The organism is Nostoc sp. PCC 7524 (assembly GCF_000316645.1).
GTDB lineage: Bacteria > Cyanobacteriota > Cyanobacteriia > Cyanobacteriales > Nostocaceae > Trichormus.
Window position 1 is genome coordinate 4,500,001 of the sequence record NC_019684.1, and the last position, 57,671, is coordinate 4,557,671.

The 57,671-nt window shown below is 41.3% G+C and carries 51 protein-coding genes and 1 tRNA gene (1 of these 52 running past the window's edge); 23 read left to right on the plus strand and 29 right to left on the minus strand.

Features of this window, described 5'->3' with window-relative positions; all coding sequences use genetic code 11:
- Positions 1-8: 8 nt before the first annotated feature.
- From ldpA to lepB, 5 genes are all read right to left on the minus strand, one after another.
- Positions 9-1,136, minus strand: a complete 1,128-nt coding sequence (ldpA, locus tag NOS7524_RS17950) for a circadian clock protein LdpA (protein WP_015139905.1) — start codon at positions 1,134-1,136, stop codon at positions 9-11.
- A gap of 331 nt (positions 1,137-1,467) precedes the next feature.
- Complete coding sequence (locus tag NOS7524_RS17955) at positions 1,468-3,303, minus strand: GGDEF/EAL domain-containing response regulator (protein ID WP_015139906.1); 1,836 nt, start codon at positions 3,301-3,303, stop codon at positions 1,468-1,470.
- Positions 3,300-5,261, minus strand: a complete 1,962-nt coding sequence (locus NOS7524_RS17960; RefSeq protein ID WP_015139907.1) for an ATP-binding protein — start codon at positions 5,259-5,261, stop codon at positions 3,300-3,302. Before NOS7524_RS17960 ends, NOS7524_RS17955 begins: the two co-directional genes overlap by 4 nt.
- 38 nt (positions 5,262-5,299) lie before the next feature.
- Positions 5,300-5,605: a hypothetical protein gene (locus NOS7524_RS17965; protein WP_144050886.1), complete on the minus strand. Its 306-nt coding sequence runs from the start codon at positions 5,603-5,605 to the stop codon at positions 5,300-5,302.
- A gap of 812 nt (positions 5,606-6,417) precedes the next feature.
- Positions 6,418-7,062 carry a signal peptidase I gene (lepB, locus tag NOS7524_RS17970; RefSeq protein WP_015139909.1) on the minus strand — a complete coding sequence of 215 codons (645 nt, stop codon included), beginning with the start codon at positions 7,060-7,062 and terminating at the stop codon, positions 6,418-6,420.
- Positions 7,063-7,345: 283 nt separating this feature from the next.
- Between lepB and NOS7524_RS17975 the strand changes: the two genes are divergently transcribed.
- Both NOS7524_RS17975 and NOS7524_RS17980 read left to right on the plus strand, forming a co-directional pair.
- Positions 7,346-8,665: a dihydroorotase gene (locus NOS7524_RS17975; RefSeq protein WP_015139910.1), complete on the plus strand. Its 1,320-nt coding sequence runs from the start codon at positions 7,346-7,348 to the stop codon at positions 8,663-8,665.
- Between the two features lie 200 nt (positions 8,666-8,865).
- A complete protein-coding gene (locus tag NOS7524_RS17980; RefSeq protein WP_015139911.1) occupies positions 8,866-10,038 on the plus strand; it encodes a patatin-like phospholipase family protein in 1,173 nt (390 codons plus the stop codon).
- Between the two features lie 1,225 nt (positions 10,039-11,263).
- On the opposite strand, the gene NOS7524_RS17985 is transcribed toward NOS7524_RS17980, so the two are convergent.
- Both NOS7524_RS17985 and NOS7524_RS17990 read right to left on the minus strand, forming a co-directional pair.
- Positions 11,264-11,719 carry a bifunctional alanine racemase/tRNA (adenosine(37)-N6)-threonylcarbamoyltransferase complex ATPase subunit type 1 TsaE gene (locus NOS7524_RS17985; protein WP_015139912.1) on the minus strand — a complete coding sequence of 152 codons (456 nt, stop codon included), beginning with the start codon at positions 11,717-11,719 and terminating at the stop codon, positions 11,264-11,266.
- A gap of 105 nt (positions 11,720-11,824) precedes the next feature.
- Entirely contained in the window at positions 11,825-13,195 is a 1,371-nt protein-coding gene (locus NOS7524_RS17990) for a gluconeogenesis factor YvcK family protein (RefSeq protein WP_015139913.1), read from the minus strand.
- Between the two features lie 173 nt (positions 13,196-13,368).
- Between NOS7524_RS17990 and ruvC the strand changes: the two genes are divergently transcribed.
- Positions 13,369-13,860 carry a crossover junction endodeoxyribonuclease RuvC gene (gene ruvC / locus NOS7524_RS17995; RefSeq protein ID WP_041555833.1) on the plus strand — a complete coding sequence of 164 codons (492 nt, stop codon included), beginning with the start codon at positions 13,369-13,371 and terminating at the stop codon, positions 13,858-13,860.
- A gap of 138 nt (positions 13,861-13,998) precedes the next feature.
- Here ruvC and NOS7524_RS18000 read toward each other — a convergent pair whose 3' ends face one another.
- The gene (locus NOS7524_RS18000) at positions 13,999-15,024 is read right to left on the minus strand and encodes a 2-hydroxyacid dehydrogenase (protein ID WP_015139915.1); all 1,026 of its coding nucleotides are present in this window, start codon (positions 15,022-15,024) and stop codon (positions 13,999-14,001) included.
- Positions 15,025-15,141: 117 nt separating this feature from the next.
- Positions 15,142-15,498 (minus strand): DUF4278 domain-containing protein, encoded by a 357-nt coding sequence (locus NOS7524_RS31205; RefSeq protein ID WP_083882657.1) that lies wholly within the window; start codon positions 15,496-15,498, stop codon positions 15,142-15,144.
- A gap of 266 nt (positions 15,499-15,764) precedes the next feature.
- On the opposite strand from NOS7524_RS31205, the gene NOS7524_RS30180 reads away from it, so the two are divergent.
- From NOS7524_RS30180 to NOS7524_RS18015, 3 genes are all read left to right on the plus strand, one after another.
- On the plus strand, positions 15,765-15,923 hold the full coding sequence (locus tag NOS7524_RS30180) for a hypothetical protein (RefSeq protein ID WP_015139916.1): 159 nt from the start codon (positions 15,765-15,767) through the stop codon (positions 15,921-15,923).
- A 93-nt stretch (positions 15,924-16,016) separates the two neighbouring features.
- Complete coding sequence (locus NOS7524_RS18010; RefSeq protein WP_015139917.1) at positions 16,017-16,949, plus strand: GNAT family N-acetyltransferase; 933 nt, start codon at positions 16,017-16,019, stop codon at positions 16,947-16,949.
- Complete coding sequence (locus NOS7524_RS18015; RefSeq protein ID WP_015139918.1) at positions 16,946-19,108, plus strand: peptidase domain-containing ABC transporter; 2,163 nt, start codon at positions 16,946-16,948, stop codon at positions 19,106-19,108. Before NOS7524_RS18010 ends, NOS7524_RS18015 begins: the two co-directional genes overlap by 4 nt.
- Positions 19,109-19,410: 302 nt before the next feature.
- Here the strand turns inward: NOS7524_RS18015 and NOS7524_RS18020 are convergent, their stop codons facing one another.
- Entirely contained in the window at positions 19,411-20,565 is a 1,155-nt protein-coding gene (locus NOS7524_RS18020) for a glycosyltransferase family 39 protein (RefSeq protein WP_235622363.1), read from the minus strand.
- 472 nt (positions 20,566-21,037) lie between these two features.
- On the opposite strand from NOS7524_RS18020, the gene NOS7524_RS18025 reads away from it, so the two are divergent.
- Entirely contained in the window at positions 21,038-21,427 is a 390-nt protein-coding gene (locus tag NOS7524_RS18025) for a RidA family protein (RefSeq protein ID WP_015139920.1), read from the plus strand.
- Between the two features lie 30 nt (positions 21,428-21,457).
- Here the strand turns inward: NOS7524_RS18025 and NOS7524_RS18030 are convergent, their stop codons facing one another.
- The 11 genes from NOS7524_RS18030 to NOS7524_RS18080 form a co-directional block, all read right to left on the minus strand.
- Positions 21,458-22,252 carry a GNAT family N-acetyltransferase gene (locus NOS7524_RS18030; protein WP_015139921.1) on the minus strand — a complete coding sequence of 265 codons (795 nt, stop codon included), beginning with the start codon at positions 22,250-22,252 and terminating at the stop codon, positions 21,458-21,460.
- 360 nt (positions 22,253-22,612) lie between these two features.
- The gene (locus tag NOS7524_RS18035; RefSeq protein ID WP_015139922.1) at positions 22,613-23,533 is read right to left on the minus strand and encodes an NAD(+) kinase; all 921 of its coding nucleotides are present in this window, start codon (positions 23,531-23,533) and stop codon (positions 22,613-22,615) included.
- A gap of 6 nt (positions 23,534-23,539) precedes the next feature.
- Positions 23,540-23,845 carry an NADH-quinone oxidoreductase subunit NuoK gene (gene nuoK, locus NOS7524_RS18040; RefSeq protein WP_006199065.1) on the minus strand — a complete coding sequence of 102 codons (306 nt, stop codon included), beginning with the start codon at positions 23,843-23,845 and terminating at the stop codon, positions 23,540-23,542.
- 37 nt (positions 23,846-23,882) lie between these two features.
- Positions 23,883-24,491 (minus strand): NADH-quinone oxidoreductase subunit J, encoded by a 609-nt coding sequence (locus tag NOS7524_RS18045; RefSeq protein ID WP_015139923.1) that lies wholly within the window; start codon positions 24,489-24,491, stop codon positions 23,883-23,885.
- Positions 24,492-24,574: 83 nt separating this feature from the next.
- Positions 24,575-25,159 (minus strand): NAD(P)H-quinone oxidoreductase subunit I, encoded by a 585-nt coding sequence (ndhI, locus tag NOS7524_RS18050; protein WP_015139924.1) that lies wholly within the window; start codon positions 25,157-25,159, stop codon positions 24,575-24,577.
- Positions 25,160-25,263: 104 nt separating this feature from the next.
- A complete protein-coding gene (gene nuoH, locus NOS7524_RS18055) occupies positions 25,264-26,382 on the minus strand; it encodes an NADH-quinone oxidoreductase subunit NuoH (protein ID WP_015139925.1) in 1,119 nt (372 codons plus the stop codon).
- Positions 26,383-26,784: 402 nt separating this feature from the next.
- On the minus strand, positions 26,785-27,921 hold the full coding sequence (locus NOS7524_RS18060; protein WP_015139926.1) for a citrate synthase: 1,137 nt from the start codon (positions 27,919-27,921) through the stop codon (positions 26,785-26,787).
- A gap of 110 nt (positions 27,922-28,031) precedes the next feature.
- Entirely contained in the window at positions 28,032-28,526 is a 495-nt protein-coding gene (gene sixA / locus NOS7524_RS18065) for a phosphohistidine phosphatase SixA (protein WP_015139927.1), read from the minus strand.
- A 177-nt stretch (positions 28,527-28,703) separates the two neighbouring features.
- Positions 28,704-29,381, minus strand: a complete 678-nt coding sequence (locus NOS7524_RS18070; RefSeq protein ID WP_015139929.1) for a Holliday junction DNA helicase — start codon at positions 29,379-29,381, stop codon at positions 28,704-28,706.
- A complete protein-coding gene (locus NOS7524_RS18075) occupies positions 29,378-29,791 on the minus strand; it encodes a RusA family crossover junction endodeoxyribonuclease (RefSeq protein ID WP_015139930.1) in 414 nt (137 codons plus the stop codon). Before NOS7524_RS18075 ends, NOS7524_RS18070 begins: the two co-directional genes overlap by 4 nt.
- A gap of 231 nt (positions 29,792-30,022) precedes the next feature.
- Positions 30,023-31,309 carry a DHH family phosphoesterase gene (locus tag NOS7524_RS18080; RefSeq protein ID WP_015139931.1) on the minus strand — a complete coding sequence of 429 codons (1,287 nt, stop codon included), beginning with the start codon at positions 31,307-31,309 and terminating at the stop codon, positions 30,023-30,025.
- An 862-nt stretch (positions 31,310-32,171) separates the two neighbouring features.
- On the opposite strand from NOS7524_RS18080, the gene NOS7524_RS31020 reads away from it, so the two are divergent.
- Positions 32,172-32,300 carry a hypothetical protein gene (locus NOS7524_RS31020; RefSeq protein ID WP_268741967.1) on the plus strand — a complete coding sequence of 43 codons (129 nt, stop codon included), beginning with the start codon at positions 32,172-32,174 and terminating at the stop codon, positions 32,298-32,300.
- A gap of 2 nt (positions 32,301-32,302) precedes the next feature.
- On the opposite strand, the gene NOS7524_RS18090 is transcribed toward NOS7524_RS31020, so the two are convergent.
- Positions 32,303-32,800: an HNH endonuclease gene (locus NOS7524_RS18090; RefSeq protein ID WP_015139933.1), complete on the minus strand. Its 498-nt coding sequence runs from the start codon at positions 32,798-32,800 to the stop codon at positions 32,303-32,305.
- A 467-nt stretch (positions 32,801-33,267) separates the two neighbouring features.
- Between NOS7524_RS18090 and alr the strand changes: the two genes are divergently transcribed.
- Together alr and NOS7524_RS18100 are read left to right on the plus strand one after the other, a co-directional pair.
- A complete protein-coding gene (alr, locus tag NOS7524_RS18095; protein ID WP_015139934.1) occupies positions 33,268-34,455 on the plus strand; it encodes an alanine racemase in 1,188 nt (395 codons plus the stop codon).
- Positions 34,456-34,550: 95 nt separating this feature from the next.
- Positions 34,551-34,632 (plus strand) — tRNA-Leu (locus NOS7524_RS18100).
- A gap of 81 nt (positions 34,633-34,713) precedes the next feature.
- Here NOS7524_RS18100 and lnt read toward each other — a convergent pair.
- Complete coding sequence (gene lnt, locus NOS7524_RS18105) at positions 34,714-36,309, minus strand: apolipoprotein N-acyltransferase (protein WP_015139935.1); 1,596 nt, start codon at positions 36,307-36,309, stop codon at positions 34,714-34,716.
- The gene (gyrA, locus tag NOS7524_RS18110; protein ID WP_015139936.1) at positions 36,306-38,906 is read right to left on the minus strand and encodes a DNA gyrase subunit A; all 2,601 of its coding nucleotides are present in this window, start codon (positions 38,904-38,906) and stop codon (positions 36,306-36,308) included. The genes lnt and gyrA overlap by 4 nt, the downstream gene beginning before the upstream one ends.
- A 577-nt stretch (positions 38,907-39,483) precedes the next feature.
- Here gyrA and NOS7524_RS18115 point away from each other — a divergent pair.
- The 5 genes from NOS7524_RS18115 (at position 39,484) to NOS7524_RS18135 (ending at position 44,907) form a co-directional block, all read left to right on the plus strand.
- Positions 39,484-40,431 (plus strand): hypothetical protein, encoded by a 948-nt coding sequence (locus tag NOS7524_RS18115; RefSeq protein WP_144050887.1) that lies wholly within the window; start codon positions 39,484-39,486, stop codon positions 40,429-40,431.
- Positions 40,432-40,592: 161 nt separating this feature from the next.
- The gene (locus NOS7524_RS18120) at positions 40,593-41,513 is read left to right on the plus strand and encodes a histone deacetylase family protein (protein WP_015139938.1); all 921 of its coding nucleotides are present in this window, start codon (positions 40,593-40,595) and stop codon (positions 41,511-41,513) included.
- 1,029 nt (positions 41,514-42,542) lie between these two features.
- Positions 42,543-42,680 (plus strand): hypothetical protein, encoded by a 138-nt coding sequence (locus NOS7524_RS30185; RefSeq protein ID WP_015139940.1) that lies wholly within the window; start codon positions 42,543-42,545, stop codon positions 42,678-42,680.
- Positions 42,681-42,863: 183 nt separating this feature from the next.
- Positions 42,864-43,307 (plus strand): tellurite resistance TerB family protein, encoded by a 444-nt coding sequence (locus NOS7524_RS18130; protein WP_015139941.1) that lies wholly within the window; start codon positions 42,864-42,866, stop codon positions 43,305-43,307.
- 259 nt (positions 43,308-43,566) lie between these two features.
- Positions 43,567-44,907 carry a UDP-N-acetylmuramoyl-tripeptide--D-alanyl-D-alanine ligase gene (locus tag NOS7524_RS18135; RefSeq protein ID WP_041555835.1) on the plus strand — a complete coding sequence of 447 codons (1,341 nt, stop codon included), beginning with the start codon at positions 43,567-43,569 and terminating at the stop codon, positions 44,905-44,907.
- Between the two features lie 96 nt (positions 44,908-45,003).
- On the opposite strand, the gene NOS7524_RS18140 is transcribed toward NOS7524_RS18135, so the two are convergent.
- Positions 45,004-47,127: a hybrid sensor histidine kinase/response regulator gene (locus NOS7524_RS18140; protein WP_015139943.1), complete on the minus strand. Its 2,124-nt coding sequence runs from the start codon at positions 47,125-47,127 to the stop codon at positions 45,004-45,006.
- Between the two features lie 387 nt (positions 47,128-47,514).
- Here NOS7524_RS18140 and NOS7524_RS18145 point away from each other — a divergent pair, with 387 nt between their 5' ends.
- The 4 genes from NOS7524_RS18145 to NOS7524_RS18160 all read left to right on the plus strand — a co-directional run bounded on the left by NOS7524_RS18145 (position 47,515) and on the right by NOS7524_RS18160 (position 50,607).
- Positions 47,515-48,234, plus strand: coding sequence for a pyridoxine 5'-phosphate synthase (locus NOS7524_RS18145; protein WP_041555379.1), 720 nt, complete (start codon positions 47,515-47,517; stop codon positions 48,232-48,234).
- A gap of 427 nt (positions 48,235-48,661) precedes the next feature.
- Positions 48,662-49,390, plus strand: a complete 729-nt coding sequence (locus NOS7524_RS18150; protein WP_015139945.1) for a SnoaL-like polyketide cyclase — start codon at positions 48,662-48,664, stop codon at positions 49,388-49,390.
- A 141-nt stretch (positions 49,391-49,531) separates the two neighbouring features.
- Positions 49,532-49,861: an MgPME-cyclase complex family protein gene (locus NOS7524_RS18155; protein ID WP_015139946.1), complete on the plus strand. Its 330-nt coding sequence runs from the start codon at positions 49,532-49,534 to the stop codon at positions 49,859-49,861.
- A 98-nt stretch (positions 49,862-49,959) separates the two neighbouring features.
- Positions 49,960-50,607, plus strand: a complete 648-nt coding sequence (locus NOS7524_RS18160; protein WP_015139947.1) for a hypothetical protein — start codon at positions 49,960-49,962, stop codon at positions 50,605-50,607.
- Positions 50,608-50,670: 63 nt separating this feature from the next.
- Here the strand turns inward: NOS7524_RS18160 and NOS7524_RS18165 are convergent, their stop codons facing one another.
- The 3 genes from NOS7524_RS18165 to folD all read right to left on the minus strand — a co-directional run bounded on the left by NOS7524_RS18165 (position 50,671) and on the right by folD (position 53,214).
- Entirely contained in the window at positions 50,671-51,138 is a 468-nt protein-coding gene (locus NOS7524_RS18165; RefSeq protein ID WP_015139948.1) for a divergent PAP2 family protein, read from the minus strand.
- A 108-nt stretch (positions 51,139-51,246) separates the two neighbouring features.
- On the minus strand, positions 51,247-52,176 hold the full coding sequence (gene crtE / locus NOS7524_RS18170) for a geranylgeranyl diphosphate synthase CrtE (protein WP_015139949.1): 930 nt from the start codon (positions 52,174-52,176) through the stop codon (positions 51,247-51,249).
- Between the two features lie 138 nt (positions 52,177-52,314).
- The gene (folD, locus tag NOS7524_RS18175; protein ID WP_015139950.1) at positions 52,315-53,214 is read right to left on the minus strand and encodes a bifunctional methylenetetrahydrofolate dehydrogenase/methenyltetrahydrofolate cyclohydrolase FolD; all 900 of its coding nucleotides are present in this window, start codon (positions 53,212-53,214) and stop codon (positions 52,315-52,317) included.
- Positions 53,215-53,403: 189 nt separating this feature from the next.
- On the opposite strand from folD, the gene NOS7524_RS18180 reads away from it, so the two are divergent.
- The 3 genes from NOS7524_RS18180 to NOS7524_RS18190 all read left to right on the plus strand — a co-directional run bounded on the left by NOS7524_RS18180 (position 53,404) and on the right by NOS7524_RS18190 (position 55,433).
- Complete coding sequence (locus tag NOS7524_RS18180; RefSeq protein ID WP_015139951.1) at positions 53,404-53,781, plus strand: hypothetical protein; 378 nt, start codon at positions 53,404-53,406, stop codon at positions 53,779-53,781.
- 30 nt (positions 53,782-53,811) lie between these two features.
- Positions 53,812-54,237, plus strand: a complete 426-nt coding sequence (locus tag NOS7524_RS18185; protein ID WP_015139952.1) for an NUDIX hydrolase — start codon at positions 53,812-53,814, stop codon at positions 54,235-54,237.
- A 95-nt stretch (positions 54,238-54,332) separates the two neighbouring features.
- Positions 54,333-55,433, plus strand: coding sequence for an AI-2E family transporter (locus NOS7524_RS18190; RefSeq protein ID WP_015139953.1), 1,101 nt, complete (start codon positions 54,333-54,335; stop codon positions 55,431-55,433).
- Between the two features lie 433 nt (positions 55,434-55,866).
- Here NOS7524_RS18190 and NOS7524_RS18195 read toward each other — a convergent pair whose 3' ends face one another.
- Positions 55,867-56,415, minus strand: coding sequence for a PEP-CTERM sorting domain-containing protein (locus NOS7524_RS18195; RefSeq protein WP_015139954.1), 549 nt, complete (start codon positions 56,413-56,415; stop codon positions 55,867-55,869).
- Positions 56,416-56,693: 278 nt separating this feature from the next.
- Here NOS7524_RS18195 and NOS7524_RS18200 point away from each other — a divergent pair, with 278 nt between their 5' ends.
- On the plus strand, positions 56,694-57,671 hold the 5' portion of the coding sequence (locus tag NOS7524_RS18200; RefSeq protein ID WP_015139955.1) for an alkaline phosphatase D family protein. It continues 624 nt past the right edge of the window; only the first 978 of its 1,602 coding nucleotides appear in the window; it begins with the start codon at positions 56,694-56,696; its stop codon lies off the right edge, out of view.

A 57,671-nucleotide genomic window follows, 5' to 3' on the forward strand; every position in this document is an offset into this window, starting at 1 on the left:
ACGAGCGATTAGCGTTCCTGCTGTGACTTGATCTGGGAAACAAGGGAAGACGCAAGCTCTACTGCTTGCCAGAGTAAGTCTGGTTCTTCTTCCAGGCGAACAGTCACCTTGACATTATTTTTCACCTCCTTGTTTTCCAACTGTTCAATAATGGGTGCTAGCATTACACGGGCATAGCTACCATAGGCGACTCCAGCAATGGATGCTGAGGAGCTGAGTGTCTGAGGGTCGGAGTCTTCCCCTACTCTGTTCAGTAGTGCCATTGCTTTTAACTTAGCAACTGTGTAGCTGTTAGTGCCACCTGCTAATTGTACATATCCTGGTAATTTAGCTGTCAAAACTTTTTGTCCTAATTTGATAGTGGCTAATGTGGTGCCATCGCCAATATCCCCACTCATAGGACGGCCGTCTGTTTGCCAAATTAAAGTAGTACGAACCGGAGAAATTAAGTCAGAGATAGATTGAAGATATTTGACTATACCTTCTCCATCAGGGCAACTAATGGCTAGTACCTTTAATTGCTCTACCCATGGTGAAATTACTTGCCATAATCTTTGAAATTCTGCCAAACGACCTACTTTAGTGTGTATTTCTATGGCATCTATTCCCGTTGATATTACCAATGGCGCGATCGCTCCAGGCGTTGTCACATAGGACTTTGTATAAATTATATCATATGGACAAACTGGCAAGCAACGACCGCAGCCATAGCATTTTTCCGGCTCAACTCCTGAAAAATTCTCTTTTAGGGAGTTGAATACGATGGCTTGGGCTGGACAAATCTTTTCGCAGGGTCTGGAGCAGTCTGGTGGACAATCTTGAGGATTAAACTCTGCTTTACGAAAATGCGGGTCTTCTCCATCATTCAAGCTCACCATTAAAAGCGGTGAGCTACCTTTGTAATTAAAGCCTCGTGTTTGGGCATCTTTAACTAAGGTTTTGGCTACTTTTAAGGCTTCTTGGGCGGCGCTGATCACTGCTGGATCAGCTGCAACATCTATACAGTCAGCGCCCGCTAAGGTATAGGCTAATGTTAAACTTCTGACTGCGGGTAGATGTTGGAAACTGGCTCCGCAGATGAGCTTGAACCAGCGGCCTTGTTTTAGAGATTGTAAAGAGGTTAAAGGATCAGTCACATTTCTATTATGCTTTTATGTGACTGAAAATAGAAGTCTGGGATCAATAAAAATTCTAATTCTTTGATTCTGAGTTCTCAATTTATTGATTTACTTCATCTGTTAAATTGTCTGCATTTGGTTAGAATTTGGGCAAATAGACGTGATGGCAACGATTTGTCTATGCCAAAAATCTTGTTGGCGATCGCGTTTTGACAGGGTTTCAATTCAAAAACTTCTGTATGAAGGCTAATTCGTGTTTTTTTGAGAGAATTTCCTTCTCAGTTACTGAGGAGTTGCTATATCTGTAGAGAAACTTTGATGTGCAAACAAGCTGGTCAATAATTTCATTTTACCATTGAGGTGATGACTGCATCAATTCGAGAACCAGTTTCTGGGATATAGCTTGAGAAAATAAATATCCTTGAGCAAAATGACAGTTTAAATTTTTTAGTTGTGCTAATTGTTCTGGAGTTTCCACTCCTTCAGCGATTGCAGTCATACCCATCGAGGTGGCAATGCCAATCATCGCTGGCACTAATCCCATATTTTCTTTGTTTTCCTGCATGAGTTTGACAAATGATTGATCAATTTTTAAAGCGTCAAAAGGAAACATATGTAAATAACTTAACGAAGAATAACCTGTGCCAAAGTCATCCATAATTAGTTTAATTTTTCTATCTTTCAATTGTTGTAAAATAATTTTGATTTCATCAGTATTTTTCATAATAACACTTTCTGTAATTTCTATTTCTAGGCTCGCTGGATTTACTTGCGTATCACAAAGAATATTATCAATTTGGGCGATAAAGTTAGGTTGGTAAAACAAGCCAGCACTTAAATTCACGCTCATGGTCAGAGTTTGAGATGCCGTCGAGTGATTTTGCCAGATCTGCAATTGCTGACAGGCTGACTGTAATACCCACATATTAATCGGATTAATCAAACCAGTTTCTTCAGCTACAGGAATAAAATTTGTAGGATAAACTAAACCATGAGTTGGGTGTTGCCAGCGTAAAAGTGCTTCAAATCCAGATATTTTACCTGTATTTATCGAAATAATTGGCTGATAATAAATAATGAATTCTTCTCTTTCAATAGCTTTACGGAGGTCATTTTCCATCTCTAATAATTCGATGGCTTCTTGATACATTTTAGGAGCAAAAACATGATATCTACCTTTACCTAGAGCTTTTGCATGATACATCGCCGTGTCAGTATCCCGTAGCAAATGCTCTGGTTTATCGTAGTTTTGACCTCCCCAGTTAATGCCTATACTGACATTCATAAATACTTCATATCTTGATAATTTAAAAGGAAGCGATAATTTTTGTAAAATAGATTCTGCTACTTGAATTGCTTGGCAGACATCTGTTAGTTTATCTAAAATGATCCCAAATTCATCACCACCTAATCTTGCTATTGTATCAAAAGATGTTAAGCATGATTCTAGCCGACGAGCAATGACAATTAGCAATTCATCTCCCACTAAATGCCCTAAAGAATCATTGACTACCTTGAAGCGATCGCAGTCTAAACACAGGACTGCAAAATGATAATTAGCCTCTTGTTGAGTACGAATCAAAGCTTTTTCTAGTCGCTTGATAAATAAAACTCGGTTTGGTAAGCCAGTAAGTGAATCATGTAAAGCTAAGTCTAATAATTTACTTTGCAGTGATTGGCGAACAGAAATTTCTCTTTGTAGTTTTTGCAGAGTAGTTTCTAGCTCCCAGGTACGCTGTTTTACCCTTTGTTCTAGTTGAGAATTTAGTGTGATTATTTCTAACTGTGCTGTCCTCAATGTAATTTGATTTTGCACTCGTACCAAAACTTCTTCTAGTTCAAATGGTTTGCTAATATAGTCAACCGCACCGATTTTAAAAGCTTTAACTTTATCAAATACATCATCTAAAGCACTAATAAAAATTATGGGAATATTTGCAGTTAAATCCCAAGCTTTAAAACGCTGACAAACTTCATAACCATCTATTTCCGGCATCATAATATCAAGTAAGATTAAATCCGGTAATAATGTCTGACAAGCAGTCCAAGCCATCTGCCAGTCTAAAGCTTTGCGAACGTTATATCCTGCTCTGCTGAGAATTGAAGACAAAACTCGCAGATTATCTACCATATCGTCAATTATCAAAATATCTGTTTTATATTGCTCTAACTGCTGGTAATTCATTCTGCATTTATCTTAATCAGATTCATAATTTTTTCAAATTGATAGTTGTTCGCTAAATCCTTGATAAATTGGGCAATGAAATTATTGCTTGAAGGTATTTGCTGGATTAATTTAAAAATTAACTCATCACTACAACTAGCTGCGGCGTAATATAACTTTTTTCGCCAATCAGATGACATTTTTGACAAATTCAATACAATATCAGTTTCACTTGGTAGTATTGATCTGTCCGAATCTAAATCTGTGGCTTTAGGCATTTTGACTTCAGTAATATATTTTATCCCTAAATATTTTTTGAGTTTTTCCAGTAATACTCCCTGTACAAAAGGCTTACAAATACAATCATCACAACCACTAGATAGAATTTTTTGTCGTTCTTCCTCAAAAGCAATGGCAGTAAGAGCAATGATGATTGTGCGAGTGTTTGTTTTTGACTGTACGGCACTCATACATTCGGATAAATATCTCAAGTTAGGAAGACATTGAGTTGTAGAGTTGTTCCTAATTGACGTAAGTATGGGCTTTTCATGTTGCATTTCATGGTTACGAATCAAACGTGTCGCCTCATAACCATCCATCACAGGCATTCGCATATCCATCAAAATTAAGTGAGGTTGCCATGAATGCCATTGAGTAAGAGCTTCTTGACCGTTAGTCGCTTCTCGCACGGAGAAGCCAAGCGATGATAGAAGTTTTACAAGTAACAGACGGTTGTCAGTGACATCATCGACAACTAAGATGCGATATTGTTTTTGTTGTGGCAATAAGCCAATTACTGCATCTGGGGTGGGTGGGAGTTGAATCTCACTAGCAGAGATTAAATCAACCTGAATATTAAAAGTAAATTTACTCCCAATACCTACGGTGCTAAATACAGTAATATCTCCCCCCATCAGTTGCACATATTTACGACTAATTACTAGCCCTAATCCCGTTCCTTGTTGTGATTTTCTACCACTTTCAGTTTGTCTAAAAGCTTCAAACAATAGATCAAGTTCTTGTGGGGCAATTCCCATGCCAGTATCTTGAATTTCAAAGATGAGGGATGGGAGATGGGTAACAGACAAAGGAGAGGGGGGTGACAAGGTGGTGGCTTTACTTCTTTGTCCCCTGGTGTTGCAATGTTCAATGGGGAAGAAGCAACTGCTTGGATTTCTCTCTTTATCTCCAGTTCCCAGTTTTACTCTCAATGTCACACTACCAGATGCTGTATATTTGATGGCATTACTCAAGATGTTGAGTAGGATTTGACGTAGTTTACTTGCGTCTGTTTGTATGTATCGGGGTAAATTGGCTGCATATTCAAATTTCAACTGTAAACCTTTTGCGGCTGCACGAACTTGCAATATTTTCTGCACGTTATCCAAAAGGTGAAGTAAATCAAAGTTGCTGAGATTTAAAGTAGTTCTGCCTGCTTCAATTTTGGAAATGTCCAAAATGTCATTGATTAAGTTGAGTAGATGTTCGCCAGCACGGTTAATAATTTCCAAGTTCTGCTGATTTTCAGTAGAAAGTGTATGGTCATGGCTCATGATTTGCGTGAATCCCAATATGGCGTTGAGGGGTGTCCGCAATTCATGACTCATGTTTGCTAAAAATTCGCTTTTGGCGAAATTTGCTTGTTCAGCTGCTTGCTGACGTTTAATCAGTTCTTGTTGAGAGCTTTGCAGTTGCTCAATGACTACTAGGAGTTCTTGGGTACGTTTTTTGACTTCAGCTTCGACAACACGGTTGTACTCTGCTAGTAACTGCTCTGGTTGATTACACGGGGTAATGTCAGCAAAATTAGCGATCGCAAAGGCGATTTTACCAGATTCATCATAAATCGGCACTGTTACAGATGGGACTGGCGTGATCGCACTGTGGCCACACAATTTGATTTCTGATGAGTTGGTTAACTTCTGTCGTGCGTCAGAACATGGCTGGAGTCTCATCTGCTGGTATCCATCGGTAGTCATTTTCTTGGCTAAAGTGGGTAGTTAAACATATTGATATGTCAGGTATTGTTCCATGCCATGCCTGATGCTTGCTTCCCTAACTTGCGCTGCAAAAAACTACGCCAGAAAGAACAACTTGGCTGCAATAGAAGTTGAGCGAACAAAATTTCAGTTGTTAATTGAGTAGTTAGCTGTCTGCACAAGAGATCACCCATCAGTTTCACCACCCTGTCAATCTGCAACACTAAAAGACTAATCAGAGCTAACTTGAGAGACAACTGGGCAAAAACTTTGCTAATTGAGTGATGAGGGAATTTAACAGACTGAAGTTGGAACAACATGGATGTTGAAATTTTTCCTGACACTAATGATAGAGAATATAAGACATATCAGCTACCTTATCTTTAAGGGTTAATACTTAAAAAAATAGGGAAAAACATCAAGCAAGTAGCTGATATCAGTATATAAACTTACAGAATTTTATTAGTTCGTACTCATGCTGTAAACGCATATCTACTGAAATTGAAACCTCAAACTTTGTTATAACACCATAATGTGTTCCCTATCATCTGACAATACATAAATATGTATGACTGAGGGAAAAGATATATTTACATAGATTCCCAAAAGACTGGTTTTTAGCTTAGATGTCGCTATTAGCACCCTAATAGCAGTGATAAGATAATAAGTGCTATAAATTACTCATATGTACATTTTTCCTCAACCTAGAGGAAATTTCCCAAATATTGTCTAGATTCCCAGTGTGCAGATTTTGGTTCTGCTCCAACCTGTTGAAAATCTGTATCTTCAATAAAGTCAAAAAATTAGTATGTAGTTGGTACAGTTAATTAATAATAATTTTTATTTATTATTATGAATAATTGTAAATATATATAACGATTGGGTGCAGTGCAAATTTAGCGGAGAAAGAGGCTATAGAAATGTACCTCATATAGATGCAAAGTGGTGCATTTTGAATAGAAATCTTTGTTATAAAAATTATGAATTGAACAATAGTTCCTAAATGGTCAAGGCTGCCAAATTTATCTGTATAATCAAGCCCAAATCAAAAATCCCAAATGGTTTGACTGGGGTGAACAGTCATCATTTAGGCAATATACAAAGTAGTTATTTTGTTTTTTCACCCCAAAATTCTATTCGGTAGACAATTAATTATTCACTGTCCATAGAGTGGTGACTTATCAATTTCTCCAATATTATTGAGTGGCCAAAAGCGAATTATGGCACGACCGATAATATTCTGACGAGGAACAACACCCCAACAACGGCTATCGTAGCTGCTATTACGGTTGTCGCCTAGCACAAGATAAGAATTGGGTGGTATGGTTTGGGGTTTAGCTAAGAATGGCGGTTGTTGACCAGATGTACAAACATCAATAACCGTACTTCCCTGAATTTTGAGATATTTGTCTTCATCAAGAGGTTTTTTGTTGATGTAGACTTTGCCATTTTTAATTTCTACTGTTTCTCCGGGTAAGCCAATGATCCGTTTAATGAAAGCATCCTGATATTGTTCTTTTTGTAACTCTTCTGTAGGTGAAAAAACTACAATATCTCCCCGTTGTGGTGCAGAGAATCTATACTTCAATTTATCAACAATAATCTTGTCTGCCTCCCATTGGTTTGGAGTTCCGTGTAAAGTGGGTTCCATAGAGCCAGAAGGAATCCAGCGTGCTTCTGCTACGAAGGTACGAATGCCCAAGGCTAGGACGATACTTAATACAACTGTTCTACCTAGCTCTGCGATCCAGGAATTATCGGTTTGTTTACTAGAATTGTTGTCAGACACTTGATTTTGCATGAAATTACTGAAGTAAGGAAAAATGCAAGTTAATGGACTCGTTGAGGGAGACTATATTTGTTAATCTTAACGACAGAAAGTTGATTGAGTAATCATTGGACTATTGAATGAACCAAGTGGTTGCAGTTCGCGATGGATATGGCTCTAATAGCAAGTATATTCATAAATTTAAAATAAATTTTTTCAGGAACTGCAAAATTCTATAACAAAAATTTCTCGTCAACTTGACCGAAAAGTAGATTTTTCTCTATCTTGAGCTTCCTGTTAGAAAATTGTTAATCTCATGTCATCACCCCAAAGTTTACTAATTCGTCACGCTCGCATGATCTTACCTAATGGTGAATTCATGGTAGGAGATGTGCTGATACGCGATCGCCTGATTGTGGAAGTTGCACCAGAAATTGCCACAACAATCCCCGCCAGAGAAATTGACGCACAAGGGTTAACTTTGTTGCCGGGAGTCATAGACCCGCAGGTACATTTCCGCGAACCAGGGTTAGAACATAAGGAAGATTTATTCACCGCCAGTTGTGCCTGTGCCAAAGGTGGAGTGACATCTTTTTTAGAAATGCCCAACACTCGTCCTTTGACCATTAACCAGGAGGCTTTAGACGACAAGTTACAACGCGCCTCCCAAAAGTGCTTAGTTAATTATGGCTTTTTTATTGGGGCAACAGCAGATAACTTACCAGATTTGCTGGCTGCCTCACCCACACCAGGAATCAAGATTTTCATGGGGTCAATGCACGGTCAACTCTTGGTTGATCAAGAAGCGTTGCTAGAGTCCATATTTGCTCAAGGTCAGCGTCTGATAGCCGTTCACGCCGAAGACCAAACCAGAATCAATCAACGCCGCCAAGAATTTGCAGGTATTCATGATCCGGCAGTTCACTCCCAAATTCAAGATAATCAAGCCGCACTTTTAGCAACACAGTTAGCATTAAAACTTGCTAAAAAATATCAGCGTCGGTTACATATTCTGCATATGTCCACGGCTGAGGAAGCAGAACTGCTACGTCAAGATAAACCCAGTTGGGTGACAGCAGAGGTAACACCACAGCATTTGGTGTTAAATACCAGTGCCTATGAAAAGATTGGCACATTAGCACAGATGAATCCGCCCTTGCGATCGCCCCACGATAATGAAGTCCTCTGGCAAGCGTTGCGGGATGGTGTAATTGATTTCATTGCCACAGATCACGCACCCCATACCCTAGAAGAAAAAGCTCAAGAATATCCCAATACGCCCTCTGGGATGCCAGGGGTGGAAACTTCCCTAGCTGTGATGTTAACCTCGGCAATGGAGGGAAAATGTACCGTTCCCCAAGTCGTGAATTGGATGTCTAAGGCTGTAGCTGAGGCTTATGGTATTCCCAATAAAGGTGCGATCGCTCCCGGCTACGATGCTGATTTAGTTCTAGTAGATTTGAACACTTACCGTCCCGTCCGACGAGAGGAATTATTAACCAAGTGTCGCTGGAGTCCCTTTGAAGGCTGGAATCTCACAGGGTGGGCTGTCACAACTATTGTCGGGGGTCAAATTGTCTATGACAAAGGGCAATTAAATACAGAAGTGCGGGGTCAAGCTTTAAGTTTCTCATAGCAAAGAAGAGCTTGAATATCAAGCATAGTGTATGCAGTTAAGGAGGCAGGAGACAGAATTTGTCTTGAATTTTGTACTCCTGCCCTAGGGGACATTTTGTCAACTAAGAATCCATAGGGTATTTTGAATTGGTATAATTTCTGTCTAGGTCAGAAACTATACCTTAACTAAACAACAAAATACTATTAAGGAGAACGACAATGTCCTTCAAAATCTTGAGTTTGGATGGTGGCGGTATACGTGGAGTAGTTACAGCACGCATCCTTCAAGAAGTGGAGCGACAAATTCAAAAACATCAGGGTAAGTCTTTACACGAATATTTTGACCTAATTGCCGGCACTTCCACAGGGTCGATTTTGACAGCCGGTATTGCAGCGCAGAAACAAAGTGTCGAATTAATTCAACTGTATAGAGAACAGGGTAGGCAGATATTCCCCATTCATCGAAAAGAACGCTACAAAAAAATGCCTCGTTTTATCCAACCACTTTTAGAGGCATTTTCACCACCTAAGTATGCTCATCAAGGACTGATTGATGCCCTAACGGGTGTGTTGGGTTACAAACGTATCCAGGATATTGAAAAACCTATTATCTTAATTCTGGCTTACGATACTCTGTATCGGAACACGACATTTTTTACTAATTGTCATCCAGATTTGGGAGCGAGATGGTACGACGAGTGTTATTTGTGGCAGATATGTACTGCATCTGCGGCTGCGCCTACCTTCTTTCCACCTTATAAATTAGAGCCAGTTAACAAAGAAAAATTCGGCCATTGGGTTTTTCCTCATATTGATGGAGGGGTATGTGCTAATAACCCAGCACTAGCCGCACTCAGTTTAGTCATGAGGTTGAGTCAGTCTTCCATTTCATCGGCAATCAAGCAGCAATATAACTTGAATGGTGTGGGTTTAGAAGATATTGCGATTTTGTCGATTGGGACTGGGCAAACTGGCGAACCATATCTATATGAGCAAGTCAAAGATTGGCGAAGCATACACTGGGCGCAACACCTCATCGATATCTTTATGGAGCCGACATCTGAGATTAGCAGTACCATTTGTCGTCAAATCATGGGCGGATACAATTCTCAACGCTACTTGCGTCTTCAGTTTGATTTGAACGAGAAATTTCAAGCCAAACAAGAGGAAACTTATAAAGATACTCGTAACCTTTTGAAACGAAACGAACGAGTGAACAGGTTTACTCAAACCCTGATTAGTGAAGATATGGATGATGCTAGAGATCAGATGGTTGAACAGTTAATATATGCTGCATCTCAATTTATTGAAGAAGGGCGCACTTATTACACCAGAAATGGCCATGGCCCGAAAGTAAAGGATGCGATCGCTGATTTTATTCTGTCCAATTAGTATTTTTACGTAAAAAAATTTAGGGGAAATTTTTTAAATCATTTGGCTAGTGTTTATACTGAAGATTTTCGTATAAATACTAAACCATCTCGTTAGAATTGCTGCAATTTTCATAAACCTAGAGTTAATCATAAGAATTTCTTGTCAGAAGAATTAACCAAAATCAGTTTATCTCATAATTAACAATTAGTAACTTTATGAGTATAGATCCTGAGTTGAGTTTGGGAATACTTAAGTACCAGGACAGCTTAGACGGCTAGTACGGAAATTAGTCATGATTTAACTTGTCTCCGTTAGCTTTTTGGGATTAACTATCCGGATGTTTGAGCAAATAACTGTAGAGAACAATAGGTTTAAGTAAACGGGCAAATTTCTGAGACAACTATGTTTTATACATATAAAAATTTTAGATGCACTTAATTTGTACCCCCTTAAAACCTATTTCTGACATCTCTGATTGCCTACTGTTTCAGCAATATTATGGCTAAAAATCTTAGCCTTACTGAGCATAACACCGTCAGAAACCAAGAATAGGCAATTGTTCTAGCCAACTCCAGGACAAATATCTAGAGACGATTAAGGAATGGGTTAACAGTAACAACCGTAGTGCATAAAACACAAAATTTTTACCAGTATTGACTGGTTCACTGAGAACTGATAACAGCCAGAACAACAAAATTATTCACCAAAGGACAAGTTTATGTGAGTTTTTATATCAATCTAATTTATTGAAAAAGCAGGTATTAAAAAAATCTTGTTCATTACTAGATATCGCCTGCAAAACCATTTTTGAAGACAATTTGAGTTATTTTTTTACCCATCTACTACCATATTCACCGCGAGAATACGCAATTTAGCTAACCTCAGCCAGCAATTGAGTAGATGGTAAATATCACCACAAATGTGCTTGTGAATCATATTTCATTGATTTTGGGATTAAAGCAGATAACTATGTTAGTGAATTTTCTTGATGAGCGTGGTAGCGGTAGATAGAACGAGTGCGGAATTCTCCCTCGACTATCGTGGAATATTTTGGATTGTCGTCAGACTGTGAGGTTAAATTGGGAATGACGCTGTTTGTGCTGATACATTTAGGAGAATACGGGTGTACTTGGGGGTAAATTTGTTGATTTACCCTCCTCAATGTCAAAATGTACTGTATTCAACTAGCAAACTAATCTGTAGAAATGTTGACAGCGTTTTTACCCAAATTGAGCAAGACATTTCACATAACAGCAATAAATTCGTTGATGGTGCAGTTAAATGGTATGATTTCAGCTTGACGAATGCCCTCATCTCCATAAGTCAAATGCACTTGTAGAAAACTACTTGGCTTGTAAGGCATTCGTTCTGCCCACTCAATCGCTACAATACCTGGAGTCACCTCAACACCTTCCCAATAGATTTCTATATTTAAAGCTGAAACCTCTTGTGGTTCTAAGCGATACAAATCAAGATGGTAAAGGGGTAAACGTCCTTCTAAATACTCATTAATTAGTGTGAAAGTAGGACTAACAATTGGATCAGTGATACCTAAACCTTGTCCGATACCCTGCACCAACGTAGTCTTACCAGCACCTAAGTCACCTTCTAAAAGAATTACGCTACCAGCACTCAGAGTTTGCCCAAGACTGATACCCAAGTGTAGCGTTGCTTCTGTATCTGCTAGCAAAATTTTCATAATTTAGGCAATAGGCAAAGTCATTTCTTCGTTGAGTCAGCAATGAGATATTTTTATTTGGAAGTCTAACTGTGGACTATGGACTGTGGAATGTGGGCTGAATTCTCATTTTCCATGATGAGCGCCACTGTACCACTTTAATAGGACTTTTGCTAACTTCTGAGGATTGTGACGCACAAAACCGGTTTCATCTTCGTACATCACATTAGCTAAAACAATTCTTCTTCCTAGTTGGGATACAGCTTCTCTGTCTAAAAAAACGGGATGGGAATTTTGTTGTGCGTAGCGGATAAGTGATTGGGCTGAGGGTGATTTTTTGTGTACTAATACAGCATCAAATAGTTGTCTTTGCCCACAAGCAACATCAACAGCCCGAATGTGATCAGCAACACTATACCCTTGAGTTTCTCCTGGTTGGGTCATAATGTTGCAGACATAAATGCGGGGGGCTTCGGATGCTGCGATCGCATCCGCAATTTCTGTGACTAATAAGTTAGGAATTATGCTGGTATAAAGGCTACCTGGGCCAATAATAATATAGTCAGCTTCTTTAATAGCTTTAATCGCGGCTGGCAAAGCTGGTGGGTTAGCAGGAATGCAACCAATGTTAACAATTGTCCCTCCGGCTTTGGGGATATTCGACTCGCCCTCAATCCGACGGCCGTCAGCTAATTCTGCCCAGAGACGAACATCGCTTAAAGTGGCGGGTAAGACTTGTCCTCGCACTGCTAACACTTTGGAACTAGCAGCTACAGCCCGTTCTAAATCGCCAGTGATATCACTCATGGCTGTTAAAAACAAGTTACCAAAACTATGACCAGTTAACCCATCTCCAGCCCGAAAACGGTATTGAAATAATTCTGTTAATAATTTTTCTTCATCTGCTAAGGCTGCTAGACAGTTGCGAATATCCCCTGGCGGTAAAACTCCAAATTCCTGGCGCAATCGCCCAGAAGAACCTCCATCATCGGCAACAGTAACAATAGCAGTAATATTAGCACTGTAGGTTTTCAATCCCCGGAGCAAAGTAGATAGTCCTGTACCACCACCAATGACAACTATTTTTGGCCCTCGGTACAATCGGCGATGGGCTAAAAGTACATCAATGAGTTCCTCTTCTGCATCTGGTCGGAGTACCTGTGTAATTGAACCAACAGTGCGAGTTTGTCCCCACAGCAGTAGTAACAGACCAAAAAGTATAACTAAAGGGCCGCTGACATAGTTAGGTAAGATATAAGCGATCGCTCCCAAAAAACCCCTAACCAACTCCAACATCCAGAAAATAGGGGTCAGCTTCACCCAAATAGCTAACCCCAGAATTGCCAACAGTACACCACCCACACTGATTAACAACCAACGTTTGATTGACAGTCCAGGGGATAACCATTTGAACCACTGGTTCACACGATGGGAAGTGCGACTGCGCGACTGCTTTTGCAGCGCATTGAGGGCTTGTCTGAGAAAACCGATTGACATACCTGATTCGGAACAGTGGTACAAACAAAAATTAACAGAAAATGTACACTAACTGGTTTTAACACCAAGTATGAAATTATGGAACTTTTCAGATCCATAAGACTAGAGCCACATTGTTAAATTTGGCAATACTGGCTATTAAACAATAAATTGGCATGGTAGAAGATATTTTCATGGAAAAGCGAATTTTAGGCTTAGATCCAGGACTGGCAATTTTAGGATTTGGGGCAATCACCTGTACAACTAGCCCCACCCATGCCCAAGAGACAGTAATCAATATTTTAGATTTTGGGGTAATCAGAACTGCGGCAAATATAGATGTCGGGCAACGTTTATGTACTTTATTCGATGATCTGCACACTCTGATAGACCATGTGCAACCGGATTTAGTAGCAATTGAAAAACTATTTTTCTATCGTATGTCAAGCACTATCGTTGTGGCACAAGCTAGAGGTGTGGTCATGTTAGCCTTGGCGCAGCATCAACTGCCATATGTAGAATTTACTCCTGCTCAAATTAAACAAGCCTTAACAGGTTATGGCAATGCAGATAAATCAGAAGTACAAGAGGCGGTAGCACGGGAGTTAGATTTAGAAGATATTCCCCAGCCTGATGATGCAGCAGATGGTTTGGCTGTAGCTTTAACTGCGTGTTTTCAATTGTAATGATGTATGCCAACAATTAGGACTTACCCAGGAGTCATGAAATTGGGAATGGTGGAGGCAGTGCGTTGCTCTGGTTTCCAGAGTTGTAGCAACTGCTCTCATCATCACTAAATTATCCGGACTTAATACCAAATATATTTATGCTACCAAAACCTTGTCTCCAACTTCTGGTTGAGGACGCAGCTCATTTGGACAAGTACGACCTTGTTCCACATCGGTAATATTTGCCAAGGTCGTATCAGCAATATTACGCAGAGCCTCTTCTGTGAAAAATGCTTGGTGTCCGGTAATCAGGACATTAGGAAACGTTGTCAACCTTTGAAAGACATCATCCTGAATGATGTGTCCAGACCAATCCTCAAAAAATAGCTCTGATTCTTGTTCATAGACATCCACACCCAACGAGCCTAGCTGACGTGTCTTCAGCCCTTCGATGACGGCTTGGGTATCAATGAGTCCACCTCGGCTAGTATTAATTAACATTACACCAGGTTTCATTTGTGCGATCGCCTCGGTGTTGATGAAATGATGAGTTTCCGGTGTGAGGGGACAATGCAAAGAGATAATGTCAGACTTGGCAAATAGTTCCGGTAATTCTACATACTTTCCACCTAATGCTGCCATGTCAGGATTGTGATACACGTCATAGGCCAGTAGATGACAGCCAAACCCTTTCATAATCTGTCCTAAAATCAGACCGATTTTGCCAGTACCGATAATCCCTACTGTGCGTCCGTTTAAATTAAATCCCAACAGTCCATCTAGGGAAAAGTTACCTTCTCGGACACGGTTGTAAGCACGATGAATTTTCCGATTCAGACTCAAAATCAAGCCTACAGCGTGTTCTGCAACTCCATAAGGCGAGTAGGCGGGAACACGCACAACGGTAATACCCAAATTAGCTGCGGCTTTTAAGTCCACATTATTAAAGCCTGCACAACGGAGAACAACTAAGCGAGTTCCTCGTGCAGCCAGAAGTTCTAAAGTAGGTGCATCCATTTGATCGTGGACAAATACGCAAACCGCCGGAAATCCGGCGGCTAGGATAGCAGTATCTTGATTGAGACGGGGTTCAAAAAACACCAAATCGTGTTGCTTGGGAGAATTTGCAGCTTCTAAAAACTGCCGGTCATAGGCTTTTGTACCGAAGACTGCGACTTTCATGTACAACCTCAAATTGTATGGTGCAGGTTTTTCCAGTACATAATAGCTTGGTAATCAGAGAAGCAATGTCTATAAAAAGCTATATCTAAACCTCTATAATGATTGTCAGCTATAGGTTTAGTTATTTTTCTGGCTCATCTCACCACTAAAGCAAAAATTAATTGTTTTACTCCTAAGAGGGTGTTTGAAAAGTTTTGAGGGGTAAAATTTTATGCCAATCGCCTCACCATGATCCGGATCATGGCAAGGTAGGATGAAACACTTTAAACTTCTCCGTGATTGGGAAATTGTAGATATAACTTGGTTTTTAATATAAAGTGCGCCACGATAAATTAGAGTTTGATCTGTTTGGATATTTTGGTTAACAACTGAACAGTTAATATTGTAAGCAGCATCACGATACTTTAAAGATACTTTTGCTTCCGTCTCTTTAGATAAAGTATCATCGCATTTATAGGGTAATAATTGACTAATTTATTTATAGGATTTCTAGAAATTAATGTCCATGTATAAAAGTTAAGGATTTAGCACAGAGGGGATTGACTTAACTTTTCGCCCTTTTTCTCAGCCACAGGTGCAGTTTATTGCTGTTTTACCCAATTAAGTTAAGTCAGTTAAGCCAGATAAGTCCTTAGCTTTTCTGTATCGACAATTATTTGCTCTCATTTCATTATGGTAATTGTGAAGCAGAAAAAATCAAGCTTCAACAAGTCGAAATAACTCAAATTAGGATGTTAATCATGAATACTCAATCTGTAAATAATTCCAATAATGACACCAAAATCAATAGCCAAAATACTGTTAAGTACCCAGAACTTAACGACTCAGAATTAGAGGTTGTTTGCGGAGGTGGAAATTTGATTGGACGTAGAAGGGGTTTTTCAAGTCATGTCAAGTAACTCAGTCATTGCAGTAGAGACTGAAGCAGCTTGACTGTCAAAGTAGATGATGACGTGAACTCTGATAAGTCAATAGGAACGGGAGTAAAGAATATGGGTAAAATTCCATGCGTTGACACGGTGCAATCATGTCAATTGACTTTGATTGGTACAACCAATGCCTCTGTTTATGAGGAATTTACTTATCCGCACTTCCGTTTCCTGTTGCAGAACTTGACACCCGATGTCCCTGTTGTGGGCATTGGGGTTGAGTTAGCAGGAAATCCCATTGGGTTAGCTTTAGCTCGTTATAGTCCACAAGTTTATGGGCAAATACTTTCTTTATTTGTTGTCCCTAGCCATCGTAGCCAGGGTGTGGGTACAGCATTAATGGCGCGAATGGAAACAGAACTTCAGCACCGAGGTTGTACTGAAATCGAGATTAACTATCTCACAAGTTCTAATTCTCCGGCTTTGGAAGGTATTCTCAGCCATCAAAAATGGTCTACACCCAAAGCTACAGCCTTGATCTGCTACGCTTCCACAGATCGAGTTGAAAAAACTAAGCAACCGCACTTGACGCAATATTTAGATTGTTTACTTGCCAATCTCCCAGCAGATTACAGCCTTTTTCCTTGGAATACTTTGACAAATAAAGAACGAGAAGAAATTGCACAGCAAGTAGAAACTGATACTTTGGTGCGTCGATTTAATCCATTTTCAGAAGAGAAGAAGCTAGAACCTCTTAATAGTCTGGGCTTACGCTATCAAAATCAAGTAGTTGGCTGGATAATTACCCATCGCACTGCACCTGATACTATCCGCTATACCCAAATGTTTGTAAATCCCAAATCTCAGCCTTTGAGCCGCAGTACCTTATTATTAGCTAGAGCAATTCAACTACAAGTAGAGAATCTTCCCCATACCAAAGGCACTTTTCGGGTGGATATAGACAATACCCCAATGGTGAAGTTTGTTCATCGTCGCCTCAAACCATATTTGGACGAGATTCGTTATGCCTGGAGTGCAACTAAGGTTTTGTCATGAAGTACCATTGGGTAAGACAACATAGTGGGGAAGACTGTGCAGCCGCGAGTCTGGCTATTGTCGCCAAACATTATGGACGCTGTTTAAGAATTAACTATATTCGAGAATTGGTAGGCACTCGGCAAGGGGGAACTACCATGTTGGGGTTGAAATATGGCGCACAAGCTTTGGGATTTGAGACGAAAGCGATTAAGGCATCCCCCGACATTTTAGACGAACTGCACGAGCTAACTTTACCTGCCATTCTTTACTGGAAAGGTTATCACTTTGTGGTGTTCTACGGGCGAAAAGGTAGGAAGTTTGTAATTTCCGATCCCGCAATGGGTATTCGCTATCTCACCCGCCAAGAACTGCTTAAGGACTGGCAAGGCTATATGATGTTATTGCTAGAACCAGATCCACAGCGTTTTGCGGCTCAAGCTGAAGACCCAACTCCGATTAATCCATTTGCTAGTTTGCTGCATCGTCTCTGGCAACAACGGGGAATTTTGCAGATTTTGCTACCTTTAAATTTAGGGGTGGGATTGTTAGCTTTAGCTACTCCATTGTTGCTGCAATTCCTCACCGACCAAGTTTTGGTAGAAGATAATAGTCAACTGCTGACTCTGGTGGCTGTGGGAGTGATGGAGTTAACCCTAGTAAATAGTGGTTTGACTTGGACGCAATCGAATTTGGTGGCTGCATTTGCAGAAAAGTTGCAGAAAGAATTAAAACTGGATTTTGGTAAACAAGTGCTGCATTTGCCTTTGTCCTATCATGAAGCTCGTCGCAGTGGTACGGCAATTCGCCGTTTGGCTGATATTCAACAGATTAATTTGCTGATTTCTCAATTGGTGATTGAGTTACCAATTAAAACCTTTATTGGCTTGGTTGCTGTTAGTTTTATTTTTGTTTATAGCTGGCAGTTGGGATTAGTGACTGTAGGATTAGGCATTGCCATGATCTTCGCAGCTTTGGCTTTTCAACCGAAAATTAAACAAGTAACTAACCGTTCCTTTGCCGTTGCAGGTGAAAATGCTGGGGTATTATCTGAAGCATTTAATGGAGCATTAACCCTGAAAACAATGGCAGCTGCACCGCAACTATGGTCAGAAATTCAAGAGCGTTCAGAACGGGAATCAAAATACAACTTACGTGCAGCGAAAATCCATGTTAGCAATCAGACAGTTTCCGAAGCGATCGCAGGTGTCGGTACAGTTATCTTACTTTGGTTTGGTAGTTGGCTGGTTTTTCAGGATCACCTCACTATTGGCAGGTTAATTGCCATTTACGGCTTGAAAGAAGGCTTTTTGCAGTTTGCGATCGCATTTGTTAAATTCATCAGCGAGTGGACGGAGATTAAAGCCATCACCAACTTACTGGCTGAACTGTTTGAATATATCCCCGAACATCAAGGTGATGCGGCTAAACCCTGGGTTCACTTGTCAGATACAGCCGACATTCAACTCAAAAATCTGACTTTTTACTATCCTGGTCGGTTAAAACTGCTGGAAAATTTATCCGTGACTATTCCTGGTGGTCAGGTGATCGCTTTTATGGGGAAATCTGGTTGTGGTAAAAGTACCATTGCTAAGTTACTAACCCGACTCTATCCTCTACAATCTGGGGAAATTTTCATAGGCGATCGCGCTTTGTCTGATTTACCCCTCGATTGTTTACGTCAGCAAGTGGTTCTCGTCCCTCAAGATAGCTTCTTTTTACACCGTTCCATTATTGATAACTTCCGACTGAGTGTCCCCAATGCCACTATTGAAGAAATTATAGAAGCTTGCCGAGTTGCGGGAGCCGATGAATTTATTTGCCAGTTTCCCCAACAATATGAAACCATCTTGGGAGTCGTGGGTGCAAACATCTCTGGTGGGCAAAAACAGCGAATTGCGATCGCACGCGCTATTTTAAAGAATCCACCAATTCTGATTTTGGATGAATCTACGGCTAATCTCGATCCAGTTACTGAAGATGAAGTTCTGGCGCAAATTTTAAATCATCGTCGTGGTAAAACTACTATTCTCATTAGCCATCGTCCCCAAGTTATTCTGCGTGCAGATTGGTTGGTGATGCTCAATCAAGGGCAGTTGCAATTTAATGGTAAACCCGAATATTTCCAAGCTGCTAATAGTCACTTCAATAAAGTGATGCCGAATGCGTTGACGTTCTGAATAAGTAAATTAATGAAAGTATTTATTTCTTACGTGTAGCTGTGATTAATACTTCCGAGAGACTATGTACCAATCAGCTAATTGCTATTGTAAATAATAAAATCGTGCTGGATGAGTGTTATATCGCTGTGACTCATGATTGTGTATCGAAGGAGAGCGATGTCAGATACATAAACAGTACAAATAGTGTACTCAAGAAGGTGTGGAGTTTTTATCGCTTCCTCCACTTTGTTACTACCAAAGGAAGGTTAAACCCTTCATCAGAGCGGTCTAAGGTAGTAGACTTCTATTAAGTACCTACTTCATTTATGCCACCAAGTAGCCGTTTGGTAATAAACTCTAGAAGAAATCAAACCAAAAATAATCACTATTGCCATGATGATTTGCCAGTATCTTCTCCGTGATGTATTAGCACTATCTATTTGTATAGCTAGTAAATAAGTTACAGCTAATTGAATACCTAAATAAGCTGGGATGAAATAAGGTTCAGAATCGGCACGAATACCACCAGCAAATAAATGTGGCAGGATTAAAGGTAATGATGGTACAACTATCATTGTTACAATAAATAATCTAACTTTATCGTTAGTAGTTTTACATATAAAATAGATAGCGTATCCTACCAAAATTAAATAAAATAATGCAATTATAGTAATTACTGGATTATCTAAACCAAAATTTAAATCAAAGAATATCCGACTTACCTGCATCAGCAAAAATGAAATTAATGGTAGCAGAGTTACCTGTTCAATATTTTTACTATCTGCTGCTAAGATAAATTGGAAGATATGAGCCACTACAATAATAATCCAAGGAACGAAAGCTAAAAACCCTAAAACTATACCTAATAAATAACTTCTGACAGTTGGACTTAGCCGAAAATTAGAAAGTAAAATTACATAAATTCCATGAGCAACCACCACAAATACACTCCATAAACAAGTATATAAACTCAACGCTAAAGTTATGGTATACATCCCCCAGGTAGTGAAGGTATCTGGTGATTTTTGCCCTGTGCTTAACTCCGGCTTCGCTTCTAGCCGAATAGCTCTTAGCAGTGCCGCACTAGATACTAAAATAGTGTTTAACCAAAGAATATATTCTTGTGCTTCTTGGGCATATATTAGGTGAATAGGTGAGATTGCCATGAGTGCGATCGCTAAACTTGGTAGCGATAAAGGTAAAATGAATAATTCTCGGCATAACCAATAAACACACGGAAAAACTAATAAACTCATTAATGCCGATAAATATCTAATTGTTGTCACCGAATTACCAAAAATTTCTACCCAAAATCTAGCTATGATGTAATAAAGTGGTGTCTTAGGAGGTTCTTCTTTAGCTAAAGAGATAATTGTGTCGCCAAAGTCCCTTTCCAAATTCAGACTTTGAAACTTGAGTAAAATTTCCTGATCAATTACATCACCATTAAATATCTGCTGTTTTACTTCACTCACCCTATAACCAGCAACATTTAATGTAGTATAAACTTCATTGATTGAATATACTTTTCTATCAATCTTACAAAAACGAAATAGTATACCCAGTACCAATAGAAAAATCATTAAAAACCGTAACCAACTCTGAACGGGTGCAGAATGCCTCATAACCAGTTTTCTTAAGCAGTGCTTCAAAAGTACCCAGTTAACTGAAGCATCTGGATCAGGTGCTAAAGTATATAGATAACAGGTGTTTTTTTAGTATCACTAGGCAACCATAATAATTTTGTAGTTTATTATGCGATATTGCTTTATTATGAAGGCTGAAAATATTGGGAAACATTAGTTATAGATACTTCATTCAAGTTTTAAATTAACCAAGTTGCTCAATTATTATTTAAGTTATTTTAGAAATTTTCAAAAAACTTAGTAAAACAGGGAATATTTGACTGCTACAATTACTAGCATTAGCTGGTAATTTTATTTATCTATGTCAATTCAAAGAACTTTTTCGGGTGCGATTTGGGAATCTCAAGTTGGTTATTGCCGAGGGGTTAGAGTTGGCAATCATATTTATATTTCTGGAACAGCACCAGTAGATACAACAGGTGCCGTTTTTGCACCTGGTGATGCTTATGCTCAAGCTAAACGCTGTTTTGAAATCATCCAAACTGCTTTACAAGAATTAGGCGCTAACCTGAATAATGTAGTACGTACTCGGATGTTTGTGACTGAAATCAGCCTTTGGGAAGAATTTGGTAAAGCACATCAAGAATTTTTTGGAAATTTTCCACCAGCTACAACTATGGTAGAAGTAAAGTCTTTAATTGATCCAGCAATGTTGATTGAAGTTGAGGTGGATGCTATTGATCACAAGTGATATATTCCATACTTATAATCAAGTAACTTTTTAACGCATAAGATAATGGCATCTAGTAAATTCTTGAAGATTAGATATAGTTAAAAAATCTATGGTTTTAAATTGTTGATCAATTGCAGGCAAACTACATATCCTAGCACCAATACTTAAATATGCTTGCATAATATGGGGTATTTTAACATGGCATTTGTCATAACAATCTTGATGAATATCCAGATGATATTGTGAATTTGGGTAAACCAAAATACTCTTGTGCATTAAATCATTTTTTTGAAAATAATGATAAGTGCAAGCAGCTTCCCAATGGCATTGTGTGAGTAATGAAGCACAACCAAAAAAATATTTGCTGTCACTCCAAATTAAATAATTAGCTAGCCCTTCCCATAGCAATAATAAAGCTTGAATACTACGATATTCTTTAGCTATGCAGGCACGTCCAACTTCTACAGATACCTGTAATACAGAATCAGGAATTGTCTTGAGATTAAATATGTCAGCAGCATCAAAGCCTAGCCCTTGGGATGCCATTTTATAAGTTTGCATCCTATAGGTACCAATCGTTTTACCAGTGGTTCTACAAATTAGCATCAAATGATGGCAAACTGCATCAAACTGATCTTGATCCATTTGGGTAAGGCTAGAATTAGATAATCCCAAGCCTAGTTCCAGATTAAACACTTCAAACCGCAAGCCAAAAATAGATGCTAATTCTTCTTCATTTGCTGCAAGTTTGAGAATATACTTTCCGGTTTCAAGTATGGGAAAATCTTTGATGTCAGAAGGAAAACTAAGAGGGTGTTTGAGATTGCGGGATGTAATTTCCATCTGTCTTCCAACTTAGATGTGTGAAGATATTTTAACTTTCCAGATTTACTGACTATACAAATAGAGTATGTGATGTTTTAACGTGTCAAAGCGTGAAAAAAAAAGTTATAGAGAACAGATTGATCAACGAGTGTTAAAGATAGTAGTTGGCTTTTATTATGGGGTTAATTTTTCCAAAAATCTGGCAATAAGATACAGAATTTTCTTAATATCAAATTTGCATAACTATTACTGATTATTTTGCTATTCAATTTCACCACAATAGAGACGTTGCATAACAACGCCTCTATTCTAGAGATGGATGATGCGTTACCCGAAATTCTTGTAGAGACGTAGCATTGCTACATCTCTACATCACAATCAATTGCGATGATTATTAGTGTAGCGAACCCTAGTGCCTGCCCAGAGCAACTTTTCTCGCAACGTCTGATAATATGAATTGTTCTCTCGCAAAACAATAAACTTAGCCCGACAATCAGCCATCCGGATATCAACGCGATGTCCAGGCCAAATTGAAGTTGCCAATACCCCATCCATCCACAATTTCGTACTCAACTCATAGTCACCCAAAGGCCAGACACTCACAACAGAACCGGCGGGTAAAACTAGAGGACGACTAGAAAGACTCATCGGACAAATGGGCGTGATGGTAATCGCCTCCATACCATCGTGCATGATAGGGCCATTGGCAGAAACAGTGTAACCTGTGGAACCTGTAGGAGTAGAAATAATCAATCCGTCACCCACATATTGATCTACCACTTCTCCGTCGATTTCCATTTCTAGGATAGAGGTGATCATGCGGTCAGCAGAAGCGGGTTTAACGCAAAATTCATTTAACCCCAGAAAGCGTTCCGTTACTGGTTCCAGATTCGTGCGATGTCCTTCATAAACCGCCGCTTGCAACATCATCCGCCGTTGAATAGCATAGCGGTCTTCAAACAGCCGATCCCAAACTTTTTCTGTATCTTGAAATTCTTCTACTGACTCGGTTAAAAAACCTAGATGACCACCAACATTCACCCCTAGAATGGGGATACCAGCTGGTGCTAAATGTCTGGCACTGGTTAAGACAGTGCCATCACCACCTAGGACAATTGCCAGATCGATTGGTTGTCCTGCTGAAGCCAAAAACACCGGATAAGGATTATCCTTTGGCCCGCTAGGCCCCATTAAGACCTGACAATTGCGACTTTCTAGTTGTTTAGCGCAAATTTCTGCCCAGCGTTTGCTCTGGGAATCTCGCGCTTTATAAGCAATGATTACCTGCTTGAGTTGCACACGCAATTACCATTTCAGGAGATTAAACTGCTCCATATCGACGGTATCACGGTTGCGATAAATGGCAAGCACGATCGCTAAACCTACCGCCGCTTCAGCAGCTGCCACGGTAATCACAAACACGGTGAAAACCTGACCCTTAATTAATGTTGAGTCAAGAAAGTTGGAAAATGCCATTAAATTCAAATTAACAGCATTCAGCAGCAATTCAATGGACATCAACACTCTAACAGCGTTGCGGCTAGTAATTAAGCCATAAATACCGATGCAGAATAAAGCTGCTGCAAGTAATAAAAAATACTGGAGTTGCATGAGTTATCGTATTCCTTCTGACAAATCTGGCTGGGATTTACTCGTTGGTTTCGCTACCAGCACCTACCAGTTCTCTGGGGCGTTCTGGTAAGGTCAACACAGTTTGTGGCAAGTCTGAGGGGGTAACTTCTGGCAGATACTCACGACGTGCCAAAATAATTGCTCCTACCATCGCCATCAATAACAATACAGAAGCCAGTTCAAAAGGTAATAAAAAGTCAGTGAAGAAATGCTCACCGATTAATACGATAGAACTTTCTCCCGCCACAGGCGTAGTTGAGTAAGCCCAAGGAGTAGCCAACACCATCGTACTTAACAGCGCGAACAATCCTACAGCTACGATCGCTGTCAAAATTTTCCGCACTCCCGCACTGGGAAAGGGAGTAAAATCCTGCCGCTTGTTCACCAACATAATGGCGAACAAAATCAGGACGTTAACCGCCCCAACATAAATCAGCACTTGGGCAGCAGCAACAAAATCACCATTTAACAACAGGTACATTCCTGCCATGCTGATGAACACGCCCCCCAACAGAAAGGCAGAATAGACAATGCTGGATGATAACACCACACCAAGGGCGGCTCCAATCATCATTACTGCCAATATGCCAAAGGTAACAACCTGTACTCCTTCCGCTAGATTCACTGTTTTTTTGTCCTCAGTCAATGGTCATTAGTCATTAGTCATTAGTCATTAGTCATTAGCAAAGGACAAATGACTAATGACACTTACTTTTCTGCTTGTTCTACTAAGTCTTCTGGACGCGCCCCAGCACGAGGTGCATCGGCGGGTAGTCCGTGGGGTTCGAGAATGCCTTTCGGTAGGTAAACCAGTTCGCGTAGTGGAGTCACCATTGGGTCATTTGTGACTTTGTAAGGCATACGTCCTAGTGCCACACTATCATAGTTGAGTTCATGGCGATCGTAAGCGGCTAGCTCGTACTCTTCCGTCATGGATAGACAGTTAGTTGGGCAGTATTCCACACAGTTACCGCAGAAAATACAAACCCCGAAATCTATACTGTAGTGTTTGAGCTTTTTCTTTTTGGTGGCTTTGTCGAATTCCCAATCAACTACAGGTAAGTTAATCGGACAAACTCGGACACAAACTTCACAGGCGATACACTTATCAAATTCATAGTGAATCCGACCGCGAAACCGTTCACCAGGAATCAGTTTCTCGTATGGGTACTGCACGGTGACAGGACGGCGACGCATATGGTCGAAGGTGACAGATAGCCCCTGACCAATATAACGTCCTGCTTGTACTGCTTCTTTGGCGTAATCACCAACTTGTTTGAGGAACTTGAGCATTTTGTGAGTCTCTCTTGTGTTAATTGTTCAGTTGTCAGTTGTCTTGGTCAATGATCATTTTTCTGAAGACTAATGACCATTGATTAATGACAAATGACTAATAACTAACCACCAAAGGCGACGGGAAAGGCGAGTTTTAGGGCTGCGGTTAATAGAAGATTCACTAACCCAATGGGTAACAAAAACTTCCATCCTAAATCTAACAATTGGTCAATCCGTACCCGTGGTACTGTCCAGCGCAACAGGATAGCAATAAACACGAGAAAGTAAGCTTTGAGTAAGGTCATGGTGATACCCAAAGCGGCATTAACTACCTGGAGTACGGGATTTAGTTCACTCACTCCCAACCAACCAGCTATGATGTTGATGGGAATGGGGAAATCCCAACCGCCTAAGTACAAAACTGCTACCAACAGAGCAGAAAGCACTAAGTTCACGTAGGAACTGAGATAAAATAGGGCGAATTTCATCCCTGAGTATTCAGTTTGGTAGCCTGCAACCAATTCTTCTTCCGCTTCCGGTAAGTCAAAGGGCAAGCGTTCGCATTCAGCCAAAGCGGCAATCCAAAAGATCAGAAAACCAAGGGGTTGTCGCCAAATATTCCAGCCGAGGATACCGTAGCCGGATTGCTGATTGACAATATCCACGGTGCTGAGGCTGTTAGACATCATAGCGATCGCTAACACACTCAAAGCCAAGGGGATTTCATAACTAATTGATTGCGCTGCTGCCCGCAACCCCCCTAACAAAGAGTATTTGTTATTAGAGGAGTAGCCAGCCATCAATAAGCCAATAGGCTGAATGCTAGATAAAGCAATCCACAAGAATATCCCAGTTCCCACGTTGGTAATGAGGATATTCTGTCCAAAAGGCACAATTAAGTAAGACAGAAACACTGGCAGAACCACCAGGATAGGCCCTAGGGTAAATAACCAAGGGTCAGCTTGTGCCGGTACAATATCTTCTTTGAATACCAGCTTCAGACCATCTGCCACGGGAGCCAGTAACCCCAACGGCCCAATATATTCAGGGCCAATTCGCTGTTGTACGGCTGCCGAAATCTTCCGTTCTAGCCAAACACAAACAAGTACACCCACCGTTGCCCCAATCAGCATCAGGATCATCGGTAGAGGCATCCAAATTGCTTTAGCTGCCCCCTGTGGGAGTCCTAAATCCATCAAGGATTTAATAAAAGTTCCTTGGAGGTCAATTCCTGAATTCATGTTTCCGCTCTTTAAGTCATCAAGTCATGGTGGGTTACAATCATTAGCTAAACTAATACCTGCAACGACACCCATTTATATCTCTGTTGAGATCACACCTGATTGAATTTTTGTTGCCAATTCCCATGCCTAGTATATCGCCGGATGGTTGGCGGCTTCTGTAGCTACACGAGAACTTCTACTTATAGCTAAGATTGAGATTCACTATGGGCATGGAAGGGTGCAGGGGAGATGAGGGGGATGAGGGGATGAGGGAGGATTTTTTAACCAGTCCCCAATCCCCAGTCCCTCAAACAAACAACACAAAGCCGCCGCTTCCATTTTGGCAACGGTTCTCCACTGTCTATGAGGTTTTTATCTCCCCACACTGAGGGGTAATGTGACTGACAATGGAACTACTACTTAACGTTGGTCGAGGGGTGTGTAAGGCACTGCGTGATGACCGTTATAAACCTGGGTAGGACGGAAAATCCGGTTTTCTGCTAGCTGTTCTTTCCAGTGAGCTAGCCAACCGGCCACACGAGCGATCGCAAATATTGGTGTAAATAAGTCTGTGGGAATTCCCATTTTCCTATACACCAAACCAGAGTAAAAGTCAACATTAGGATAAATCCCTTTGTGGCCCAGTTTCTCTTCCACTACCCGTTCCATTTCTTGGGCAATGTCGTAATATTTGTCTGCGCCAAACTTAGCAAATAATTGTTCTGCTAAGTCTTGCAGAATTATCGCTCTTGGGTCTTTGACTTTGTAGACGCGATGACCAAAGCCCATCAGCTTTTCCTTACGTTGCAGCCTATCTTCAACATAAGGACGAACATTTTCCACCGAGCCGATTTCTTCCAACATCTGAATCACTTCTTCGTTGGCTCCACCGTGAAGCGGGCCGCCCAAGGTTCCCACAGCACTAGCCACCACGGCATAGGGGTCAGTTAAGGTAGAAGCTGTCACCCTGGCACTGAAGGTGGAAGCATTCATTGTATGTTCGACATGGAGAATCAAGCAGACATCAAAGATTTTAGCCGCCAACTCATCCGGTTCTTTCTCGTTGAGCATATAGAGGAAATTGGCGGAATAATCTAAGTCATCGCGGGGCTTTACGGGGTCGTTACCTTTCCGCATCAACTGGAATGCCGCTACCATAGTCGGAATCGTGGCTATCAAACGCACCACAGAGTCCCGAATATAAGCCGGATTATGTAAATCCCGTAGGGAGTAGAACAACCCTAAAGCAGCAGCAGAGGCTTGTAGCGCATCCATTGGATGACCGCTTTCCGGGAAACATTTCATCATGTCCCGAATCCGGTACTTAATCCGCCTATGGAGGCGAACTTCTTCCTCAAATGCTTGCAGTTCTTGTTTACTTGGCAATTCACCCCAGATGAGGAGATAAGCAGTTTCCAAAAACGTACTTTTTGCGGCTAATTCCTCAATCCGAATGCCACGATACTCTAGTATTCCCTTCTGCCCATCTACATAACTGATACTCGATTGGGCGGCGGGAATGCCTTCTAAACCAGGCTTGTATTCGCACACCATCATGGCAACACCATTTGCTTAGTGAAATATTCGACACGCTAACTTACCAGAAAATATTGTCGCCATAACAGTAGCCGAGCTTACAACAATTCTTTGAGAAAGGTTGCAAAAAGTTATAGCAGGTACCGGGGAGGTGTCAACCAAAACATCTGACTACGGCCCACAGGTGAATCTATTTCTGGCAGTTTTACTCCGATCATACCTGCTTTTTTGAGGACTAAACCGCCTCTGGCTTCTCCCCAGAGAAGAATTTCTGCCCAATTACTTAAACAAGGCTCATGTCCGACAAGGGCCAGTTGGTTGTTTTGCGGTAAGTTTTTGGGCTTTAACCAATAATCTAGCCAACTGGAAATATGACCATTGGGAGCTAAATGGTTAGATTCTTCTAAATGTGAACTGAGTTTAGCTGTCAGCAGAATTTCTGCTGTTTGGCGGGCGCGGATTAGGGGACTGGTGACAATCAAATCAAACTGCAAACCCAGTTTTTTTAAACGCTGGGCCACTTTCTCGGTTTTTTCTCTACCTTCTTTAGTTAGTTCCCGTTCCTCGTCTTTGATGCCGGCTTGTTGTTCTTGAGCTATGCCATGTCGAATTAAATATAGTTCCACAGTAGAGTCCTAGGTGACAATTGAGGAGTTACGCCCAATGTGAATTAACATATCTTATTCTCGAATACTACGTCCCCAAGCAGTGGTGTCGCGCCACATCCCAATAAAACCATCATTCGCTAAGTCAAAATCTTCTGGCGGATTGATTTGCATCTGTAATTACTGCATATCTTGGTTTTAGTTTTTCTCACTTTCAGTTTTCCACTCTGCCAATAATTCACGAACCAAGTTATCAAAATTATGCACGACTTGTAAATTTAATTTTTCCATATATCCGTGAACAAGACGATTCCGAACTTCAAAACAAGCCTGAACCATATCAAATTGAGAAATTGATAACTCTCCTAAAGAATACATTTGCTTCAGTAAACCTCTGACTGGAAAATGTTCAACAGGAATTGAGGCATCAACTGCTCGCCTTCTTAAAGCACCCTCAAAAATACTCCACAAAAAAAGAAATGCTGGCTCAATTTCATGATTTTCAATCAACCTATGAGCTTGGTCAAAGCGGTCAATCAGTTCTTGCCATGAAGGAAGTTGTTCCGATGCTCCAGGTAATGATTTGGTTTCTGTGTCTTCAAGAGTTACTAATAAAAACCGCCAGCCTGGATGTTTACTAACTTTCTCTGCTAAGGCTTTTAAACTTTCCACAGAAATTCGGCTGAGGTTGGTTTTGACCTCAATGACTAAACCTGCGTTATCTTTAGTAGCAATAATATCTGGTTGGTAATTACCCAAATCAAAGGGCAACTGATCCATTGTAGGTTCAATTAAAACCTGGAACCCTTCGCTAACATACTTATCTGCTAGAGATTTGACCTTTTCATCATATAAAGATTTAGTATTGTTAGTCATAAGTATTTTTCCAATGGTTGAGATTTACTCACTTTTACATATACACACTCTTGACCAATGAGGACACCGTACTGTAGTAAGTAAGGTAGATTGATAAAGTCAATGGGATCAGACAAAAACCGACGATGGCTATCGACATCTGACACTAAGTTATCATCTTCAAAAACTAAGCCTACAAGCGCATCCTGAATCGGCTTGATAATATTATCGATGTCAGGTGGATAATCATCACAAAGATAAACTAGAGTTAGCTGTAGATTAGCGTCTTGAATGGGACTGCCACCTGTCCAAATCTTTTGAGCTTCAGAACGCACGAAATTCTTCCATTGCTGAAGTTTTTTTGGCTTTGCTTGTAACGAAACAGGTCGTCTAGGAATGAGAAATTCAAAAGGTAAATGTATTATTGGCATTCCAAGTGTAACTTTTGAGCATTCATATGCAAACTTACAGCACTTTCCACAACTAACTTCTTTAGTCAATCAAATTTATACATAATTGCATCGATTTCCTCGATATATAGACAGCCAAGAAAGGAATTTCTTGGCTTTAATAGTCTATTAGTTAAAGTTGAATAACTACCGTTTTCTCATCAGTTTTGATAGAATTTGGCTATCGATTTTGAGTAATTTAGCCTAAGACCTCTACTCAGACTGAATTGGGTTATCTTTAGGATTCACTAATTTCAGTAACTTCTGCTTAATTTGCGCGTCAAATACTTCCCATTTCATTCTGGCATAGGCAGAATTTTCATTGCCTCCAGATAAGAATCCCATAGGAATTTCAAAGCCGCCAGCGCCTGTCCTACCACCGCCAAAAAACCGCCCGGTACTATCTTGTCCAAAGGCTTCTTTGATGAATTCATCAGGATCTAGGGTGAGTTTGGTAGTTCTCAGGGAACCAATGACTACTTCTAGTTCGTCATCTTCATCGTGAACAATCCCATAAACTACAGCAGTATGGACGTTTTCTTCAGTAACTAAAAAATCTGCTGCTTGGGGGATGGCATCGCGGTCGTCGTAACGTAAATATCCTACACCAGCAATGGAAAAGTTATTCTGTACAATCCGGTTTTTGAGCGATCGCTCGATGACATCCATCACCCGTTTAGAACGGTTGGCTTGCAGAATCGCATTTAGCAGTTGAGCATCATAAAACCGACTCAGATATGCTGCTGCCATAAAATCTTCTTCTTGGGCTTGCATTAAGCGATTGGTATCGGAACGCAAGCCGTGCATTAAGGCAGTGGCACATTTAACGTGCTGGCTAATGCTACTATCTAAGCCTAGTAAGCCACATTGAAGATATTGAGTAAAAATTGTGGCTGTAGCTCGCACATAAGGACGAACATCTACAAACTCTGATTTCAACTCAGCCTGTAGGCTGTGGTGATCAATTACTGCTACCAGTGGTATGCCTGCTTGTTGTAAAGATGTTAATAGCTGACTGGTTGTACCTTGGTTATCAATTAAAACCAAACCTTGGTAGCCTGATAAGTCTTTCCCTTTCAGCGTTTGCGGTGTCCAGCGTTGGGCAGGTAAGCCTGTTAGCTTCACTAGAGCAATATTTTCTTGATGACTTAACGTCCCAGCATAAATAATTTCACACTTGATATCGTATTGCTGGGCAATTAGTTGGTAAGTCCAAGCACAAGAAAGGGCATCAGGATCAGGAAAGTCTTGCAAAATGATCAACTGACGTTCATGACGGTGTGAGAGTAGTGTCTTTTGCAACTCTTCTGACTTTTGAAATGCTAGGGAATTGCTACGTTGCCCTACATAAATGCCTACACTTTCGCCTGTCGATGTTGGTAACGTGGATCTAGTCAGTGACACTTCTGTATCTTTGTCTATTTCTGGTTCCTCCGGACTTGGTTCCGTAGTTACTGAAAAATTATCAGAATGCTTAATAAAGGGAGAATTCAATTGCATAGTGAAACTTATTGTAAGTGTGAGGCGCTATAAATTTGTTCAGGGATACTACAACCAGCACTGGACTGATTTAGCCTCACATTCTGATCTTCGCAAAAATATGAGGAAATAGGGATATATATCTTGGTATATTCTTTGTCAAGAAGATAGGTCAGCAATCTGCCCAGTTCTACCAAAATGCACATCGAGGCTGAAAACACATCTCCAATGCTCGTTAATCTTGGTTATCTTTTGTAGATCAGTAAATAGCAAAGCTATTCCCAGCTATTGCCTCATTCCAAATGTCGGCAACATCACAGGCTAGAACTGTCTTGTTTGCCCATTACTTTCTAAAGGCACCTGTTCTGCACAATCCACAGGTTTTTTCAGGTCTGAGTTGATTTTTGTTTCCATTCCATGTTTCAGTCTATCCTTATAGTTTATCGCTTGGTTGACAGGTATTGGTGCTACAGTCTTTGAGGTATGCTGATGATTTTTAATTAATTTACAATTATTTATATTTTTAACAAAATAGGGTATCCGATCTAAACATTGACCGAAGAAAGGCATAAGGTAGTCCTAATGAAACAAGCTTCACCACTAACCAGGAAGTGGTAAATCTTAACAAGCAGAGGTGCAAAGGAGACTTTACCTCAATGCCCAACATTTTTTGGCACCCGAAAAACAGGATATTTTTGGTCTGCTAGTCAGAATTTGAGAATAAAGTGTGAATTAATGCAGGTCTTTTTAGGTTTTATGCGCTATAATGAGATGCTGTTGAAAATTCATCTATCAAGTTTGTAAACAGCAGCCAGAGGCAAGTTCAACACCAACCAACAGCCCAGGCAATCAACCCAGTTAATACCCAGTTTAGGGAATCACGATGCAACGTTTGTACCCAAAGCAAATTACATCCAAAATACTGACACTGCCCTACACGACAAGACGAACAGATGTAGCACCTGGATTAGGTGACAACCAAGCTTCTGGGTATTTGGGGTTAGCCTGTTAATGTCAAAGTCCTATTACATATTTTTGCCATTCTTGATGCAGTCCGCTTTTAAGATGCTTGCTGACCTCAAAATAGAGGCTGCTGTAGGGTTGTCTAGGAGGATGACGCAGCAACATATGCGCTTCGTGAGGAGTGCGACTACCTTTTTTGACATTGCAACGGACACAAGCCGTCACAATGTTTTCCCAGGTGTCCCCTCCGCCACGCGATCGCGGAATCACATGGTCTAGTGTCAACTCATCTCCTGTGTAGCCGCAGTATTGACAAGTATGCCCGTCGCGGTGCAAGATGTTGCGGCGAGTCAAAGGAATTTCTTTATAAGGAACGCGGACATAATGACGCAACCGAATTACGGTTGGTAACGGGAAATCCGCATAGAGAAATCTACCGTTATGTTCAACACGTTCTGCCTTGCCTTTAATTAACAGAACCGCAGCGCGACGCCAGCTCGTGATATTGAGCGGTTCGTAAGAGGCGTTTAGGACTAAAACCTTCCCCATTGATTAACGCTCAAGGTATTAGTTTTACATATATTAACACGAATCTCCCCTCATTGGGAGATGAGAATAAATTATACTTCTAAAATAATTTGAAAATTTATACCGATGAGGTATGAGAAGTGCTGAAATACTTAAGATTAGCCATTATCCAGCCTCTTGTTGCATGATCAGGAGCATCTTGACCAGGATTGGATCTGGGAGTTAGTAGTAAAAACAACTGATAAATTTTGATGAAGGCTTTGGTTCACCTACACCCCTTTCCTAATTGATTAATTTTTATTATCTATATATAAATCTTGCATACACCCAAAGATAGGGAATTTAGAATTATTTGCTTCGGTATATTGTATTTATTCCTGAATGAAGGTTAAACTTCCTGATTAACTCTGATATACCTAACAGAATTAGCAATCAAGATAAATATAAAAATTAACAATCGAACAGTGGTGTGATAGGAGGGACGAAAAATGTTAAGTCGCGAGCAAGCTTCAGGCATTGCTGCTAATCAACAGTGCGACACCTATGCTTGGTTTTCACAACGTGCTTGGGTAGAAATTGACCTAGAGGCATTGTCTTATAATATACAACAAATTAAGCAATTTTTATCCCCACACACCCAGTTAATGGCAGTGGTGAAGGCGGATGCTTATGGTCACGGTGCTGTCACCGTTGCCCAAATGGCATTGCAAGCTGGAGCGAGTTGGTTAGGAGTGGCCACCGTTCCAGAAGGAATTCAATTGCGGGAAGGGGGGATTAAAGCCCCAATTCTGATTTTAGGGGCAACCCATACGGCAGAACAAATTCACGCGATCGCTCACTGGCACCTCCAACCCACCATCGGCAGTCCCAAACAAGCTTTAATTTTTTCCAACACCCTAGAAACTATTCAGTATGGTTCACCCATACCTGTACACATCAAGCTAGATACAGGGATGTCACGGTTGGGGACAAATTGGCAACAAGCAGGGGAGTTTGTCCAGTTAGTAGAGCGTTTACCCCATCTTGATATTGCCAGTGTTTACTCCCACCTGGCCACTGCTGATAGTCCTGATCCAGCTATCATGGAAGAACAGCAAAGAAGATTTGAGGCAGCGATCGCGCAAATTAAAACCTTGGGTATCAAAATCCCCAGATTGCACCTAGCTAATTCCGCCGCCACCCTTGCCAACCCCGGATTACACTACGATATGGTGCGCGTTGGTTTAGCTGTGTATGGACTCTACCCAGCACCACATTTACAACCAACAATCAAACTTCAGCCTGTTCTCCAACTCAACGCACGAGTCACCCACGTCAAAACCATCGCTGCGGGTACAGGTGTTAGTTACGGACATCAATTTATTGCTCCCCGTGAAATGCGCCTTGCTGTTGTCGGGATTGGTTATGCTGACGGCGTACCCCGTAATCTATCTAACAAAATGCAGGTATTAATTCGGGGTCAGCGTATACCACAAATTGGTGCAATCACAATGGATCAGTTGATGGTAGATGTAAGTGCTGTACCTGATGTGCAGGAAGGAGAAATTGTCACTTTATTGGGACAACAAGGCAAAGAGCGCATCCTTGCCGATGATTGGGCAGCAGAATTAAACACGATTTCTTGGGAAATTCTGTGTGGCTTTAAGCATCGCCTGCCTCGTGTAGCAGTCATGTAGTGGCTTGAAAAATGGGGAATTTAGTCTTGTCCAAAAATTTGAGTTCCTTTTCCCCATTCTTAGCAAGAATATGTTATGCTAGTATAGTTGCCTAAGCGGATGTGGCGGAATTGGCAGACGCGCTAGATTTAGGTTCTAGTTCCGAAAGGAGTGAAGGTTCAAGTCCTTTCATCCGCATAAACTAAGAATAAATATATTTTAGTAGCTTCGGGATATTTATCTATCCAGACTAGCCACTACAGATCTATTGCGGTTTATTTAAATGGGTGTAGTCTTTCTGTAGGGTATGGCGAATTTTGCCACAACACCCAGAATTAATAATAAAGGTGTCAACCAATCACCCCAACGCACATATAAAGTTTTTGTCTGTCGTCGGTAAACGGTTTCTGCATGGGTTTCGTAGGTATTGTATCCAGACATCCACAGAGTTTTACCGTGGGGATTGACAAAGGCTGAATATCCGGTGTTAGTTGCCCGCACTGACCATCTATCCGTCTCAATAGCCCGCATGATATCCTGGGCGTGGTGCTGGAATGGCATGGCAGCACTATAGTGGGCATCGTTGGAAGAACTCAGGATAAATTCCCCGCCAGCAGCAGCTTGACGGCGAAATACTTCTGGAAAAGCAGATTCGTAACAAATCCCCACAATGGCTCGCCCCAAGGGAGTATCAAATATTTGATTGGGTGAACCATGAACTTGATGTTCATCCAGTGGTGATAAACGCTGAATCAGCTTGCCTAAAATTTCTTCAAAGGGGATATACTCACCCAGGGGTACTAGCTTGGATTTATCGTAGCGGCTGGTAATTTCACCTTGAGCGTTGACGGTAAATAAACTGTTAGTATAGCTGCGCCCCTTTCTGCCAAAAGCCCCAACCCAAGCAATTACACCTTTTGCCTCTATGGCTGAGACTAAGGGTGTAACGGCTAAATCGTTATCAAAAAAAGGCATCGCCCCTTCTGGAGTCAAGACAGCATGGACACCTTGATTCACTAAGGTTAAATATCCCTCTGTATAGCCTCTAACGGCACGTTGCACCCCTTCTGGAAGCAGTTTAATTTTGTTGGGAATGTTACCTTGAACAATACCTACTTTTAACGCTGTTGCTGGTGGTTCGACCAAGGGAATTGCGTATAATATAAAACCAATTATCTGTAAGGTAATGAGTAAACTTGTGGCAACTGCTAAATATTTGTTGATTAACCGTAAGGGTAAAGGCGAAGTTTGGTTTTGTTGGTAATTGATCCAACTTTCAGCCATTAAACCATTGACAGTGACAATGGCGGCTGTAACGGTATTCGGACCGGAGATTTGTCCGAGGTGGAGAATGGGGAGGTTATGGGGGCTTTGGGTGTAGGCTAAAGAACTCCACCACAAAGGGCCAGCACTCCACAAGCTTTCTAAAGCACACCAAATGGCTGTGCCAAATAAGATACGTAGTAACGATTTAGGCAGATTCAGGCGAGACATGACAAATGCCCAAATCGCTACAAATAAACCTCCCCAGAGGCTAATAAATGACCAACAAAACACGGTAATAGCTAAACTCGGCCACCAAGGCACACCCAACCAATCCATAGGATGGATACCAGTAATCCAAAAGAGGGCGACACCGTGATAGCCGATACCCCAGGCTAAACCGAGGAGGGGGATAGGGGGAGATGGATTTTTGTGGTGAGTCACACTAATAACTAGCACCCAAAGGGGGGCTAGGGCTACCCAAGCCAAGAACCATGCACCCACGGGGGCGACGGTTATCCCCATTACAATCCCACTGATGAGAGAAAGTAAAAGGTAAATAGCAAAAGGGACAATTTCTTTTACCTGTTTACTTTTTACTTTTGACTTCATTCTGCCTCTTCAACGTCAGATGTATCAGCAGTATCAGCAGTATCAGGAGGCACTATTGCTACTCCAGTAATTGCATCATCTTCATCAAGACGTTGCACTCTCACACCAGTTGCTGAACGGGATTGTACAGAAATCGCATTCACTGCTTGCCGGATAATAATACCGCGACTTGTGACCATCATAATTTCATTGTCATTGTTGACAATACCGAGGGTGGCTAACTGGTCCTTGGTTTTGCGGTTTTTGAATTTAGTCGCCATTAAACCTTGCCCAGCCCGATTTTGTAACCGGAATTGGGCGACGGGGACGCGTTTACCGTATCCTCCCATTGTGATGACTAATACCCAAGGGCCGACACTGCCGTTACCTGGAACTTCTGCGGTTTCTTCGATGGTTTCGAGTTCTTCAGTTTCAAGTTCTTCAGTTTCGACTTCTTCAGTATTTAAAGTATCTAGAATGGCGGCTGGCAGAATATCCATGCCGACGAGTTCATCACCTGGTTTGAGTTTCATTGATTTCACCCCACGAGTCGCCCTACCTAGTGGACGCAGTTGTTCGTGGTTACATCTAAAGTGAATTGCCATGCCTTGACGAGAACCGACGATGACACTATCTTCGACTTTGGCACGACGTACCCAGCGCAGTTGATCGCCTTCTTCTAAGGAAATCGCAATTAAGCCATTAGCCCTAATATTACTAAAGGCTGCCAATTCGGTTTTCTTGATGTTGCCACCTTTGGTGAGCATGACCAAATATTCTTCACTGCTAAACTCATCCACAGGGACAATTGAGGTAATTTTTTCTTCTCTGGGAATGGGCAGCAGCTGCACAATGGGTGTACCGCGACTGGTACGAGAACCCACGGGGATTTGATAGGCTTTGAGGCAATAAACGACACCGCGATCGCTAAAGAATAAAACACTATCGTGATCACAGCAAGTTAAGAAATGTTCAACGGTGTCATCATCTTTTACCTTGGCGGCGGCTTTACCTCTAGTAGCACGGCTTTGGGCTTCAAAGGTGTTGACTGGCATCCGTTTGATGTAGCCTTGTTGAGTGACTAAAATCAGGGCTTTTTCATTAGCGATTAAGTCACGTTCATCAATTTCCCCTTCGGCGTGGGTAATGACTGTGCGCCGGGGTGTGGCAAAGCTTGTTTTAATTTGGCTGACTTCGGTTTCAATGATTTCTAAAATCCGTTCCCGCCGTGCCAAAATATCTTGCAAATCCGCAATCTGTAATTGTAATTCCTCATGTTCTAAGCGGATTTTGTCAGCTTCTAGGGCAGTTAACCGCCGCAGTTGCATTTGTAAGATGGCATCGGCTTGCACTTCCGATAGTCCGTAAGTTGTGATTAATTCACCTTTGGCACTGGGGGCATCAGGGGCATTACGAATTAAGTTAATAATTGCATCTAAACGTGATAGGGCAATCAATAACCCTTGTAAAAGGTGATCACGTTCCTCTGCTTTGCGTAGTTCGTAGCGGGTGCGTCTGGTAATCGATTCGATGCGGAAATCGAGGAAGACATTTAAGAACTGCTTGAGGGTGAGAATTTGGGGTTCTCCATTCACCAAAGCCAACATATTCGCGCCGAAGTTGGCTTGTAGTGGTGTTTGCTTGTAGAGGTTATTCAGCACTACACGAGGATAGGCATCACGCTTGAGTTCAATGACAATTCGCATGCCATCGCGATCGCTTTCATCCCGAATATCTGCTATTCCCTCAATGCGCTTTTCGTTTACCAACTCGGCAATTTTTTCAATTAGTCCCGCTTTGTTGGTTTGATAGGGTAATTCGGTAATGATGATGGCTTCTCTATCGGGACGGCCTCGCTGTTCAATGGTTTCAATATTGGCGACACCGCGCATAGTGATCGAACCGCGCCCAGTGGTGTAGGCTTCTTTAATCGCAGCTGTCCCCAGAATTTGCCCCCCTGTCGGAAAGTCTGGTCCCTGGACGTATTGCATTAACTGCAAATCGGTGATTTCCGGGTTATGAATCACTGCCACCAACCCATCAATTAATTCGCCCAAGTTGTGAGGGGGAATATTGGTAGCCATACCCACGGCAATCCCCGAAGAACCATTGAGGAGTAATTGGGGGATACGGGAGGGTAAAACTGTGGGTTCTTGTTGGGAACCGTCGAAGTTATCGATAAAATCTACGGTTTCCGATTCAATATCTTGGAGGAGGGCAACACTGGTTAAAGCTTGTAGGCGACATTCTGTGTAACGCATTGCCGCCGGTGGGTCGTTGTCTACCGAACCAAAGTTACCATGACCGTTAATCAGAGGCGATCGCATGGAAAAATCCTGCGCCATCCGCACCAAAGCATCATATACTGCCGTATCGCCGTGGGGGTGATATTTACCCAACACTTCCCCGACGACACGGGCGCACTTCCGAAACGGGCGATCGTGGGTTAGCCCTAGTTCGTGCATAGCGTAGAGGATGCGACGATGCACAGGTTTTAGACCATCCCTGGCATCTGGTAGCGCCCTACCCACGATCACACTCATGGCGTATTCCAGATAAGACCGGGACATTTCATTCCGCAGATCCGTCGGGATAATCCTCTCCTGTGAGGTTGTCATAAACTAAAAAACTCCAAAAAACTTAGATTTTAGCCTTCGTACTTGACAAAGCGCAAAATAATGCCAAATTTCTTTTGAATAATTGCCATATTTTGATACAATTCTAACATAATCTTGCCTCTGTCTGCCGATGTAGCTCACCCATCTGTTTAGTCAAAATTATGATTGAGATTTAGTTAATTAGGCTCTATGAATTTCATTTAAAAATTGAAAGACTTTTTTAACTTAAAATCCTCGATGGGAAATTTGACCAAGAGTTGATTATGTCTTGTATTGAGAGCCTATTAGGAGAAATGTTGGCTCTGTAAAAAAACAATTAAACTAGCAATAAATGATTACTATAAACAGGCTAAAATGAGTCAATTCTATTCATAGAAAAGCTGGCTCTATTGGTGTCCGCCTCACTACTGCATTTATAGCTGTCATTGTAGATATATATCTGATGTGGAATTTATTCAGGAAATTGCATAAATTCATAGTCAACCTCTGATAAATCTACAAAACAATCTTATTTATCGATGCCTGACCATACACATTCAGGCATCTCATCATCAGTTATAAATTTTTTCCAGACACTATGAACTCTTTTGTGAAGCGATTCCAGATTTGCCTTTCACTTGCCATGACTATGGGGACAACCTTCACCTTGCATAGTCCGTCCCCAACACTAGCTGCTACTGCTCCCCCTAGCCTGTTACTAGCTCAATCAGCACCGCAAATCACCGAGCAGATGATTCAGAAATATATCGATTTCTTGAGCTACGCCACTGAAATCCAGTTTAGTCCAGCCCAACGCGCCCAAATTCGCACATTTGTTCAGGGCTATATGCGGGATGGGGATCAAAAATCAATCTCTGAGGTTAAGGGCAGCTTGACCACCTATGATAAATTGCTGGTTCAATCTGCCGAAGAACGTGAAGTCGTTCGTAAGCAAGCAAGACCCATAATTCTGACACAACTACAGCAAGAAGCGATCGCAGGTAAGGAAGATGCAAAGTGGCTGTTGAATGCCTACTACCAAGCCCATCCGCCCATTGCATCCGGTAATCCGCCACTCACGCGCGACATGGTTGATGCTCACATTGAGATGGAACACTTCTTACTCACCCAAGTATTAGGTCAGCAAGCACCACCAATTAATGCTCAAACTAGAGCTAAGGTTTATCAAACTGCTGCTGCCCAATATGCTCAACTATCACCACAAGAACAACGCAGTTTTGCCGAAAAGCCAGGACAATTAGCCTTAACCAAATACCAGTGGGCCAGGATGAGTGCTGAGGATCGTCTGATGATGCGGGCGCAAATAGGGGGAGTCAACAGTCTGTCGCCCCAAGAGCAGATGACGATATCCCAATTTCAGCAACAGGCCAACCAAATGCTGCGTTCCCACAACTGGAACATGATGCAAAGCACGCTCAATAATATGCGGCAAAATACAGACATCATTATGGGTACTCCTCCCATCTGGAACCCAAGTACCAACAGATACGAGCAGCGCGGCGGCATCATCACTGAATTTAAATAACCGGGAGATGAGAGAGTAGAGAAGAAGCAGGAGAGCAGGGAGAAATGGGGAAATTCCTCTCCCCCTTGCTCCTAACCAAATTCCTCTTCTTCCCCCAGTCTCCAATTCCCACCTGAGTATACAATGGCATTCAGTATCCTGCTGCCAATCTTTTCCGCCTTATGTTGCCAGTCATCTATTCCGATGAGTTTCTAGATCACAAAACAGGAAGATATCATCCAGAGAATCCAGAGCGTTTGACGGCGATTGTGAATGCTTTAAAGGCAGCTACGTTTGCAGAAAAAATTGCCTGGCGATCGCCTACCCCTACATCAGCAAATACATCGGTAATGCCGCTTTTACTCAAGGCTCATAGTCCAGCCTACATTGATAAAGTCAAGGAAATTGCGGCTACTGGTGGTGGTTATTTGGATGGTGATACTCCAGTTTCTCCTCGTAGTTATGATGTGGCTCTGCTAGCAGTGAGTGCTTGGCTGGATGGAATCGATGCAGTTTTAAGTACAGCTAATCCGGCTTTTGTGTTGTCACGTCCCCCAGGACATCATGCTGAAAGTGATGCGGGAATGGGCTTTTGTTTATTTTCTAATGCAGCGATCGCAGCTTTTCATGCTCTAGAACATCCAGAAGTTAACCGCGTCGCTATCCTCGATTGGGATGTACATCATGGTAACGGTACCCAGGCGATCGTGGAAATGTACCCCCAAATTGCCTACTGTTCCCTACACCAATATCCCTGTTATCCCGGTACTGGGAGAGCTACAGAACGCGGCTTGCATAGTAATGTGTTAAATTTGCCCTTACCTCCTGGTAGTGATATCGGAGTTTATCAGCCACTAATAGAAAAAAAAGTATTACCATTTTTAGCTGATTTTCAGCCAGATTTATTAATTGTTAGTGCTGGTTACGATGCCAATGCTGATGATCCTTTAGCAAGTATTAATTTGCAACCAAGAGATTATGCTATGTTTACTGATTCTTGTTTAGGAATCACACGTAAAATTCTCTTTGGCTTGGAAGGTGGCTATGATTTTGATACGCTGGCTCAATCGGTAATAGCAACCATTGAACGTTGTTTAATTTAACTAGGACTTACGCAATTGGCACATTCGTTTCCCTTCTGCCTTCTGCCTCCTGCCTTGCCATAGCGATAATTTTTAACACTGAGCTACTTATAGGACTCATATTTGATTTCTGAAAAACCAAATTGGCTAGAAGCTTGCCATACAAAGGTTTATTTCTCAGTATACTTAGCAAGATTCAAGTACGATTCCTATAGTTTGAAGGTAAGGAGTGATAAGCAAAACTTTCACTCTCAATAATTTTCTCGATAGGGAAAATATTAAGTAATGTTTCACCAAAAATCACAAAGGCTAGGACAAAAGACTCAAAGTTGATCATTCGCTTCTGTGATTTAGCAGCAATATTGATTGTTTTAGTTTCTATTAACTTTCATTACAGCGTTAGCCATGAATGTTCTGATTCTTGCTATTCACCTTACAGAATAGGCATTTGCAGAGAAATATTTGTGTCTTTTTGTAATTTAGTTGGAGATGGTTTCAGGGTATTTACTAAGTGCTAAGTATATAATAAGACTATACTAGATTAGTTAATAAACTTTCAGCAGAATCACAACTATCTAGCTAGTTTCATACTGTTTATTAAATAAATATAAACTAATTTATTAATTTACCTTTTATAAATAGTGAAGATAAAATTAAATATAAATAGTTAATATTGTTCAGTAAATTTGCTTAAAACAATATATTAATATTTTTAGCATATCGAATAAAAACAATCTTTATTGGGAGTTTTATCCTATTTAATAGTTGCTATTAAAATTAAATAATAATTGTGCTTTAATTTACAATCTATAACTGAGACTAATTGCAGATTAAACGCTGAAATTGTCTCCAGAAAAAATTTTCAGTATTGTCCGTAACCAAATACAGGCTAAATTCATCGAATCTTCAGAAAGAAAAAATCTTATTGATCTTATGTAGGAGCTAAAGTTTTGTTAAGATGCAAATGCTAGCAGTTTCTCAACGGAATTTCCTACTCAGAACGTGGAGAAATAAGCAATACTAGCAGCACAAAGTTCAACAGGTGAAGCTATGACCACCTATATTTTCTTCGATGATGCCCTGCGGATGTTAACCAACGCCTATTTGCTGTCAGCGATACTGTTAATTGCAGCTTCTGGTATAGGTTTGGCGGTTATAGAAACCATTGAAAAGACAGGACAACGCTAAGTTAACCCATAGTTGTGAAACTATAATATTTCATCAAAACCATATTTAGCGGGGGTGTTCACTGCCAAAAAATCCTGGGAACACTAAACCATGAAAGTCTCACAGCGTTGCAGGTTTACCCGAAGGTTAACAACTGTAAAGGTAACTGTACGCTATTGAGACCCCTATCCAGGAGTGACTATCATGAATCTACTAGATGCAGTTCTGGGCAAGGAAACCCAAGCCCTAGACATACTTAGCCCAGCAGAGGCTTTTGCCGCGATCGCCTTAATGTCTACAGTGTTCGATAGTTATATGACTGATGAGCAAGAGCGTCATGTTACCTCTGTACTATCACAGTCAAAGCCATTGAAACATTACACCCAGGAAGCGATCCATAAGCTATTACAGAGAATTTTGGATATTCTCTGGCGAGATGGTTTTAATGCCTTATTTAATTTAGCTAAAGAAGCTTTATCCCCTGAATTACGAGAAGCAGCTTTTGCTGTAGCGGCTGATTTGGTTTTGGGTGAAGGTTTAGTAACTGATGAAGAAAAAAACTTTTTAAATGATTTATATCAAGCTTTAGGTATTTCTCGCGATATAGCAACACAGATTTTGCAAGTAATGTCAATCAAAAATCTTTGATAGGCTGAGTGGAAAAATTGTTTTGACATAACCCCATCGTCAATACTAAATAGCTTATATACTGAGTGTGCCAAAGGAGTTAAGCTTCTTTGGCACTACTTTTTTTGTGAAGTAGGAGTGTCAGGGTGTAGGGGGAGATGAGAAGAAGCAGGGGAGCAGGGAGCAAGGAGAAATGGGGAAATTCCTCCCCCCAATCCCCAATCCCCAATCCCCAATCCCCAATCCCCAATCCCCAGTCCCCAGTCCCCAGTCCCTAATTATGTTTGCTACCTTAACCCAATTAACTGAAGCACTTCTAGCCCAACCTGTAAATTTAAGTGCAGCTGATTTAGCACAAGCTAGCACTGGTATACAAACAGATACTCGACTGATTAAACCCGGTGAAGTTTTTGTGGCTTTGCGAGGGGAAAAATTTGATGGACACGAGTTTGTAGCAACTGCGATCGCTCAGGGTGCAATAGCCGCTATTGTTGATTTTAACTATGAAAATTCGACACTGCCTGTATTAAAAGTCAACAATACCCTAGAGGCATATCAAAAAATTGGCAGATGGTGGCGCGATCGCTTCCACATCCCAGTCATTGGGGTGACGGGTTCTGTCGGTAAAACCACCACCAAGGAACTGATTGCCGCCGTTTTGGGTACACAGGGTAAAGTTCACAAAACCTTTGGCAATTTCAATAACGAAATTGGTGTACCGAAAACTCTCCTCCAACTAAATGCAGAACACGACTATGCCGTGATTGAAATGGCGATGCGGGGAAGGGGACAAATTGCCGAACTCACACAAATAGCACATCCGACAATTGGCGTGATTACCAATGTGGGGACAGCACATATTGAGTTACTGGGTTCAGAAGAGGCGATCGCTGAGGCAAAATGTGAGTTATTAGCCGAAATGCCTCAAAATAGCGTGGCTATTCTCAATCATGACAATCCCCTATTACTCACTACGGCGAAAAAATTTTGGCAGAGGGAAGTTTTGACTTATGGTTTTTCTGGCGGTGATATTCAAGGAATACTCATTGATAACGACACTATAGAAGTAGCAGGAATCCAGCTACCCTTACCCTTACCTGGCCGTCACAACGCTACCAACTTTTTAGCAGCTTTAGCAGTAGCGAAAGTTTTAGGAATTGATTGGACAAGCCTCAGAGATGGTGTAACAGTGAATATGCCTACAGGCAGATCCCAACGTTTTAATTTACCCAACGACGTTGTAATCTTAGATGAAACCTATAATGCCGCACCGGAAGCTATGCTAGCCGCCTTACAGTTACTAGCAGACACACCAGGAAAGCGAAAGATTGCCGTATTGGGAGCAATGAAAGAATTAGGAGAGCGATCGCCGCAACTACATCAGCGCGTCGGTGAAACAGTGCGAGATTTAAAATTAGACGGTTTACTTGTATTAGTGGACGGACAAGATGCCCAAGCGATTGTCAAAAGTGCCGAAGGTATCCCCTCAGAGTGCTTTAGCGCCCACGCCGATTTAATAGAAAGATTAAAGACATTTATGCAACCAGGCGATCGCTTATTATTCAAAGCTGCCCATTCTTTAGGGTTAGATAGGGTAGTGAATGAATTGCTAAGGGATTAGGGATTGGGGATTGGGGACTGGGGATTAGGTAATATTTATTCTCCTCTGCTCCTCTGCTCCTCTGTTCCTCTACTCCTCTGCTCCTTGCTTTCTGCCTCAATTCACGATCAACCTTGCCACGGCTGCAATTAATTCTTCAGCATTAACAGGCTTGGGTAAGTGGATTTGAAAACCAGCTCCGAGTGCTTGCTCTTGATCGTATTGTCTGGCAAAGGCGGTTAAGGCGATCGCAGAAATTTGGCCATTTTTTTCTACTGCCCAAGTTCTGAGTTCCCGAATCATCATATAGCCATCCATATCAGGCATACTGATATCACTAACCAACACATCTAATCGGGATTTAGCTAATATTTGTAAGCCTTCAACTGCTGAAGCCGCCATGCTTACCTCAGCACCTTCTTGCTGTAGGATGTAAGCTAGAAAATCTCGTGAATCCGTGTCATCGTCAACAACTAAAATCTTGATGCCGGCAAGTAACGAATATTTAGAGGTTGATAATGAAAAGTTACTTTTTTCACCTGTGACATTCAAACCATCCTCTTGGAGAAGCGGTAATCGGACTGTAAATTTTGCGCCCTGATTTTCACCCGGACTTTCTGCTGTGACAGTACCACCGTGAATCTCTACAATTTTGCGAACAATTGCCAATCCCAGTCCTAGTCCACCAAATTTTCTGGTAGAACTGCTATCTGCTTGCCGAAAGTAATCAAAGACATAGGGTAAAAAATCAGGACTAATTCCTTTACCTGTATCACTGACAACAAGCTGAACGTAGTCATCAATTTGTTCCAACCGCACCTCTACCTGTCCACCCTTGGGTGTAAATTTGACGGCATTAGAAAGCAGATTCCAGACTACTTGCTGCAAGCGAGCAGAATCACCCATAACTTTTCCGATACTCGATTGCAAGAACGTAATCATCTGAATTGATTTTGTTTCTGCTGCTAGCCGCATTGTCTCTAGTGCTGCGGAGATTACAGTCTCTAAGTGAATTTTTGTAGTATTGAGGACTAGCTTACCTTGTAAAATTCTGGATATATCTAGCAAATCTTCTATGAGTTGCACCTGTAATGTGGCATTACGTTCAATAGTGGCTAATGCTTGAGATGTTCTGGCTTGGTCGAGTTGGCGGCTTTGTAACAATTTAGACCACCCCAAGATTGAATTTAGAGGTGTGCGTAACTCGTGAGAGAGGACTGCTAAAAATTCATCTTTAATGCGGTTAGCTGTTTCTGCTTCGGCTCGTGCAGCTTGTTCTAATTCCAGTAAATGGACTCTTTGCTCTAGTATTTGTTTTTGTTCATGAATATCTGTACAAGTCCCGAACCATTGAACTACACAACCTTGTTTATCTTTGAGCGGTAAGCTTCGTGCTAAATGCCAACGATAGGAGCTATCAGCAGCTCGTTTAAAGCGATATTCATTCTCGTAGACATTGCCGCTCTTTAAAGCATTTAGCCATAACTCATAAGTTCTATTCACGTCATCTGGATGCAATGCTGCTACCCATCCAGAGCCTAATGACTGCTCTACAGTTAGCCCAGTATAATCACACCAATTTTGATTAAAATAATCACATTCACCATGAGCATCAGCAGTCCACACAAGTTGAGGGATAGCATCAGCCAAGTAACGATAGCGTTCTTCACTTTGTCTGACTACTTCTAGCAGACGCTGACGTTCGGCGATTTCTTGATGTAATTGTTCGTTAGTCTTAGTAATTTCATGAGTCCGCAGTGTAACCAAATCTTCTAGATGATTTTGATATCTCCTTAGCTCTTCCTCTACCTTTAGACGCTCTGCTATTTGTATTTGCAGTTGATGATTTGCTAGCTCTAGTTGAGCCGGACTAGGAAGTGCTAAAGCTTTGGGGACTAAAGGGATGAGTTCTACTGCTGTAATTAAAGATATTCCTGCGGTCAAAGCTTTGACAAATCCCGATATCCAATAGTTGGGATGCCAAAGTGTCCAAACCGCTAAAATGTGAGTTGTGCCGCAAGCGACAATAAACCCACTAAATAATAAGAATATCCAATGAAAGGGCAGATCCTGCCGTTTGCGGACAAAGTAGAAAAGCGTAGCAGGAATAGAATAATAAGCTATGGCAATGAGCGCATCAGATACTAAATGTAATAAAACTAAATCTGTTTTCCAGAGATAACAGTGTCCATGTGGGATGAATGGCCCTGAGTTAAACAAATAAGTCCACAATTCCGCCATAGTCTTTGAGAAGATTACTCTAATTTTTTTAAATTTGCAGAACTATCTAAGTCCCTCTTGGAAAAAATATATTGACCGCAAAAATTTTTAACTGCGCTATTAACCATGTCTGATGGTTAAAGCGTACATAAATTTATGGTTGTAGGAAATAAGGCAAAAGTTTGATTTTTAATAGCTAATTGCTAGCGATCGCTAAGTTGCTCTACCAAATTGATCTTAACGATAGCTTTCACATAAAATGATTAGTCTCAGAATTTTATCTTTCATTTATCTTTCCTGCTCAATTATTACTTATGAGTAGGAACTTGGACGTTATCCAACAATAATTTTGTTAACAATTTCAGGTAAGATAAATCTCTGTGGACTGTGGATAGGGAGATACAAGGGTTGCTGACACTTGGTGTAAACATAGACCATATAGCCACCATTCGCCAAGCACGGCGGACGGTAGAACCAGACCCGGTGGCGGCGGCGGTGCTGGCAGAATTGGCTGGTGCCGATGGCATTACAGTGCATCTGCGGGAAGACAGGCGGCATATTCAAGACCGGGATGTGCGTTTATTGCGACAAACAGTCAGGACGCACTTAAATTTAGAAATGGCTGCTACAGACGAAATGTTGGGAATTGCCCTTGACATTAAACCTGATTATGTGACTTTAGTCCCCGAAAAGCGGGAAGAAGTTACTACGGAAGGGGGTTTAGATATAGTCGGGCAAATTGCTAGAATAAGTGAGATAGTAGATAAATTGCAGGGTGCTGGCATTCCCGTGAGCTTGTTTATTGATGCCGAACCTGCACAAATCGAAGCTTCTGTCAAGGTGCAAGCAAAGTTTATTGAACTACACACTGGTAGATATGCAGAAGCTAGAGATGAAACCAGTCGTCATCAAGAATTAGCTGTGTTAGCTCAAGGTTGTGAACAAGCGATTAAAGCTGGATTGCGAGTTAACGCCGGTCATGGGCTGACTTACTGGAATGTATATCCGGTGGCTGCACTGCCAGGTATGGAAGAGTTAAACATTGGTCATACCATCATCAGCCGAGCAGCGTTAGTAGGCATGGAACGAGCTGTTCGGGAGATGAAACAAGCGATGCGGGGGGAATAGGGATAGGTGACAGGTGATAGGTGACAGGTGACAGGGGAGATGAGGAAGTGGGGGAAGTGGGGGAAGATGTAGCTTTATCTTACTAAAAGGCGGAAAACTCGCTCCCTTGTCTCCCCCTGCCCCCCTGCTTCCTGTTCTAGAGCAGGGTTGTCTCATTCTTGCCAGAGAAAATTCAAAGCCCTTATTTCTTCGTCTGTTCTCTATCAACATTTTGGGAAAGCATAACGAAATAAAGAAGCTTCTAGATTATTCTCTCGTTGTATGAAACCACCCTGCCCTGCTTCCTATTCTAGAGGGGTTGTGACTGCGTAATCTCGAAAATCGTTGGTATGGTAGAGGACTTCGTGACAAGTGATTAGAAGTCAGGATGCTTTGCCATGAGCGATTTTCTCAATTTTGAATTTAGAGTTTGGAATTTGGAATTGTTATGAGCGCAACACAATCTAACGGGCTTCCGCTTTGGGTACAAGACAGGGATACAGTTATTGCTGAAAGCACTGATGTCGAATGGCGCTATGGTACTGCTCCAGATTATGCTCGCTCTAATGAGAATCTGGCTAAAGAGAGTACACGTAATCATCTTGAGGGTACACTGGAAGCGATCGTTCAAAATTTAGTGAGAACCTTCGAGATGGAGGTATCTTTCAAATCCAACCCAGAACAGTGGTTGTCAGTTGTGAACGAGCAGTTTCGCATCAGTACCAATGGGGGAGAGGAGTTTACTGCCGCAGATGTCTCAGCCCAAGGTACTTATAATTTATTCATGGCGGATTCTGAGCATTACAAAGCCTCCGAAGAAAGCTTTGAATCTTCTGCCAAACTCTTTCATTCAACATTTCCTCAAGGTTTCCCTTGGGAAGTTTTGGAAGTGTACTCAGTCCCACCAACTGTCACCTTCAAGTGGCGGCACTGGGGACATTTTCAAGGTTCCTATAAAGACTATGCTCCTACAGGCGAGACAGTAGAAGTTATTGGCTTGAGCGTTGCCCATGTCACCGATGACTTGAAGATTATTTCCTTGGAACACTACTTTGACAACACGCTGTTTTTAGAAAAGTTAACAGCCGGTGGTAAAGTAGCAAGTGAAGTAGCGAGTGAAAGTAAAGGAAAGGGTTGCCCTTTCAGTTTTTTGTTCAAAAAATCCAGCAAGAAGTAAAGGAGTGTTGAGTGCTGTTAGCGGTAGCGAGGCGTTTAGCCGGTGCTGAGTTAGGAGGGTGCGTCAGTACACAGAACTCATGACTCAGCACTCAGCACTCAGTAAGCCTTAAAATTATTAGTTAGTAATCACAGAATGACAATGCAAACATACTATTACGTTTTGGCGAGCCGTCGCTTTTTACTCCAAGAAGAACCTATGGAGGAAGTGCTGAAAGAACGCACTCGTCACTACCACGAACAAGAAAAAGAGATTGATTTTTGGTTAGTACCACAACCAGCTTTTTTAGAAGCTCCTGAAATGGCGGAAATCAAAGCTAAGTGTCCTCAACCCGCAGCTGCGATTATTTCCACCAATTCCCAATTTATTACTTGGCTCAAACTGCGATTAGAATATGTCATTACCGGAGAATTTCAGGCTCCTTCTGGAACAATCCCTAATCCTTTGGCATCTCTTGCCCCAGTGTCTTGAGTAATTAGTCAATAGTCAATAGTCAATAGTCAATAGCTCGTTTACTATTGACTATGAACTAATGACTCTTAACTAAAAAAATTTAATAAAATTTACCTATGCGTCCCAATTTTGTGCAGAAAGTTGCCACTATATCCAGTGTAGTCGGACTCGCGATCGCCTGGCTCATGGGTAGCACAAATTCTGTGAAAGCCCAAACCACTTTTCCTGTTTGCCAACCTCCCAATGCTGGAGAGTACCTGTTATTGGTAGTTAGCCCAACAGCCGAGAATCGGCAGCAGTTACGTAGTGCTTTACCAAATGAAATTAAAACTACTACCTGTCAATATCTTTCTGATACCGTTACGCGGATAGGGGGATTTAGCAAAATTGATGATGCTAACCGTTGGGCTAGGTATATAAATACTATTGTTGGGTTATCTGCCATTATCACTACAAGACCTGGGGAAGTAGCACAACAGCCGACTTCCACAGTCCCTTTTAATCCCCAACGTTTAGGAGAGGGTTTTGCCGTCTTAGTGGATTATTTTAACCGTCCAGAACTAGCAACTAGCCTCCAACAAGCGGTAGGCGGTAATGTTGGTTTGGCTTCCTATGGACAGAAACCCTACTTGCTGGCAGTTTATACCACTAACCAACAAGAAGCTTACAATACATTGCAGAAACTGAATGATCGTGGTTTTTTTGCTGTCCTAGTAGATAGCCGTAAAGTTATGTTACTGCGATCGGTTGTGCGGGTACAGTAAATTAGGCAATAGGCAATAGTGATGAGCTTATCCACTAGCTTTTTATCGACTTTTAACTGTTGACTATGGGCTATGGGCTAATAAAGACCTAGCTAACAAAGAAATTGTGATCCCTAAAGCTGAACCTGCTATTACCTGTACAGGTGTATGCCCTAGTAATTCTTTGAGGCGGTCTTGATTAAAGTCTGGTTTTTCATGGAATAATTCATCAATCATTTGATTGAGGATGCGGGCTTGCTTACCAGCTGCTTGGCGAACACCGGCTGCATCGTACATGACAATAATGGCAAAAACAGTAGCCAAAGCAAAGTCAGGCGATGACCAACCAATAGTTTCTCCAATACCAGCTGCAAGAGCTGTCACCAAAGCTGAATGGGCGCTGGGCATACCTCCAGTTGTGACTAGAACACGCACATTCAGTTTACGGTGTTGAACTAGCTCAATCACTAGCTTTAATGCTTGAGCTACAAAACAAGCTACCAGAGCAACCAGCAGCACCCGGTTGTCTAAAATCTCGCCTATGTCCTGCATGGTATTTTGGTTCTGTTAGTCGATATTAGCAGTAGTTATTTATCTGAGATAAGGTTGAGATACTACCCAAAATCTACTGTTGCTACACTCCAATTTTCAGATGCTAATTCAATGATTGCGGCTGGTGATGAAATGAGCGAGTGCTTGTAGAGGCTGTGCTGATTGCCCAAAAGGTTCTAGTTCTGCACAAGCTGCTTCAATTAGTTCTTGGGCTTTAGCACGGGATTTTTCCAGGCCCCAGAGACTAGGGTAGGTGACTTTCTGGGCTACAAGGTCTTTCCCTGCGGTTTTGCCCAATTGCTCTTGGGTAGCAGTGACATCGAGAATATCATCAATGATTTGAAATGCTAGTCCAATGTTTTGGGCGTAGCGGGAGAGTCTTTGTACATCTTCCGATGATGCACCAGCTAAAATTCCCCCACAAACAACACAAGCTTCTAACAGGGCGGCTGTCTTATGGTTATGGATGAAGTTGAGAGTTTCTAGAGAAATATCTGACTTACCCTCTGAATCTAAGTCAACTACTTGACCACCTACTAAGCCAGCAGCGCCTAATGCACGTCCTAAACGAGCAATTACCTGTAAAACACGTTCTCTAGTGACGCTTTCTGGGGTTTGGGTGGCAACCAACTCAAAAGCATAAGCTAATAAGCCATCACCGGCTAAAATTGCAATGTCTTCACCATAAACTTTGTGATTTGTCAACATACCACGCCGATAATCATCATTATCCATTGCGGGTAGGTCGTCGTGAATCAATGACATGGTGTGGATCATTTCCACAGCACAAGCTGTGGGCATAGCCATTTCAATTGTACCGCCCATCATTTCACAGGTAGCTAGGCAGAGAATGGGGCGCAGACGCTTACCTCCAGCTAAGAGCGAGTAGCGCATTGACTCATAAATCTTTTCTGGATAAACGACAGGCATAGACTTATCTAAAGCCGCTTCACAAATTTTTTTGCGCTCTTTCAGATAAGCTCCTAGGTCAAATGTGGCTTTTTCTGGCATCTTCTGAAGGTTATCAGCTGCTACCATTCTTAGAATTCCTTAAATTTTTGGCTTTTGGCTATTTTTCATATACGTCACAATTTTAAGATGCTCTGGCGCTGAAAGTTTAACTAATACTTCATTCATCAAGAAACGTAAATGATAAATGATGAGCTATGTTAAATTTCATTTACCATTTAAAATACCTTTATCCTTTGCTGCTTTTAAATAGCTGGTGAAGGTATTTTCTAACAACAAAGCCACAGTCATGGGACCAACACCGCCAGGAACTGGGGTAATGTAGTCCGCGACGTTAGCAGTTGCGCCAAATTCGACATCGCCAACTAAGCGACTCTTGCCATTGGCATCGGTGACGCGATTTATCCCCACATCTACCACAACAGCGCCTGGTTTCACCATGTCAGCAGTAATTAATCCGGGAATACCTGCGGCGGCAATGAGAACATCCGCATTTTTGGTAATATTTTGGATGTCTTGCGATCGCGAGTGGGCAATGGTAACAGTAGCATCAGCTTCCAATAGCATCAAGGCCATAGGTTTACCAACTAAAATACTACGCCCTACTACTACCGCCTGTTTTCCCGCCAAAGGAATTGCATATTCCGCCAATAGCCGCATGACTCCGGCTGGTGTACAACTGCGTAAACCAGCTTCACCACGTACCAAACGCCCTAAATTCACTGGATGCAGTCCGTCAGCATCTTTATCAGGTGCGATTTGATGCAGCAGTTTTACAGCATCCAGATGTTCTGGTAGGGGTAGCTGTACGAGAATACCATCTACCTGTTCATCTTCATTAAGTGCAGCGATAACATCCTCTAATTCCTGTTGAGTAGTTTCTTTGGGGAAGTGTTTACCAAAAGAAGTCATACCCACCCTAGCGCAAGCTTTTTCTTTGTTGCGAACATAAGCAGCAGAGGCGGGATTATCCCCCACCATCAACACTGCTAATCCAGGAGGACGGCCGATTTTGGCTTGTAATGATTGAATTTGCGAAGTCAGTTCTTGGTGAATTTTTTCAGCTAAAGCTTTACCATCTAAGATTTTAGTAGTTTTGGTTTCCATGAGCATCCCCAGATTTAAGTTACAAATAATTCTTGCTTGTAGATTATTATGGCGTTGCCGTCTGATACTGTAGCGTCTTTCTATCGTCTCGTATAGGGGACTGGGGACTGGGGAGTGAGGAGCAGGGGAGCAGGGGAGCGGAAGGTAAAAACTAATGACTAATAACTATTGACTAATTTGGTGTTTGTTATGCAAAAAGTGAAAAAATTTTACCTAGGATGTACCTTACTGGTTGTGGTAGGGCTTTGGGGCTGTGCGCCTTTGAATATGTCAGGCTGGCAAGATAATACAATCAGTTTTGGTAGTAATGTCACTCCGATTCGGGAAATTAAACCTACACCAGACAAACAGCAGACAGTGCGTATCCAAGGAAAGGTGGAAAAGCAAGTACCTCTAGTACAGCGATGGGCATATCAAATTAATGATTCTACTGGTACAGTTTGGGTTGTCACTAATCACCGTAATTTTCAAGTGGGAGAGTCCGTAGTGATTAAGGGTAAGGTGCAATACAAAAACATTGCCATAGCTGACAAAGATTTTGGGGAAGTTTATTTAGAAGAGAAGTAATAATATTTACAACAACTCCGACAACATGGTATGACTAACCAACAAGTTCATGTAGCGATCGCTATTCTTTACCAAGATAATAAATTTTTAATGCAGCTGCGGGACAATATCCCTAATATTCCCTACCCTGGACACTGGGCGCTGTTTGGTGGTCATATCGAACCCGGTGAAACTCCAGATGTGGCAGTGCAGCGAGAAATTTTAGAAGAAATTGGCTATACTCTGCCTTCATTTTTTGCATTTGACTGTTATCCCGATGAGACGGTTGTGCGTCATGTGTTTCATGCACCCTTGTTAGTCGAGTTCCATGAACTAGAGTTAAATGAAGGCTGCGATATGGGGTTATTGACACCAGAGGATATTCGTCAGGGTAAATTTTATTCCAAAAACGTAGGAGAAGTAAGACCTCTAGGCTCTGCGGCACAGCAAATTTTACTAGACTTTATGAGTCAATAGTCCTTAATCATTAGTCTTTCTGCCTTATCTCCCCCTGTCCCCAATTCCTACCTAGCAGGCACAATAAAGTTATGGCGCGTGTGGAGTCACCACCAATGCAATCAATAAACAAATGGCCACGATGGTTAACTGTGGGATTGGCCTTTCCTATTGCTATTCTCAATGGTTGGCTATTAATTCAGGTTGTACAGTATCTCCAACCTTTGGTGAGTGTTTTTGTATCGGCTGTTCTGCTAGCTTTTGTTTTAGATTATCCCATCCAATTTTTTCAAAGACGTGGGGTGCAACGTAACTTGGCAATTGGTGGGGTGTTATTGTTAGCTGTGGTGATTCTAGTTGCTTTAGGTCTGACCTTAGTACCACTGATCATAGGTCAGCTGAATGAGCTAGTGAATATTTTGCCTAATTGGATTGATTCTGGTGTTCAGCAATTAGATGTTTTCCAAAATTGGATAGCAACACAAACCTTACCTGTGAATTTAAGCGGTTTAGTGACGCAAGTCTTGGAAAGACTGTCTAATCAATTGCAGTCTGTCACTGGGAAAATTCTGGGTTTGGCTTTCGATACTATTGGTGTTGTGGTGAATGTGGTGCTGGCGATAGTGCTGACTATTTATATGGTATTAAATGGCGATCGCTTATGGGATGGAATTTATCAATGGTTTCCCCCTCACATCAGCTCGAAAATCCGGCCAATACTACGGGAAGATTTTCATAATTACTTTATCGGTCAGGCTACATTGGGGGCTGTACTAGCTATAACAGTGACTTTGGCATTTGTAGCCTTACGAGTTCCCCTAGCACTACTTTTTGGCATTGGTATTGGCTTTTTCTCACTGTTTCCTTTTGGTACAGGTATCGGTATTACTATTGTTAGTTTATTAGTTGCTTTAGAAAACTTTTGGCAGGGTGTGGAAGTTTTAGGGGTAGCCGTAGCCATAGACCAAGTTAACTCTAATTTTGTTGCACCTCGAATTCTGGGTAATTTAACTGGTTTAAATCCTGTGTGGGTTGTAGTTTCTTTATTATTGGGAGCTAAATTAGGCGGTGTTTTGGGTTTATTAGTTGCTATCCCTACAGCCAGTTTTATTAAAGATATAACAGATACGTGGCGGGCTGGAGAATTTCACAAAATAGATAATCTGGAATCAGATGCAGCAAATGTTGAAACTGATGTAGTAGTGACTCACGGCTAAAATATTTTATAGTCTCTCTCATTTGAGTGAAATATTATCTGGCTAAAAATTAGAAAAGATAAATAACGAAGTATGTATGATTCATACTTCGTTTTCATAGCAAATATTACTTGGTTTCCAGAAGACACCAAAAATTATCAGGACTTATACCAATTCGCAATTCACAATTCGCAACGATGCTCCCGCCCCGCTCCGCTCTAAGCGCAGCTATGCGGTAGGCTTTACGCAATTGAGAAATCCTGACTTGACAAGGGTTTTTGGATTTGGATCTGTTTCAAAATTTTCGTGAATTGGTGTCACACTCCACCTATCTTGTAGGGTGCGTCAGATGCCAAACATCTGTTGATAATCACGAAAAACTCAAATCTGACGCACCCTAAGAATGTGCCAATTGCGTAAGTCCTAATTATATTAACTGCTGGCAAAACCTCAATTAAGCTGCCACTTTTTTCACTGATTTTGCTTTTTTCCCGACGATTAAGCTAAGACCAGAAACAAGCATAACACCAAGCATAGTAGCAGGTTCAGGTACTTTTGTATAAGATACTTTACCAAAGCCTATTTCAGTATTTTGAAATTCGCCGTCAAGAATTGTTAAATCTTCCCCAACTATTTCATAGAAGAATTTATCAGGACTCGTTTTATCGAAGAAGAAATAACTTAATTGTGGAATTGGCTTACCTGTAGAAGATGAAGACAAAAAGACAACAGGAAAGTCAGGATAAGCAGTATCATCTTTTTCTGTATAAATATTTGAGTCTCCATCAAATTGAAAAGTCAATGACTTAACTATTGCTTCTGGAAAGCTGCCACTACTAAAAGTAGAATCATCAAAGCTAAAAAAGCCTTTCCCTGTTTTGGTAGGACTATCAACAGAGAAAGCGTAATTAACGATAACAGCAGATGCAGATTTTACATCTACAGCAGAAAAACACAGAGCAAGACTAGCAGCAGTAAAAACTAATTGTTTAACGAATTTCATCTTGGTTTCCTTCACGATAAATTTTTGCAAACAATGCAAACTGTATAAAGAAAATAAGTCGCTGATTACTTAGATTTAACTAATTTTTGGGTGATTAGTTTAAGCAGAATTTAATCGGAGGTAAAATGATATTCGATGATTGAATTTTAATTTTTATGACATATTTTTAAGGAATTTTTATTAACCCTTGGATAACTCTATCTTTACTTATTGCCATAACCAGATATGGTAAACACTTATCCTGTAAGAATTTTTCTTGATTTTTCTATTAATTTGGTATGGAATCGAATCATCCCCTAAAACTAAACCGTCGTCGGTTTTTGTTGAATTCAGCTATTACAGCAGGTGGCATTATTACTACAAATATTGTCTCCAAATCACGAGTTTTTGCCCAAGCACCAGCAATTATTACCTCTGATAGAATGCGTCCTGGTGTACCCTATGGCATAGCTACCGGAGACATCACCAATAATAATGTTGTGATTTGGAGTAAAAGCGATCGCCCAGCCAGAATGATCGTAGAATATTCCACTAGCCCATCTTTTAGTAGTGTGCAGCGCGTTTTGGGGCCACAGGCTTTAGAAGCTAGCGACTTTACAGCCAGATTGAATCTCAGAAATCTGCCACCCAATCAACAAATCTTTTATCGGGTGCTATTCCAAGATTTAGATTATCAAGACACCTACAGTGAACCTGTAAATGGTAGTTTCCGCACTCCAGCTATCACTGGGCGAGATATCTGCTTCGTTTGGGGTGGAGATACCGCCGGTCAAGGATGGGGTATTAATCCTGACTTTGGTGGTATGAGAATTTACGAAACCATGCGCCAAATGAATCCCGACTTTTTCGTTCACTGTGGCGACACTATCTATGCTGATAACCCCATTGTTGCCGAAAGAACACTTGATGATCTCACAATTTGGCGCAATATCACCACAGAAGAAAAATCTAAAGTTGCTGAAACACTCAAAGAATTTCGTGGTAACTATCAATACAACTTGTTAGATGAAAATGTGAAGCGTTTTAATGCTGAAGTTCCCATGTTGGCACAATGGGACGACCACGAAGTTACCAATAACTGGTATCCTGGGGAAATCCTTAATGATGACCGCTATACAGTTAAGGATGTGAACTTGTTAACACAACGGGCAAGACAAGCATTTTTAGAGTATATGCCCATTGGTTTTACAAGTGATAATACAGACCAAGCTAGAATTTATCGCTCTTTCAACTATGGCCCCTTGTTAGATATTTTC

Bases quoted from the DNA above. Each gene is read 5' to 3' on its own strand.
- NOS7524_RS17955 (WP_015139906.1), bottom strand. From the start codon at position 3,303: ATGAATTACCAGCAGTTAGAGCAATATAAAACAGATATTTTGATAATT.
- NOS7524_RS17960 (WP_015139907.1), bottom strand. From the start codon at position 5,261: ATGACTACCGATGGATACCAGCAGATGAGACTCCAGCCATGTTCTGAC.
- lepB (WP_015139909.1), bottom strand. From the start codon at position 7,062: ATGCAAAATCAAGTGTCTGACAACAATTCTAGTAAACAAACCGATAAT.
- NOS7524_RS17975 (WP_015139910.1), top strand. From the start codon at position 7,346: ATGTCATCACCCCAAAGTTTACTAATTCGTCACGCTCGCATGATCTTA.
- NOS7524_RS17980 (WP_015139911.1), top strand. From the start codon at position 8,866: ATGTCCTTCAAAATCTTGAGTTTGGATGGTGGCGGTATACGTGGAGTA.
- NOS7524_RS17985 (WP_015139912.1), bottom strand. From the start codon at position 11,719: ATGAAAATTTTGCTAGCAGATACAGAAGCAACGCTACACTTGGGTATC.
- NOS7524_RS17990 (WP_015139913.1), bottom strand. From the start codon at position 13,195: ATGTCAATCGGTTTTCTCAGACAAGCCCTCAATGCGCTGCAAAAGCAG.
- ruvC (WP_041555833.1), top strand. From the start codon at position 13,369: ATGGAAAAGCGAATTTTAGGCTTAGATCCAGGACTGGCAATTTTAGGA.
- NOS7524_RS18000 (WP_015139915.1), bottom strand. From the start codon at position 15,024: ATGAAAGTCGCAGTCTTCGGTACAAAAGCCTATGACCGGCAGTTTTTA.
- NOS7524_RS30180 (WP_015139916.1), top strand. From the start codon at position 15,765: ATGAATACTCAATCTGTAAATAATTCCAATAATGACACCAAAATCAAT.
- NOS7524_RS18010 (WP_015139917.1), top strand. From the start codon at position 16,017: ATGGGTAAAATTCCATGCGTTGACACGGTGCAATCATGTCAATTGACT.
- NOS7524_RS18015 (WP_015139918.1), top strand. From the start codon at position 16,946: ATGAAGTACCATTGGGTAAGACAACATAGTGGGGAAGACTGTGCAGCC.
- NOS7524_RS18025 (WP_015139920.1), top strand. From the start codon at position 21,038: ATGTCAATTCAAAGAACTTTTTCGGGTGCGATTTGGGAATCTCAAGTT.
- NOS7524_RS18030 (WP_015139921.1), bottom strand. From the start codon at position 22,252: ATGGAAATTACATCCCGCAATCTCAAACACCCTCTTAGTTTTCCTTCT.
- nuoK (WP_006199065.1), bottom strand. From the start codon at position 23,845: ATGCAACTCCAGTATTTTTTATTACTTGCAGCAGCTTTATTCTGCATC.
- ndhI (WP_015139924.1), bottom strand. From the start codon at position 25,159: ATGCTCAAGTTCCTCAAACAAGTTGGTGATTACGCCAAAGAAGCAGTA.
- nuoH (WP_015139925.1), bottom strand. From the start codon at position 26,382: ATGAATTCAGGAATTGACCTCCAAGGAACTTTTATTAAATCCTTGATG.
- NOS7524_RS18060 (WP_015139926.1), bottom strand. From the start codon at position 27,921: ATGATGGTGTGCGAATACAAGCCTGGTTTAGAAGGCATTCCCGCCGCC.
- NOS7524_RS18070 (WP_015139929.1), bottom strand. From the start codon at position 29,381: ATGACTAACAATACTAAATCTTTATATGATGAAAAGGTCAAATCTCTA.
- NOS7524_RS18075 (WP_015139930.1), bottom strand. From the start codon at position 29,791: ATGCCAATAATACATTTACCTTTTGAATTTCTCATTCCTAGACGACCT.
- NOS7524_RS18080 (WP_015139931.1), bottom strand. From the start codon at position 31,309: ATGCAATTGAATTCTCCCTTTATTAAGCATTCTGATAATTTTTCAGTA.
- NOS7524_RS31020 (WP_268741967.1), top strand. From the start codon at position 32,172: ATGCAACGTTTGTACCCAAAGCAAATTACATCCAAAATACTGACACTG.
- NOS7524_RS18090 (WP_015139933.1), bottom strand. From the start codon at position 32,800: ATGGGGAAGGTTTTAGTCCTAAACGCCTCTTACGAACCGCTCAATATC.
- alr (WP_015139934.1), top strand. From the start codon at position 33,268: ATGTTAAGTCGCGAGCAAGCTTCAGGCATTGCTGCTAATCAACAGTGC.
- lnt (WP_015139935.1), bottom strand. From the start codon at position 36,309: ATGAAGTCAAAAGTAAAAAGTAAACAGGTAAAAGAAATTGTCCCTTTT.
- gyrA (WP_015139936.1), bottom strand. From the start codon at position 38,906: ATGACAACCTCACAGGAGAGGATTATCCCGACGGATCTGCGGAATGAA.
- NOS7524_RS18115 (WP_144050887.1), top strand. From the start codon at position 39,484: ATGAACTCTTTTGTGAAGCGATTCCAGATTTGCCTTTCACTTGCCATG.
- NOS7524_RS18120 (WP_015139938.1), top strand. From the start codon at position 40,593: ATGTTGCCAGTCATCTATTCCGATGAGTTTCTAGATCACAAAACAGGA.
- NOS7524_RS30185 (WP_015139940.1), top strand. From the start codon at position 42,543: ATGACCACCTATATTTTCTTCGATGATGCCCTGCGGATGTTAACCAAC.
- NOS7524_RS18130 (WP_015139941.1), top strand. From the start codon at position 42,864: ATGAATCTACTAGATGCAGTTCTGGGCAAGGAAACCCAAGCCCTAGAC.
- NOS7524_RS18135 (WP_041555835.1), top strand. From the start codon at position 43,567: ATGTTTGCTACCTTAACCCAATTAACTGAAGCACTTCTAGCCCAACCT.
- NOS7524_RS18140 (WP_015139943.1), bottom strand. From the start codon at position 47,127: ATGGCGGAATTGTGGACTTATTTGTTTAACTCAGGGCCATTCATCCCA.
- NOS7524_RS18150 (WP_015139945.1), top strand. From the start codon at position 48,662: ATGAGCGCAACACAATCTAACGGGCTTCCGCTTTGGGTACAAGACAGG.
- NOS7524_RS18155 (WP_015139946.1), top strand. From the start codon at position 49,532: ATGCAAACATACTATTACGTTTTGGCGAGCCGTCGCTTTTTACTCCAA.
- NOS7524_RS18160 (WP_015139947.1), top strand. From the start codon at position 49,960: ATGCGTCCCAATTTTGTGCAGAAAGTTGCCACTATATCCAGTGTAGTC.
- NOS7524_RS18165 (WP_015139948.1), bottom strand. From the start codon at position 51,138: ATGCAGGACATAGGCGAGATTTTAGACAACCGGGTGCTGCTGGTTGCT.
- crtE (WP_015139949.1), bottom strand. From the start codon at position 52,176: ATGGTAGCAGCTGATAACCTTCAGAAGATGCCAGAAAAAGCCACATTT.
- folD (WP_015139950.1), bottom strand. From the start codon at position 53,214: ATGGAAACCAAAACTACTAAAATCTTAGATGGTAAAGCTTTAGCTGAA.
- NOS7524_RS18180 (WP_015139951.1), top strand. From the start codon at position 53,404: ATGCAAAAAGTGAAAAAATTTTACCTAGGATGTACCTTACTGGTTGTG.
- NOS7524_RS18185 (WP_015139952.1), top strand. From the start codon at position 53,812: ATGACTAACCAACAAGTTCATGTAGCGATCGCTATTCTTTACCAAGAT.
- NOS7524_RS18190 (WP_015139953.1), top strand. From the start codon at position 54,333: ATGCAATCAATAAACAAATGGCCACGATGGTTAACTGTGGGATTGGCC.
- NOS7524_RS18195 (WP_015139954.1), bottom strand. From the start codon at position 56,415: ATGAAATTCGTTAAACAATTAGTTTTTACTGCTGCTAGTCTTGCTCTG.